The sequence below is a fragment of the Herbaspirillum rhizosphaerae genome (genome assembly GCF_001189965.1).
Lineage (GTDB): Bacteria > Pseudomonadota > Gammaproteobacteria > Burkholderiales > Burkholderiaceae_D > Herbaspirillum > Herbaspirillum rhizosphaerae.
On the sequence record NZ_LFLU01000001.1, the window covers coordinates 287,689 to 345,359 of the forward strand.

General features: G+C 59.7%; 47 protein-coding genes, 1 tRNA gene and 2 pseudogenes (2 of these 50 only partly in view). 30 read left to right on the top strand and 20 right to left on the bottom strand.

What is annotated here, in order from left to right; translation table 11 throughout:
* A protein-coding gene (gene gstA, locus AKL25_RS01275; protein WP_050476102.1) for a glutathione transferase GstA crosses the window boundary here: on the bottom strand, positions 1-296 show its beginning. Its footprint begins 313 nt before the window's first position; the window shows 296 of its 609 coding nt (coding positions 1-296); its start codon is at positions 294-296; the stop codon falls past the left edge of the window.
* A 199-nt stretch (positions 297-495) separates the two neighbouring features.
* On the opposite strand from gstA, the gene AKL25_RS01280 reads away from it, so the two are divergent.
* The gene (locus AKL25_RS01280; RefSeq protein WP_420840692.1) at positions 496-873 is read left to right on the top strand and encodes a winged helix-turn-helix transcriptional regulator; all 378 of its coding nucleotides are present in this window, start codon (positions 496-498) and stop codon (positions 871-873) included.
* Between the two features lie 35 nt (positions 874-908).
* Here the strand turns inward: AKL25_RS01280 and AKL25_RS01285 are convergent, their stop codons facing one another.
* Entirely contained in the window at positions 909-1,568 is a 660-nt protein-coding gene (locus tag AKL25_RS01285) for a thiopurine S-methyltransferase (protein ID WP_050475831.1), read from the bottom strand.
* A 59-nt stretch (positions 1,569-1,627) separates the two neighbouring features.
* Here AKL25_RS01285 and AKL25_RS01290 point away from each other — a divergent pair, with 59 nt between their 5' ends.
* Positions 1,628-1,966 (top strand): hypothetical protein, encoded by a 339-nt coding sequence (locus tag AKL25_RS01290; protein ID WP_240475617.1) that lies wholly within the window; start codon positions 1,628-1,630, stop codon positions 1,964-1,966.
* A 355-nt stretch (positions 1,967-2,321) separates the two neighbouring features.
* Positions 2,322-3,668, top strand: coding sequence for a hypothetical protein (locus AKL25_RS24035; protein WP_157050418.1), 1,347 nt, complete (start codon positions 2,322-2,324; stop codon positions 3,666-3,668).
* Positions 3,669-3,825: 157 nt separating this feature from the next.
* On the opposite strand, the gene AKL25_RS01300 is transcribed toward AKL25_RS24035, so the two are convergent.
* A tRNA-Lys gene (locus AKL25_RS01300) sits at positions 3,826-3,901 on the bottom strand.
* Positions 3,902-4,082: 181 nt separating this feature from the next.
* Between AKL25_RS01300 and AKL25_RS01305 the strand changes: the two genes are divergently transcribed.
* Complete coding sequence (locus tag AKL25_RS01305; RefSeq protein ID WP_167541841.1) at positions 4,083-6,308, top strand: SLC26A/SulP transporter family protein; 2,226 nt, start codon at positions 4,083-4,085, stop codon at positions 6,306-6,308.
* Between the two features lie 27 nt (positions 6,309-6,335).
* Here AKL25_RS01305 and AKL25_RS01310 read toward each other — a convergent pair whose 3' ends face one another.
* Positions 6,336-7,160: a class I SAM-dependent methyltransferase gene (locus AKL25_RS01310; RefSeq protein WP_050476103.1), complete on the bottom strand. Its 825-nt coding sequence runs from the start codon at positions 7,158-7,160 to the stop codon at positions 6,336-6,338.
* 128 nt (positions 7,161-7,288) lie between these two features.
* Positions 7,289-8,536, bottom strand: a complete 1,248-nt coding sequence (locus tag AKL25_RS01315) for a serine hydrolase domain-containing protein (protein WP_157050420.1) — start codon at positions 8,534-8,536, stop codon at positions 7,289-7,291.
* Positions 8,537-8,718: 182 nt separating this feature from the next.
* Between AKL25_RS01315 and AKL25_RS24395 the strand changes: the two genes are divergently transcribed.
* Positions 8,719-8,859, top strand: coding sequence for a hypothetical protein (locus AKL25_RS24395; protein WP_167541842.1), 141 nt, complete (start codon positions 8,719-8,721; stop codon positions 8,857-8,859).
* A 153-nt stretch (positions 8,860-9,012) separates the two neighbouring features.
* Positions 9,013-9,708, top strand: a complete 696-nt coding sequence (locus tag AKL25_RS01320) for a P-loop NTPase family protein (protein ID WP_050475835.1) — start codon at positions 9,013-9,015, stop codon at positions 9,706-9,708.
* Positions 9,709-9,863: 155 nt separating this feature from the next.
* On the opposite strand, the gene AKL25_RS01325 is transcribed toward AKL25_RS01320, so the two are convergent.
* From AKL25_RS01325 to AKL25_RS01335, 3 genes are all read right to left on the bottom strand, one after another.
* Positions 9,864-11,057, bottom strand: a complete 1,194-nt coding sequence (locus AKL25_RS01325; RefSeq protein WP_050475836.1) for a M20 aminoacylase family protein — start codon at positions 11,055-11,057, stop codon at positions 9,864-9,866.
* Between the two features lie 151 nt (positions 11,058-11,208).
* On the bottom strand, positions 11,209-12,006 hold the full coding sequence (locus AKL25_RS01330) for a transporter substrate-binding domain-containing protein (protein ID WP_050475837.1): 798 nt from the start codon (positions 12,004-12,006) through the stop codon (positions 11,209-11,211).
* Between the two features lie 214 nt (positions 12,007-12,220).
* A complete protein-coding gene (locus AKL25_RS01335) occupies positions 12,221-12,736 on the bottom strand; it encodes a DNA-deoxyinosine glycosylase (protein WP_050475838.1) in 516 nt (171 codons plus the stop codon).
* Positions 12,737-12,843: 107 nt separating this feature from the next.
* On the opposite strand from AKL25_RS01335, the gene AKL25_RS01340 reads away from it, so the two are divergent.
* From AKL25_RS01340 to AKL25_RS01350, 3 genes are all read left to right on the top strand, one after another.
* Positions 12,844-13,593, top strand: a complete 750-nt coding sequence (locus AKL25_RS01340; RefSeq protein WP_050475839.1) for an SDR family oxidoreductase — start codon at positions 12,844-12,846, stop codon at positions 13,591-13,593.
* Between the two features lie 51 nt (positions 13,594-13,644).
* Positions 13,645-14,088: an Mpo1 family 2-hydroxy fatty acid dioxygenase gene (locus tag AKL25_RS01345; RefSeq protein WP_050475840.1), complete on the top strand. Its 444-nt coding sequence runs from the start codon at positions 13,645-13,647 to the stop codon at positions 14,086-14,088.
* Between the two features lie 167 nt (positions 14,089-14,255).
* Complete coding sequence (locus AKL25_RS01350) at positions 14,256-14,708, top strand: outer membrane lipoprotein (protein ID WP_050475841.1); 453 nt, start codon at positions 14,256-14,258, stop codon at positions 14,706-14,708.
* A 100-nt stretch (positions 14,709-14,808) separates the two neighbouring features.
* On the opposite strand, the gene AKL25_RS01355 is transcribed toward AKL25_RS01350, so the two are convergent.
* The 4 genes from AKL25_RS01355 to htpG all read right to left on the bottom strand — a co-directional run bounded on the left by AKL25_RS01355 (position 14,809) and on the right by htpG (position 18,549).
* Positions 14,809-15,423, bottom strand: coding sequence for a GNAT family N-acetyltransferase (locus AKL25_RS01355; RefSeq protein ID WP_050475842.1), 615 nt, complete (start codon positions 15,421-15,423; stop codon positions 14,809-14,811).
* Positions 15,413-15,919: an FUSC family protein gene (locus AKL25_RS01360; protein WP_050475843.1), complete on the bottom strand. Its 507-nt coding sequence runs from the start codon at positions 15,917-15,919 to the stop codon at positions 15,413-15,415. The genes AKL25_RS01355 and AKL25_RS01360 overlap by 11 nt, the downstream gene beginning before the upstream one ends.
* Before the next feature lie 165 nt (positions 15,920-16,084).
* Complete coding sequence (locus AKL25_RS01365) at positions 16,085-16,486, bottom strand: DUF1090 domain-containing protein (RefSeq protein WP_050475844.1); 402 nt, start codon at positions 16,484-16,486, stop codon at positions 16,085-16,087.
* A 149-nt stretch (positions 16,487-16,635) separates the two neighbouring features.
* Positions 16,636-18,549, bottom strand: a complete 1,914-nt coding sequence (htpG, locus tag AKL25_RS01370; protein WP_050475845.1) for a molecular chaperone HtpG — start codon at positions 18,547-18,549, stop codon at positions 16,636-16,638.
* Between the two features lie 607 nt (positions 18,550-19,156).
* On the opposite strand from htpG, the gene AKL25_RS01375 reads away from it, so the two are divergent.
* The 7 genes and pseudogenes from AKL25_RS01375 to AKL25_RS01400 all read left to right on the top strand — a co-directional run bounded on the left by AKL25_RS01375 (position 19,157) and on the right by AKL25_RS01400 (position 34,336).
* Positions 19,157-20,602 (top strand): TolC family protein, encoded by a 1,446-nt coding sequence (locus AKL25_RS01375; protein ID WP_420840693.1) that lies wholly within the window; start codon positions 19,157-19,159, stop codon positions 20,600-20,602.
* Between the two features lie 17 nt (positions 20,603-20,619).
* On the top strand, positions 20,620-21,393 hold the full coding sequence (locus tag AKL25_RS01380) for an OmpA family protein (RefSeq protein ID WP_050475847.1): 774 nt from the start codon (positions 20,620-20,622) through the stop codon (positions 21,391-21,393).
* Between the two features lie 74 nt (positions 21,394-21,467).
* On the top strand, positions 21,468-22,772 hold the full coding sequence (locus tag AKL25_RS01385) for an HlyD family type I secretion periplasmic adaptor subunit (RefSeq protein ID WP_050476105.1): 1,305 nt from the start codon (positions 21,468-21,470) through the stop codon (positions 22,770-22,772).
* A 95-nt stretch (positions 22,773-22,867) separates the two neighbouring features.
* Complete coding sequence (locus AKL25_RS01390) at positions 22,868-24,541, top strand: hypothetical protein (RefSeq protein WP_050475848.1); 1,674 nt, start codon at positions 22,868-22,870, stop codon at positions 24,539-24,541.
* Positions 24,542-24,660: 119 nt separating this feature from the next.
* A pseudogene (locus tag AKL25_RS24790) lies at positions 24,661-25,452 on the top strand (ABC transporter transmembrane domain-containing protein); the annotation flags it as partial.
* A gap of 237 nt (positions 25,453-25,689) precedes the next feature.
* A pseudogene (locus AKL25_RS24795) lies at positions 25,690-26,301 on the top strand (ATP-binding cassette domain-containing protein); the annotation flags it as partial.
* A gap of 67 nt (positions 26,302-26,368) precedes the next feature.
* Positions 26,369-34,336, top strand: coding sequence for a beta strand repeat-containing protein (locus AKL25_RS01400; protein ID WP_240475619.1), 7,968 nt, complete (start codon positions 26,369-26,371; stop codon positions 34,334-34,336).
* A gap of 43 nt (positions 34,337-34,379) precedes the next feature.
* Here AKL25_RS01400 and AKL25_RS01405 read toward each other — a convergent pair whose 3' ends face one another.
* Positions 34,380-35,918: an aminotransferase-like domain-containing protein gene (locus AKL25_RS01405; protein ID WP_050475851.1), complete on the bottom strand. Its 1,539-nt coding sequence runs from the start codon at positions 35,916-35,918 to the stop codon at positions 34,380-34,382.
* 186 nt (positions 35,919-36,104) lie between these two features.
* Between AKL25_RS01405 and AKL25_RS01410 the strand changes: the two genes are divergently transcribed.
* The 7 genes from AKL25_RS01410 to AKL25_RS01440 all read left to right on the top strand — a co-directional run bounded on the left by AKL25_RS01410 (position 36,105) and on the right by AKL25_RS01440 (position 41,318).
* Complete coding sequence (locus AKL25_RS01410; protein WP_050475852.1) at positions 36,105-37,130, top strand: threonine dehydratase; 1,026 nt, start codon at positions 36,105-36,107, stop codon at positions 37,128-37,130.
* On the top strand, positions 37,127-37,489 hold the full coding sequence (locus AKL25_RS01415; protein WP_050475853.1) for a DUF2917 domain-containing protein: 363 nt from the start codon (positions 37,127-37,129) through the stop codon (positions 37,487-37,489). The genes AKL25_RS01410 and AKL25_RS01415 overlap by 4 nt, the downstream gene beginning before the upstream one ends.
* Before the next feature lies 1 nt (position 37,490).
* Positions 37,491-38,081 carry a LysE family translocator gene (locus tag AKL25_RS01420; protein WP_050475854.1) on the top strand — a complete coding sequence of 197 codons (591 nt, stop codon included), beginning with the start codon at positions 37,491-37,493 and terminating at the stop codon, positions 38,079-38,081.
* A gap of 97 nt (positions 38,082-38,178) precedes the next feature.
* On the top strand, positions 38,179-39,048 hold the full coding sequence (locus tag AKL25_RS01425) for a DMT family transporter (RefSeq protein WP_167541843.1): 870 nt from the start codon (positions 38,179-38,181) through the stop codon (positions 39,046-39,048).
* 185 nt (positions 39,049-39,233) lie between these two features.
* Positions 39,234-39,692 carry a RidA family protein gene (locus AKL25_RS01430; RefSeq protein WP_050476106.1) on the top strand — a complete coding sequence of 153 codons (459 nt, stop codon included), beginning with the start codon at positions 39,234-39,236 and terminating at the stop codon, positions 39,690-39,692.
* 103 nt (positions 39,693-39,795) lie between these two features.
* Entirely contained in the window at positions 39,796-40,989 is a 1,194-nt protein-coding gene (locus AKL25_RS01435; protein WP_050475856.1) for an aminotransferase-like domain-containing protein, read from the top strand.
* Positions 40,989-41,318 carry a DHCW motif cupin fold protein gene (locus AKL25_RS01440; RefSeq protein WP_050475857.1) on the top strand — a complete coding sequence of 110 codons (330 nt, stop codon included), beginning with the start codon at positions 40,989-40,991 and terminating at the stop codon, positions 41,316-41,318. Before AKL25_RS01435 ends, AKL25_RS01440 begins: the two co-directional genes overlap by 1 nt.
* Before the next feature lie 81 nt (positions 41,319-41,399).
* Here the strand turns inward: AKL25_RS01440 and AKL25_RS01445 are convergent, their stop codons facing one another.
* Entirely contained in the window at positions 41,400-42,494 is a 1,095-nt protein-coding gene (locus AKL25_RS01445; RefSeq protein ID WP_420840694.1) for an MBL fold metallo-hydrolase, read from the bottom strand.
* A gap of 57 nt (positions 42,495-42,551) precedes the next feature.
* Positions 42,552-42,935 carry a tautomerase family protein gene (locus tag AKL25_RS01450; RefSeq protein ID WP_050475858.1) on the bottom strand — a complete coding sequence of 128 codons (384 nt, stop codon included), beginning with the start codon at positions 42,933-42,935 and terminating at the stop codon, positions 42,552-42,554.
* Positions 42,936-43,088: 153 nt separating this feature from the next.
* Between AKL25_RS01450 and AKL25_RS01455 the strand changes: the two genes are divergently transcribed.
* The 3 genes from AKL25_RS01455 (at position 43,089) to AKL25_RS01465 (ending at position 46,483) form a co-directional block, all read left to right on the top strand.
* Positions 43,089-43,949, top strand: coding sequence for a LysR family transcriptional regulator (locus AKL25_RS01455; protein WP_050475859.1), 861 nt, complete (start codon positions 43,089-43,091; stop codon positions 43,947-43,949).
* Positions 43,950-44,145: 196 nt separating this feature from the next.
* Positions 44,146-44,598 (top strand): Hsp20 family protein, encoded by a 453-nt coding sequence (locus tag AKL25_RS01460; RefSeq protein ID WP_007879010.1) that lies wholly within the window; start codon positions 44,146-44,148, stop codon positions 44,596-44,598.
* A 676-nt stretch (positions 44,599-45,274) separates the two neighbouring features.
* Positions 45,275-46,483, top strand: a complete 1,209-nt coding sequence (locus AKL25_RS01465) for an MFS transporter (RefSeq protein WP_050475860.1) — start codon at positions 45,275-45,277, stop codon at positions 46,481-46,483.
* Between the two features lie 72 nt (positions 46,484-46,555).
* Here the strand turns inward: AKL25_RS01465 and AKL25_RS01470 are convergent, their stop codons facing one another.
* Complete coding sequence (locus AKL25_RS01470) at positions 46,556-47,626, bottom strand: fimbrial protein (RefSeq protein ID WP_083444531.1); 1,071 nt, start codon at positions 47,624-47,626, stop codon at positions 46,556-46,558.
* Positions 47,627-48,211: 585 nt separating this feature from the next.
* Between AKL25_RS01470 and AKL25_RS01475 the strand changes: the two genes are divergently transcribed.
* Positions 48,212-48,427 (top strand): glycine zipper 2TM domain-containing protein, encoded by a 216-nt coding sequence (locus tag AKL25_RS01475; RefSeq protein ID WP_007879742.1) that lies wholly within the window; start codon positions 48,212-48,214, stop codon positions 48,425-48,427.
* A gap of 145 nt (positions 48,428-48,572) precedes the next feature.
* Here the strand turns inward: AKL25_RS01475 and AKL25_RS01480 are convergent, their stop codons facing one another.
* From AKL25_RS01480 to AKL25_RS01495, 4 genes are all read right to left on the bottom strand, one after another.
* A complete protein-coding gene (locus tag AKL25_RS01480; protein ID WP_205627193.1) occupies positions 48,573-49,514 on the bottom strand; it encodes a hypothetical protein in 942 nt (313 codons plus the stop codon).
* A gap of 176 nt (positions 49,515-49,690) precedes the next feature.
* Positions 49,691-52,003, bottom strand: coding sequence for a DNA topoisomerase IV subunit A (gene parC / locus AKL25_RS01485; RefSeq protein ID WP_050475863.1), 2,313 nt, complete (start codon positions 52,001-52,003; stop codon positions 49,691-49,693).
* 25 nt (positions 52,004-52,028) lie between these two features.
* A complete protein-coding gene (locus AKL25_RS01490) occupies positions 52,029-52,883 on the bottom strand; it encodes a lytic transglycosylase domain-containing protein (protein ID WP_338034460.1) in 855 nt (284 codons plus the stop codon).
* A gap of 18 nt (positions 52,884-52,901) precedes the next feature.
* Positions 52,902-54,890, bottom strand: coding sequence for a DNA topoisomerase IV subunit B (locus AKL25_RS01495; RefSeq protein WP_050475864.1), 1,989 nt, complete (start codon positions 54,888-54,890; stop codon positions 52,902-52,904).
* A gap of 231 nt (positions 54,891-55,121) precedes the next feature.
* Here AKL25_RS01495 and AKL25_RS01500 point away from each other — a divergent pair, with 231 nt between their 5' ends.
* From AKL25_RS01500 to AKL25_RS01510, 3 genes are all read left to right on the top strand, one after another.
* On the top strand, positions 55,122-56,201 hold the full coding sequence (locus tag AKL25_RS01500) for a hypothetical protein (RefSeq protein WP_157050422.1): 1,080 nt from the start codon (positions 55,122-55,124) through the stop codon (positions 56,199-56,201).
* A gap of 108 nt (positions 56,202-56,309) precedes the next feature.
* On the top strand, positions 56,310-56,990 hold the full coding sequence (locus AKL25_RS01505; RefSeq protein WP_050475866.1) for a nitroreductase: 681 nt from the start codon (positions 56,310-56,312) through the stop codon (positions 56,988-56,990).
* Positions 56,991-57,190: 200 nt separating this feature from the next.
* Positions 57,191-57,671 carry the 5' end (the start) of a S8 family serine peptidase gene (locus AKL25_RS01510; RefSeq protein ID WP_157050424.1) on the top strand. Its footprint extends 1,253 nt past the window's final position, so only the first 481 of its 1,734 coding nucleotides appear in the window; its start codon is at positions 57,191-57,193; the stop codon falls past the right edge of the window.

A 57,671-nucleotide genomic window follows, 5' to 3' on the forward strand; every position in this document is an offset into this window, starting at 1 on the left:
TTCAGCATCTCCTGCAAGCGCACGCGTTCCCATGTGCCGTTGGCCGGCGCCAGGCCGGATTCCGGTTTCAGGTCTGCCAGGTATTGCAGGATGGCGGGGCCCTCCGTCAGGACTTCGCCGTTGGCAAGCTGCAGCGCTGCGACGTATCCCTTGGGATTGATCTTCAGGAAATCGCCGCCGTCCGAAGTCTGCTTGGTCTGGTTGTTAACCTTGATCAGCTCGAACGGCAAGCCGAGTTCGTGCAGGACGATGTGCGGCGAAAAAGAACAGGTTTCAGGCGCGAAATAAAGTTTCAAACCGGGCTTCATACAATCTCCTTGGTGACGGGGAGAGGTATTATCTCGATGGTGGTTACTGTTGTATAGAAGGCAGTTTTTTGTGGTGTAGGTACAAAAACTATACCGCTGCTTGTGTTGCTTTGTGTTGCTGACGGTGTGCAGGGACGGGGAAAATCGTATGAAAGAGAATGTGTCCGGTTGTCCGGTGGAAGAAGCCATGAGCCTGGTCGGCGGACGCTGGCGCATGCTGATTGCGCACTTCCTGCTCGACGGACCGAAGCGCTTCAACCAATTGCGCCGGGATATTCCCAACATCTCGCAGCGCATGCTGACGCTGGAGTTGCGTGCCTTGGAAGAATCCGGAATGGTATTGCGCACCGTCTACCCGGAAGTGCCGGTGCGCGTGGAATATGCCCTGACCCGCGAAGGCGAAAGGCTCAAGCCCTTGCTCGAAATGCTGCACAGTTTCGGGCGCTGGCTCAAGGCTCGGCCGCCGCGCGAGGCGGCCGAGTCGAAAGCGGCGGGTGAGCAGACGGCGCACAAGGGCGTGACGACAAGAACGATAAAAAGAATGACGAAGAGTGCTGCGAAGTAGGCAGTGTCTCTCTGCAGTATCAGGAGCTGGCCGCGTTAAACCCGACGCTGCAGCTGGTACACCACCGTATCGAGCCGGCTCACGCCGCGCTCCATGAACTTCGGTTCTTTGTCCAGAATATCGCGCCGGTCGATGATGGCTGCATCGGAGTGCGACGAGTAGATCGACTGTACTTCCGGATCCTGCACCGAGAACGGCGGGCCATCCATCTGCTCCTGCGGATAGTCGAGCGTGATCAGGATGCCGCGATAGTCGCTCGCCAGCTGGCCGTAGACATGTCGTGCATACTGCGCGCGCATTGCGGCCGGCAAGGCCACCAGCGCCGCGCGGTCATACACGCCGGAACAGGTGGACAGGATCGCAGCGTCGAGTTTGAAGATGTCGCCGCAGATGATCTCGATATTGCCGGCGACGTAATGGCTGCCGTATGCCGACGCATGGATCTGCGGCTGCAGGTTGTTTTCGCTGAAAAACTGCTCCACTGCCAGTTGCGACAACTCCGCGCCCAGCACGCGATGTCCTTGTTCCGCCAGCCACACCATATCCAGCGACTTGCCCGCCAGCGGCACCAGCACGCGGCTGTCTTTCGGCAGCTCTAGCGTCGGCCAGTATTTTTGCAACAGCGGCGTCACGCGCGTTTGATGAAAATGCGTGCGCCCGTCGCGCCAGCGCTCCAGCCAGAATTCTGCTTCCATGATGTGTCCCGTTGAATTGTTTGACGCCTATTGTACCGTCAGGGCGTGCACGAGCCACGATGCAGCAGGGCAAAATTGCCTTGCCTTTCATGTTAGGATTCGACGATCTTATGGAGGGAAAAATGGAAACACCGGAAACGCCTGCAACCCAAGAAACACCTGCAGTACCAGACGCATGGGCAGAACGCGCCAGTGAATTGATGGCGAAAATCGAAGTCTTGCTCGAGGTGCAGCTCGGCGAATATGAGTTGCTGAATTCGAAGCTGGAAGAATGGAAAAAGAATCCCGGGCAGGAATGGCTGACCATGGCGGATTATGAGCCTTGGCAAAATGCGCTCAAGGCGCTGGAAGAAGCGCAGCGCGAGTTTGATGCGCACATCGCCAGCCGGGCTGAGTAAGGCTGTGCTTGAACAGCATGGCCGCCATTGCGCGCGGCCATGCTGCAGTCCCGAAAACTGCCGGTCGGCTGGGCAGTCGGACCTGCATCACGGGCTTGCGATCGTTTCGCGCAAAAGAAAAGGACTTGAGTCTTTCGATTCAAGTCCTTTGTATTCTTTGGTGGGGCGTGAGCGGCTCGAACACTTAAGAGTCCGTAGCTCTACTTGTGCTCCCCATCACCGCTTCGGGCTGATTTGCCTCCGTCGGGAGGCTGTCTTATGCTTCTCGAAAGTGTCTGTGAAATGGGTGGCGATTCAGTTTTAAGGATGATGGATATTACTACTTAAGTTTTCTTGCTGACATCGGGAGCGAAAAATGTATGCTAGTACAACAGCTATATATAAGAATCAGCCAAGTCCGATACAAGGAAAGTCCACCACTAGTCAGCCCTCCGGCTTTGTGGATAACCGTCCTGAAAGTCTCCGGCAGCATAAACTTGTCGAGACCATTTCCAATAGCCACAGGCAAACGCTTCAACGCGAGAGAATGGCTGCTATTGGTTTTGAAAAATCTACTCATTCAGGTATCGCAAGTTCGAATGGGGGAAATATCAATGCAACGTCTAGATCGGTGAATGTTGTTCAGCGCGCCCTCAAGACGGATGGCGACCTCACTGGAATTGTCAATGCACGTGGTCACTATGGCTGGAAAGGAATGAGAACGAGACTTGTAGATGATGATGATGATGGGCATAAAAAAGCAGTTGGATTCGGTGCTGCTGTTGTAGGCGGCGGGAATCGAACAACCAATATTCAATGGGGAGAGCCGACAGCGGATTCTGGTGGAGAAGGAGTTTCCATGGTTGCAAATCCGTTAGGACCCGACCATAAGCTCGGTTCACCTCCGTCTTCAAGTGGGATTTGGGCTAATCGCAGGAGTGATTTTTCGGCATTAAGCGGTAAGCGGTATATCGCAGGTCATCTCCTGAACGACAATCTTGGAGGGCCTGGTAACGTAGCAGAAAATCTTACTGCGATTCCTAGTTCTGCAAATAGCGAACACTCTAAAAAAGTCGAAGAACCGATTAAAGAAAAAGTCAACGGGAGCGGCCAATGGATGCACTACTCGGTTCAGATTGGATATGGCACGCTTGATAGCATTAACCCCACAAATTTGGGCTACGAGGGAAGTGCCGAGGAAAAGAAGGCGAAGGCAAAAAGTCTCGGAGAATATGAAGATGGTGCCAACGCCAATACGGTCAAAATAAGATATGCCAATCAGATAAAGGCGGAATGGGGTGGGCTTGACAGCGATGGCGAAAAAACTGGGAGCACTGAAGGGAAAACGATTGCAATTGATCCGCCGACGGACGGAAGATCGAATGCCGCAGTGGCATTGCCAGCGGTGAACACGGGAAATGTGGGCGAGCAATCTCGCACAAATATTGGACACAATAATTTGGTGCTTACTAATACGGACGACCTTCGTGCAGCACATTCAGCCCGTAAGCCAGTTGTCGAGCATCATGACGCTTATGAAGATGAGACTTCGGACTACATTCAGGTGTTGGAGGGCGAGAAAGCGGAACTAGAGCGAAAGAGAGCAGCGTTATTTGGAATCGTAAGTGATCTTCTAAGGATGGGAGTGAGAAATAGCGCAGATAATCTACAGCTACTTGAGTACTATCGCCTAGTAGCGAGATTAGCAACGTTCTACAGATAAATGATAGGGATACATTTGGCAATTGCCTACAGGCGCTGCTTGCCTGGACGGATACTCGTATTGACGATTAACAGGTGATGCGGAATTTTGCGGAGCGTAGGAAAAATTGCGGAGCAAAAGAAAAGGGTTCCAATCGCTTGGAACCCTTTGTATTCTTTGGTGGGGCGTGAGTGGCTCGAACACTCGACCTACGGATTAAGAGTCCGCTGCTCTACCAACTGAGCTAACGCCCCCCGATGAAGAGGCGTGATTATAACCCGATTAATTTCAAACTTGGAAGCCCCTTTTTGAAAAAAGTCTAAAAAATTATCGTCTCCCTCTGCAAACGGTAGAAATACGGCATGCCGCCGGGATTTCTGCTTTCCTATAAGATGGATGCTCGCAGTTCCCGCCATCACAACACCAAGAACAACGATGCATACACCAGGAATCGACGAGGCCGGTCCGCCGCCCGGGGAGGTTGATTTGCCGCCGGGTTGGATCGCCCGTGGGCAGGCGCTGCTGCGGCATGTGCCGGCGGCGCTCCTGATTGCGGTGATTTCCATGAGTTACGCAGCCAGCTACGGCGCCATGATTTTCGGGCATGGCGGTAGTGTGCTGTTGCAAGCGGGCCTGCCTCTTCTGTTTGTGACGACGTGCGCTGTGATGCTGGTGGCCGCCTGGCGCAGCTCGCTGCCGTTTGTTGTGGGCGGTGCCGATTCCAATTCAACCGGTATTCTGGCGCTGATGGTAACCGGCATGTGGGCTGCCCTCGGCGAGGCGAAGGTCGCGCCGCAAGAAGCGCTGGCGACCGTGCTGACGGCGGTGGCGATCAGTACGGTGCTGGTGGGCGTGTTCCTGACGATGCTGGGTGCGACGCGACGCGGCAACCTGGTGCAGTTCATACCCTTCCCGGTGGTGGGCGGTTTTCTGGCTGGGACCGGTTATTTGTTGTGGACCGGCGCATTCGGTATCCTGACCGGCTTGCCGGTCGCCGGTAACGTGCTGGAAGGATTGTCGCACCTGCATTGGGTGACCGTATTGCCGGTGTTGATTGTTGCGGTCGGCATGCTTGGCCTGCCAAGGCGCAAGTTCGATCATCCTGCGGTGTTGCCGGTTGCGCTGGCGATGGCCTGTCTGGTGTTTTTTGCCGGCATCGCCATATCGGGCGTGTCGGTTGCACAAGCGCGTGCTTTGGGCTGGCTGTATGAGCCGCTGAGCCTGAACGGATTTCATTCGCCGTTGACGTATTCGCTTGCTCAGGTCGATTGGGGGCTGATTGCGGCGCACTATAGCGAGTTGCTGGCCCTGATGGCGGTCATGACGCTGACGATCCTGTTCAATGCCACCGGCGTCGGTCTGGCGACCCGGCACGATGTCGACTTCAACCACGAGTTGCGTACGGCCGGGGTGGCGAATATGTTGACCGGCCTGCTCGGCGGCGTGGCCGGTTGCCAGTCTCTGAGCCGTACCTTGCTGAGCTATCAGTCGGGCACGCGCAATCGCATGGCTGCCGTGATGGCGGCTGTCATGTGCCTGGTCTGTGCGATATTTTTTCTGCCGGCGATTGAGTTCTTGCCCAAACCGGTGCTGGCGGGCTTGCTGGTCGGACTGGGTGGTTCCTTGCTCAACGAATGGGTGCTGAAATCACGGCGCCGGCTGGCGCGAGGCGACTATCTGCTGATTCTCCTGATCCTGGCAGTGATTGCCTGGTCGGGCTTTGTCACTGGCGTGGCATTGGGGATCGTGGTGGCGTGCATATTGTTTGTGGTGGACTACGGCCGCATCTCTTGCGTGAAGATGGAGTTCACCGGTGCGGCATTGCACTCGCGCATGGAGCGCACCATGGAAACCAATGCGCAGCTCAAGCAAAGCGGCGAACGCGTGTTTGGCATCTGCCTGCAAGGATTTTTGTTCTTCGGCAGCGCCAATCAAATGGTCCGGCGCGTGCGCGAGCAACTGCGTTTGCCGCGCGAATTCATCATCATCGATTTTCGCCACGTGCAGGGACTGGATGCATCGACGTCGCAAAGTTTCGTCAAACTGGCGCAGGTGTGCGAACAGCACAAGACTACGCTGATCCTGACCGGCATTAGCGAGCGCATTCGTTTGCCGATCACGCGTGCGGCCGCTCACGGTCGGGCGCCGCAAGAATTCGCCGATCTGGATGCCGCATTGGAATGGGTAGAAAACCGCATGCTGGCGGCCCAGGCAGAAAATGTCGCGGGCAATGCCTTGCGCGACAGCCTGGCGGAATATTTCGATGTGCGCGAACTGGCCTCGCTATTTTCCCGAATGGAAACGGTCACGCTGGAAGCCGGCACGCTGTTGTTCCAGAGAGGCGAGATTGGCGACTGCATGTATTTCATCGAAGAAGGCCAGGTCAGCATTTCGCTGATGCTGGGCGATGGCAAGCGGATGCGCCTGCGCTCTTTCGGCAGCGCCACCATCGTCGGCGAGATGGCCTTGTACAGCGGGCAGAAGCGCACCGCAGACGTTATCACCGACCGCCGTACGGTGGTCTACAAACTGAGCATGTCGCGGCTGCGGCAACTGGAACGCGAAGACGCCAGCGCCGCCATGCAACTGCACAACTATGTCATCAAGGTGCTGGCCAGTCGTTTGACGCTGACCAATGAAGCCTACCGGCTGACGTATTAAGCGCGGTCGCTTGGCCCGGACGGGACATCAGAAATTGCTCTTGATCCCGTTCACCCACGACTTGGCCGGCAACTTGGTGGCGGCGGTGATGGCGGCGGCGCGTTCATACAGGGCGGGGAAGTCCGGCTCGAACTTGTTCTTGAAGGCGAGCGCGACGACGTTGCCGTCATGGACTTCCGGCAACGAGATCACTTGGCCGAAAGCATAGCGCATCGCCTTGAGGTTCTTGGCGTAGCTGGGATGATCGCCGAACAGGTTGACCGTCATCACGCCGTTGTCGCTCAGGCTGTCGCGGCAGGCGACGTAGAACTCCGGCGTGTCCAGCACCGGGCCGCGCGCGGTGGCGTCGTACAGATCGACTTGCAAGGCGTCGATGGCGCCGGCGCGTTGCGGGTCGTGGATGAAATCGTTGGCGTCCATTTCAAGGATGGACAGGCGGTCGTCTTCCGGCGGCAGCTTGAACATGCTGTTGCAGATCGCGATGACGGACGGATTCAATTCCACCGCAGTCACGCGCGCTTCCGGAAACTGGCGGTAGCTGAACTTGGTCAGCGCGGCGGTGCCGAGGCCGAGTTGCACGATGTGTTGCGGCGCGTCGTTGAACAGCATCCAGCTCATCATCTGCTGGGCGTATTCCAGTTCGATCCAGTCGGGTTTGCGGATGCGCATGGCGCCTTGCACCCATTCCGTTCCGAAATGCAGGTAGCGGACGCCGTCCTGCTCCGACAGCGTCACCGGTGCAAATTTCGGTTTGCGCGGCGCGGCGGCTTTCGGCTTGGACTTTTCCTTGTCGGGGCCGGGACCGGCTTTGGTATTGGCTTGCGCCTCAATGGATTTTCTTCTGATTAACATGATGGTGCCTGCATTCGAATTGCCGAATGATACCTTGTCGGGCGGTCTTGCATGAAATGCCGGAAACGACAAACACCGCGCCGGGGCGAGCATCCCCGGGCGCGGCGTCCGATTTCCGGGCCGGCTGCTTAGCGAACGGCCTGCGTGGCGGCGGCAAAGAAGTCGTTGTCGCCGACCGGCGCGCTGCCGGTTGGCTTGGGCAGGGCGCCCCAGACCACGATGACGACGTTTTCCTTCGGATTCATGTAAATGTGCTGGCCGAAGATGCCGCGTGCTTCAAAGGCGCCTTCGTTGATGGTGCCGGCGGCATCGGGAATCGGCCACAGCATGTAGCCGTAGTTGACCAGTTTGCCGTCCACCATCTTGGGACTGCCGGCATCCCTGACCCAGTTGTCGGGCAGGATCTGTTCGCCGCCGGCCTTGCCGCCGCCCAGCATGAACAGGCCGAAGCGGCCGTAGTCGCGCAAGGTCGCCGACAAGCCGCTGCCGCCGACTTCGAGGCCGTCAGGCGATTCCAGCCACCAGGTCGCATCCGACTCCATGCCGAATTTGCCCCAGATGCGTTCGTTCAGATACTGCGCCACCGGCTTGCCGACTGCAGCACGCACCAGTGCGCCGGCAACCTGCGTTTCGCCGGTGCTGTAGTTCCAGCGGGTACCTGGCGCGGCGGCGCGCGGCAGTTTGGACATCAGTTGCAGCACGGCGCCGGGCTTCTGCATGGTCTGCACTTCCAGCATCTGGCGGCGGTCGGATTTGGGATTGACGTAGGTCTCGTCCCAGCGCACGCCGGACGCCATCTGCAGCAAGTTCTTCACCGACACGCCGTCGTAGGCGCTGCCTTTGAGTTCGGGCAGATAGTTGACGATGGGATCGTCGATGCTCTTGATATGGCCGTCCTTGATCGCCGCGCCGATCAGCGTTGCGGTGATCGATTTGACCACCGACATCGACATCCAGCGGGTCTTTTCGCTGTTGCCGAGCTGGTAGTTTTCAAACACGATCTTGCCGTCTTTCAGCACCAGCAGGCCGCCGACGCGGTTGAGCGAGACGTAGTCGTAGAGGTCGAAGTTCTTGCCGTTGGATTTGAAGACGAAATTCTTCAGTTGCTTGTCGCTGGCCGGCAGCGGATAGGCCTTGCCCGAGGCAGGCACGGTGCGCGTCGAGAACAGGCGGTCGATGTTGCGGAAGGTGTTGGCCTGGATATCCGGCATCAGCGCGCCGTCATAGACTTGCTGGACGGTGCCGATCTTTTCGGCGGCATGCACGTTGACCGGTGTCTGGGCCTGTACTGGCGTCTGCATCAGCCCGGCGCTGAAGGCCAGGGCAATGAACAGGACGGTCTTTTTGACATGCAGCGGCTTGTCGCGTGTGGACATGAAGTGTCTCCTTGATTGTCGTTATTAGAGGTGTACTGCTGTTGCCGGCATCATCATGGGTGAGCCGGTCAACCAACCAAGCATAACAGCGATGTTGCAACAAGGAAATTGCGGGTGATGCGTAGGACAATTCTTCCATCGCGGCGGCGCGATCGTCGACGGTCATCGGCTACACTTCTGCCATGCTGAAAAAAATCCTCTTCATCCTCAGGCTGGCCATCGTCTTCGCCGGCATCGTTCTGTTCGGGCGGGCAGTGGAATACCTTATTTTGAATGGCGGCTTCAACGGCTCGTTTTACGACATCCTCTTTTTCCGGTCATAGCGCGGATGCTTTTTCGCGCCGGGCCGCAAACCAGCCGGTTTCCACATAAACCGCACATCTTGTTCCCATGGTGCAGGTATCATGGTCGCGTCGCCGAAACATGACATTCCCATCGTTGGTCAACATTTACCTGTCAATAAAGGATCCACAGAAATGAGTCATATCCACTTCATCGGTGGCGAAAAAGGCGGTGTCGGAAAATCGCTGGTCTCCCGCGTGCTGGCCCAGTATTTCATCGATTGGAACATCCCGTTTTTCGGTTTCGACACGGACAAATCGCATGGCGCGCTGTTGCGCTTCTACGCAGATTTTTCCGCGCCGCTCGTGCTTGACCGGCACGACAGCCTCGATCCCATCATCGAACGCGCACTGGAAGATCCGCAACGCCGCATTCTGGTGGACCTCGCGGCCCAGACCCAGCAGTCGCTGTCGACGTGGATAGAGGACTCCGGCGTGCTCGACTTTGCGCAAGAGCAGGGGATGACGCTGACCTGGTGGCATGTCATGGATACCGGCCGCGACTCGGTGGATCTGCTGAAGAAGTGGCTCGATCAGTTCGGCGGGCGGCTCAAGCTGGTGCTGGTGCTCAATGAAGTCCGCGGCGACCGTTTTGAAATCCTGGACGCCTCCGGCGAGCGTGAGCGCGCTGAGAAGCTGGGCGCGAATGTGGTCACCCTGCGCCGCCTGCCCGATACCACCATGCAGAGAATCGATCAGCAGAGTGCGAGCTTCTGGGCTGCGCTCAATCAACCGGGCAGCGGAAGCGCCGGCCTCGGCATGCTGGAACGCCAGCGCGTCAAGGTGTGGCTGAACCGCGCTTATGCCGATATCGGCAAGCTCGCCTTGTAGAAGGAAATGGCCGAAGCAGCCGGTGCGAAGTCGAAGTGCAGTGCATTTCTGCAGATCGTTTCGACAGGCTGCTTCGACAGGTTGCTTCGGCCTTGCAGGTTTGAATTGCTCAGCGCGACCTGCTCTCCGCAGCGCTGAACATCAAAGGGCGGACCTCAGGCTGCCGCCAGAAACGCCTCCGCCAGCCTGACCCAATACGTTGCCCCGATCGGCAACAGATCGTCGTTGAAGTCATAGCTGGGATTGTGCAGGTTGCACGGTCCGATCGCATGGCCGCTGTCGCGGTGATCGCCTTCGCCGTTGCCGATGAATACATAGCAGCCCGGCTTGTGCAGCATCATGTACGAAAAGTCTTCGCCCGCCATCGACGGCTCGACATTGGTGTTGACCTGTTCCACGCCGACGATGCTTTGCATCACGCCGACCGCAAAAGCGGTTTCCCTGGCGTGGTTGACCAGCGGCGGATAACTGCGCAGCAGCTTGAATTCGACTTCTGCCCCGAAAGCGGCGGCGGTGTGGGTGGCGATGTCGTGCATGCGGCGCTCGATCAGGTCCAGCACTTCCATGCTGAAAGTGCGCACGGTGCCGCTCAGGGTGGCGTCGTCCGGGATCACGTTGATGGCGCTGCCGGTGTGGATCTGCGTCACCGACAGCACGGTGGAATCGTTGGGATTGGTATTGCGCGCGACGATGGTTTGCCAGCTCAGTGCGATCTGCGCCGCCACGATCACCGGGTCGATGCTTTTGTGCGGTTGCGCCGCGTGCGAGCCCTTGCCCTTGACCTTGACCTGAAACGCGTTGCTCGACGCCATGATCGCCCCCGGGCGCACGCCGAAACTGCCGACCGGCATGCCCGGCCAGTTGTGCATGCCGAACACGGCATCCATCGGGCATTGTTCGAACAAGCCATCCTTGATCATCTTGTCGGCGCCTTGTCCGCCTTCTTCGGCCGGCTGAAAAATCAGGTAGATCGTGCCGTCGAAATCGCGATGCTGCGACAGGTGGCGAGCCGCGCCGAGCAGCATGGCGGTGTGGCCGTCATGGCCGCAGGCGTGCATTTTCCCGGCGTGGCGGGACGCGTGCGGGAACGTGTTGAGTTCCTGCATCGGCAGCGCATCCATGTCGGCGCGCAGGCCGACGGAGCGCTTGCCCTCGCCGTTCTTGAGAATGCCGACCACGCCGGTGCCGCCCAGGCCGCGCAAGACCGGAATGCCCCACTCGGTCAGTTTGGCGGCGATGGTGTCGGCGGTACGGTGTTCTTCGTAACGCAGTTCGGGATGGGCGTGCAGATCGCGGCGGATTTGCTGGATTTCCGAATGAAATCCGATGATGTGATCGATCAACTTCATGATGCTTGCCTTTGTAAGCTCTTGCTTCCAGATGCGATTGCCGGGAGCCTGGATAAACCTGCTGCACAACGCTCGCCCTGTTTCACTACGGCGGCCTTGCCGGTGGTGGTTTCCCGAAGCTCCCTGTCGCACAGAGCTGCTTCAGGTCCTCTTATTCAAATTGCTTCGCCATTTTTTCCGGCAGGGGAACGTTGAGCCATTTCTGCACGATCGCGTTCAGTTCATTGCTCTTTTTGGCTTGCGTCAATGCGGTATTGACCTTGGCCATCAGCGCCGGTTCATCCTTGAGCAGGCCGACGTAGCAGCCCGACTCCTGGATGATGTATTTCATTTGCGGCTTGTTGGAAGGCATCTTTTCCGCCAGCGCAACCGCGACGAAATCGCCGGTGCCGACCAGTTGCACCTGACCCGCGAGATAGGCGGCGATCATGCCGTTGTTGTCTTCGTAGCGTTTGATGGTGGCGCTGGAGGGCGCAGTTTCGGTGAGCTGGATGTCCTGGAAGGTGCCGCGCGCAACGCCCACCACCTTGCCGGCCAGATCGGCGGGACCTGCAACCTTGAGATTGGCCGGGCCGAACACGCTGTTGTTGTACGGCGAGTAGGGTTGCGAAAAGGCGATCACTTTTTCGCGCTCGGCATTCTTGCCCAGGGTGGAAATGGCGAGGTCAGCCTTGTGCGTCTGCAGGTAGGCGATGCGGTTGGCGCTGGTCACCGGCACCAGTTCAAGTTTCATTCCCATGTTCTTGGCGATCAGCGTCGCCACATCGATGTCCAGGCCTTGCAGCTTCAGGTCCTGGGTGACCGAGCCGAACGGCGCAAAGTCCTGCGGCACGGCGATGCGCAAAACACCGCGTTTCTGAATGTCGGCCAGCGCGTCGGCGTGGGCATTGGTTGCTGCAAGGGAAAGCAGATTCATGGACAACAGGAGCAGCAGCTTTGCAAATTTCATTGGTCTCACCTGAGAGGGATTAGTAAACACCGATCCGGCACGAAAAGCGCCGTATCGGATGCGCCGGAAATAAGATTCCAATTAAGCAATATACATGCCACGGCTTACAGAAATCTCGAAAAACTTGCCTTGAAAATCACCTTCGAAACGGCGGGGTTTCACCTATCTTAATACCGCCCGGACCTTTCTTGCCGAGGACGTGGTTTGGTCTGTGTTATTCCGCAAACACCCGGGGGGCGGCATCCCCTGTTTTTAATTGTTCCCACTCTCTTTTTTTCTCCGCATAAGGACGGGTAAAAGCGGGGCTGCTCGACGGCAATCTGATGATCCGATAATTACCCGCGATACTTCCCAGGGCCTTCAAGCCAAGCTTCTCGGCAGTCCCGCCATTGAAGGCAATGATGCGCAACTGCGGCAAGGTGTTCAGGAGCTGGACCAGGTCGTTGTGAACATGGTCGCGGATATTGCTGTCCAGGCTTCCTTCCCGTCGCGCTTCTGCGACGACATCCCACAAACCGACGCCGTTTTTCAACAGCGTTTCCAGCCGCTGCGGATAGGGCAATGACACCAGATCGGCACCGATCACATCGGACATCAACGCCCAGAATTTATTTTGCGGATGCGCGTAGTACTGGCTGTGCGCCAACGAGGCTTCGCCGGGCAGGCTGCCGAGGATCAGGATGCGGGTGTTGGCGTCGGTGACGTGAGGGAAGCTGCGTTTGCGGGACATGGGAATGAAGAATGATGTTGAGCCAGGCGGCAACGCGGCGGGGTGAATAAGGCTACACTATTCGGCGGAGGTTTTCTTCATCCACACCAACTTACAAGGATAACTATATGGGACAACCAGTCATTATCGTCACCGGCGGCAGCCGCGGTATCGGTGCTGCAGTCGCACAATCGGCGGCGGCGCGCGGCTATGCGGTCGCCATCAGCTATGTATCGAATCGCGCTGCGGCTGACGCCGTGGTGGACGGCATCGTCAAGGCCGGCGGACGCGCCATTGCGGTCAAGTCCGACGTCGCCGTGGAAGCCGATATCCTGCAGCTGTTCCAGACCGTCGACAAGGAGTTGGGCACGCTCACCGCGCTGGTCAACAACGCCGGCATCCTGGAACATCAGACACGCGTGGAAGAAATGACGGCCGAGCGCATCAATCGCGTGCTGTTGACCAACGTCACCGGCAGTTTCCTGTGCGCGCGCGAAGCGGTGCGCCGCATGTCGACCCGACACGGCGGCAAGGGCGGGGCCATCGTCAACCTGTCGTCGATGGCGGCCAAGCTGGGCGGTCCCGGCGAATACGTCGACTACGCCGCCTCGAAAGGCGCAATCGATGCCTTCACCATCGGCTTGTCCAAGGAAGTCGCCGCCGAAGGCATCCGCGTCAATGCGATTCGTCCGGGTCTGATCTATACCGACATCCATGCCAGCGGCGGTGAAGCCGGACGGGTCGATCGCCTCAAGGATGCCGTGCCGATGAAGCGCGGCGGTACGGCGGAAGAGGTCGCCAACGCCGTCCTGTGGTTGCTGTCCGACGAAGCCTCTTACGCGACGGGCACCTTCATCGACGTCTCGGGCGGTCGCTGATTCAGGGGTTCCCTGTTTTCTCTGTTGCTGTCATCGGGTCTGGAGGCCGGCATGAGCGTTGTCACCCACCGCCGCATCGATATGTTGTTGGCGCGTTATGCGGAAAGCCATCGCCATCCGCTCAATGAAGCGATCCACTGCATCTGCGTGCCGGCCATCGTGCTGTCGTTGCTCGGCTTGTCATGGGCAGCGGCGCCCTGGCTGGCGCTGATCGTCGTGATCGCGTCGCTGGCGTATTACCTGACGCTGTCGCCTGCATTCGCGTTGGGCATGCTGGCGATGGCCGGCGCGATGCTGCTGATCTTGTCGCGCTTGCCTGCGGCGTCGGTATTGCCGGCATCGGTGGCGATTTTCGTGGCGTCGTGGATAGGGCAGTTCGTCGGGCATAAGGTCGAGGGCAAGAAACCGTCGTTTTTCGAAGATTTACGATTCTTGCTGATCGGCCCGTTGTTCGTGCTGAGCCTGCTCTACCGGCGCTGGCGTATCCCTTATTGACGCGGCGGATGCGCGGGAACGAATCGCGAAAATCCGGGTCAAGAGGCGGTCTGTATTAAAATATAAACAGTTATTTGCGGCAAATACCGCGTCCAGAAGCGGCGTCGGTATTGAATCTGCTGCAAGGACATCGCCCCGAAGGGGCATACTTTCCGTCGGAGTTTTGCATGAAAAAATTGATCCTCATCGTCGCCGTCAGCTCGCTTGCAGCAGGTTGCGCCGTCACGCCGAATTCGGCCAGCGTCTACAACACCCGCCAGGCTCAGGGTGAGCAAACGGTGCGCATGGGCGTGGTTGAGTCGGTGCGCAACGTCACCATCGACAAGGGCGCCAGCGGCGTCGGCACGGTGGCCGGCGGCGCGCTGGGCGGTATTGCAGCCGGTTCTGCGATCGGTGGCGGCAACGGCGCGTTGGCGGCCGGCATCGTCGGCGCACTGATCGGCGGCGTGGCAGGCAATCAGGTCGAGTCGCGCATTGCCAACAAGCCGGGTCTGGAAATCACCGTGCGTCTGGATAACGGCGAACTGCGCGCCATTACACAAGATGCGGATGAAATCTTCCGTGTCGGCGAACGCGTGCGCCTGCTGTCGTCGGGCCGCACCACACGTGTGACGCACTAAGCATCGGGGAAAAACTCAGGCGATCGCGAGATCGACTGATCGCCGGGTAGCAAGGGAACCGCCGCCGGTTCAGCTTCAACGCTGACCGGCGGCGGTTTTTTTATGTGCGGCCGTCAAACAATCCGGAGGCCCCGGACAGTCCGCCGGCAGCGGCATAGGCCGATTGCAGCAGCCATTGCTCGCGGCGCAGGCGATACAGCACGTGCACCCGCAGCGGGTGCCCGGCCGGCAGGCGCGGATGCTCGAAGTTTTCGTCCACCCGGGTATGCATGCCGATGCGCCGCATCACCGCCTGCGAGCGCTTGTTGCCGGCGGTGGTGAAGGAGACGATCTCTTTCATGCCGAGTACGTGGAAGGCGTGGCTCAGGACGGCTTGTGCGGCTTCGGTTGCGTATCCTTTGCCCCAGGCTTGCGGCGCCAGTCGCCAGCCGATTTCCACCGCCGGCGTGAAATGCGCATTGAACGGCACGCGCAGCAAGCCGACGAATCCTGCAAACGCCAGCTCGCCGGGGATCTCCAGCACCCATAGGCCGAAGCCGTGTTCGCTGATATGTTCCTCAATGCGTTGCACCAGATAGTCGCTCTCGCTGCGGTTGAGTACGGCAGGAAAATAACGCATCACCTCCGGATCGGCGTTCATCGCCGCGCACGGCGCCAGGTCGCTCTTGCGCCATGGCCGCAGCAGGATGCGCGAGCGTCCCGCTTCAGTCGACATGGCGCAGGCGGTTGACGAAACCGATGTACACCACGGTCTGGAGCAGGGCCACCGTGCTGCCGGTGATCACCTCGGCCACGCGCAGCAAGGCCAGGTGCAATTCTTCATGCAAGCCGCCGCCGGCAAACGCCGCCGACATCAGGATCACCACCGTCGCCGGGCCGAGGCGCCAGTTGGTGGGGTAGTTTTGCCACAGCATGGCCACTAGCACCGCCGTCGTCAGCGCGATCAGCATGGACAGAAAGTTGGCGCCGAAAACGACCAGGCACAAACACGCGATGACGGCGCCGGAGATCGTATTGATGAGCCGCGCGCGGAAGTTGGCTTTGGCGATCATCATGTCCGGTTCGGTCACGATGATCAGCGAAATCATCGCCCAGTACGGTTCCGGCAAGCCCAGTGCACGCAGCCCGTACCACAGGATCAGCGAGCCGCTGAGTATCTTGATGAGATAGACCAGCGCATTCTTGCGCGGCGAGAGGAAGTGGAATTCCATGTTGTCATTGTGTGATGGGACGCATCCTTGCCAGGGATGCGGCTTCCATCGTATGTCGGGTGATGCAGAATATCAGATGCGGTAACCGACAATATCGACAATATCGATTGCCGGGAGCCGGTTACCGCAAGTTCCGGCGTGTTGATTGTGTTGCTTGATTACGACCTACCTGGAAAGCGTATCCTTGGCGGCTTGCAGTTCGGCTTCGGCATCGTTCAGTTTCTTTTCCTGCTGAGCGATCTTTTTGGCCTTGCCCTTGGCTTGTGCTTTTTCCAGGTCGGCTTTGCGGGCGGCGACTTTCTCTTCCTTCTTCTTCACGTCGGCTTCGCGCTCGCGGCGCAGGCCTTCATCGGTGCAATGGTTTTCCAGATTCTTTTGGGCGATCTTCAGTTTGGCTTCCTGGGCTTTGTTGCCATGCGCATGCGCCTGTTCGATTTGCATCTGCACGTCTTGTTTCTTTGCGGCGCAGCCGGTCAGGCCGGAATCGGCGGCATAGCCGGTGACTGCCGCGCTCAGGCCGCTCAAGGCGATGATGACGCTTAACGAAAGAACAGGGGATATTTTCATGACGGGCTCCTTGCCGTGAGGGGATGTCGTCCTACTGTATAGGAACAGACGTCGACATGGCAACCAGAAATCCATCGCAAAAAACGAGGCCGTAAACGACAGCAGCGACCCGAAGGTCGCCGCTGTCCGTGCAGTCGCTGTCGCCGGTATTACTTCGACGCCATGCCCAGCAGCATGTCGTTCAGGCGCTTGACGAAGCCGGACGGATCCGTCAGCGCGCCGCCTTCGGCCAGCAGAGCCTGATCGAACAGGATGTTGGCCCAGTCGTCGAACTTGGCTTCTTCATACTTCAGGCGTTGCACCAGCGGGTGATCCGGGTTGATTTCCAGGATAGGCTTGGCATCCGGCGCAGCTTGTCCGGCGGCTTTCAGCATGCGCACCAGGTTGCCCGACAATTCGTCTTCATCCGCCACCAGGCAGGTCGGCGAATCGGTCAGGCGGAAGGTGACGCGCACATCCTTGGCCTTGTCGGCCAGCGAGGTCTTCATCTTCTCGACCAGATCCTTGAACTGGGTCTCGGTTTCTTCGTGCAGCTTCTTCTCGGCTTCGTTTTCCAGCGAGCCGAGGTCAAGGCCGCCCTTGGCCACCGATGCCAGTTCCTTGCCGTCGAAGTCTTGCAGGAAGGACAGCATCCATTCGTCGACGCGATCGGTCAGCAGCAGGACTTCCACGCCTTTCTTGCGGAAGATCTCCAGATGCGGGCTGTTCTTGGCCGCATGGAAGTTCTCGCCGGTGACGTAGTAAATCTTGGTCTGACCTTCCTTCATGCGGCCGATGTAATCGGCGAACGAAGTGGTTTGCGCGTCGGAATCGTTGTGCGTCGAGGCAAAGCGCAGCAGCTTGGCGATGCGCTCCTTGTTGGCCGCGTCTTCGCCGATGCCTTCTTTCAGCACCTGGCCGAACTCGGTCCAGAAGCCGGCGTACTTGTCTTTCTGTTCTTGCTCGTCGCTGTTGGCCAGCTCTTCCAGCAGGCTCAGCACGCGCTTGGTCGAGCCTTCGCGGATCGCCTTGACGTCGCGCGACTCTTGCAGGATTTCACGCGAGACGTTCAGCGGCAGATCGGCCGAATCGATCACGCCCTTGACGAAGCGCAGGTAGACCGGCATCAGTTGTTCGGCGTCGTCCATGATGAACACGCGCTTGACGTACAGCTTGATGCCGCCGCGCTTGTTGCGGTCCCACATGTCGAACGGCGCGCGGGTCGGGATGTACAGCAGCTGGGTGTATTCGCTGCGGCCTTCGACGCGGTTGTGCGTGTATGCCAGCGGTGCGCCGAAGTCGTGCGAGATGTGCTTGTAGAACTCTTCGTACTGCTCGGGCGTGATGTCCGACTTGCTGCGCGTCCACAGGGCGCTGGCCTGGTTGACGGTTTCCAGTTCGTCTTTCTGGACGGTTTCTTTTTTCTCTTCGTCCCATTCTTCCTTCTGCATCAGGATAGGCAGCGAGATATGGTCGGAGTACTTGCGGATGACCGACTTCAACTGCCACGACGACAGGAACTCGTCTTCGCCTTCGCGCAGGTGCAGGATGATGTCGCTGCCGCGGTTCGGCTTATCGATTGCTTCGATCGAGAATTCGCCTGCGCCTTCGGATTCCCAGCGCACGCCTTCATTGGCCGGGGTGCCGGCGCGGCGGGTTTCGACCGTAATGCGGTCGGCGATGATGAAACCGGAGTAGAAGCCCACGCCGAACTGGCCGATCAGCGCCGCATCCTTTTGCTGGTCGCCGGACAGTTTCGAGAAAAATTCCTTGGTGCCGGACTTGGCGATCGTGCCCAGATGGGAGATCGCTTCATCGCGGTTCATGCCGATGCCGTTGTCGGAGATGGTGATCGTGCGTGCCGCCTTGTCGAAGCTGACCTTGATCTTCAGTTCAGGATCGTTCTCGAACAGGGCGCTGTTGTTGATCGCTTCGAAGCGCAGCTTGTCGGATGCGTCGGAGGCATTGGAGATCAGTTCGCGCAGAAAAATTTCCTTGTTGGAATACAAGGAGTGGATCATCAGTTGCAACAGCTGTTTGACTTCGGCCTGAAAGCCCAGGGTCTGTTTCTCGGGTGCTGCCATGTACTTACCTCGTGAATGAAAGAGTATTTTCTTAACAACATGTCAGGAAATGCCTGAATGTCGCGACCGCGTATTGTAAGGAGAATGCGGTTAGTTGGGCGATTTTCAATGGGCTGTCGAAGAAATTGTTTGCGAGCAATGAAGTGTACGAACGGTCGTACATGTAACCATAAATTCATATTTCCCTTGAAGAAACTTGATAGAATTTATTGTTTTTTTTGTAACGCGAGCAGCTAGTTTTCGAGGCCTCACGTATAATTCGGCAGCAACTAAATGCCCCAAAAGAATACACAACAAGAAGATATGGCAGTTATCGGGGACGATCGAAGTCGGTCTGTTTGATGGCTTGTTGAAATTCTTTCGTATAAGGGGGAGGGCGGCCAGTTCTCATGCTGGTCTGTTGTATCTGACAATGACATATAGAAATACCAGGTTAGTCTTTGGTGCATTGGTTTTTTCGGTCGCGTCGCAGGCATTTTCTGCAGTTGACACGCCCGCTGCCTTTCCGCTCCCTAATGATAAATTTCCTTCCGGCAAGCTAAAACCCGGAATGTTGTCGCTCGCCCAGGCAAAAACCGATGAAAAGCCGTTGGATGTGCCTCCTCAAATGCGAGTAAGGCCCGAAGGCGAGGAAGATTCCATCATCCGGCCCGGCAAAAATGCCGATAGCAAGGACGAACTGGTCAGCGGCGACTCCAATGACGAGATTCTGGCGATGTTGCGCCAGGCCGACCCGGATTTCTCGGGAAGCTCCATCGATTTGCCTGCGGTAGAGGTCGAAACGGTGGACGACAAGGAAGTGCCGTTCCTGACCCTGGATCAGGTCCTGGATCTGGCGCTCAACAACAGTTACAGCTACGCCGCCACTTCCGCGCAGGCCGATCAGGCCAACTATGCGGCCAAAGGAGCGCTCGGACAAATGGGGCCGACGCTCGATGTGCGTACACAAAAAGGCCGGGAATATTCCTCGCCGGCATCGATCCGCGACGAGAACGGCAATATCATCGCGGCCGACCAGCATAAGCGCTGGGATGCGACGCTGATCGGCCGCCAGCCGATCTTCGCCGCCGGTTCTTACTTCGATTTCCAGAAGCAGCGTGCGATGTCGCGCGCTGCCGATCAGCGCCGCGACGATGCGCGCGAGTCGCTGTATTACGCGGCCATCAAGGCCTACTACGATGTGTTGCGCACCTACGCATCGCTGTCGTTTTCGCGCAGTTACGCCAAGCGCATGAATGATTTGCTCGACTACATGCGCAAGCGCGTCGAGGGCGGCGGCGCCAGCAAGCTCGACTACGATCGCGTGCGCGGCCGTGCGCTGCAGGCCGAAGGTACCGTGGCCGACAACGAGGGTGCGCTGGAAAGCGCCATGGTTTCGTTGGTGCAACTGATCGGCCGGCGTGTGCAGCAAGTGCAGGTGCCGGAACGCATGATGCCGATCGTGCCGCCGACATCGCGCGTTGCCTTGCAGGATGTCTACGAGTCCAATCCGGGTATTCGCGCCGCGCGCAGCGACGCCGATGCCGTCCGCGAAGAATTGAAATCGGCGCGTTCGAGGTTTTCGCCGACCTTTGCCGTCGAATGGACCCAGACCAAAACCCGCGGCGCCGGCGGCGACCAGACCCTGACCACGGACCGCCGCCTGATGCTGGTCATGACCATGAACTTGCTCAACGGCGGCACGGATATGTATTACCAGAGCCAGATCGGCGCCAAGCTGGTGGAAAAAAGCAACACCGCCGCCGATCTCGAACGCAAGCTCAAGGAACAGATCGAGATCAACTACCGGACCCTGGGCGCAGTGAAAAAGCGCATGCCGCTCTCGCGCGATGCCTATTCAACCAACGCCGGCGTGGCGGATGCATCGCTGGAACAAATGTTTACCGGCGGCAAGCAATTGCTCGACGTGCTTGACGCCTACCAGCAGGCTTATCAGACGCGCATGGATTTTGCTGTGTTGTTGTTTCAGCAAGCGGACATCAGTTATCAAATTTTACGAAACACCGGCCGGGCATGGACGCCGCCCGGGGACAAAGCGCCTGCGGGCAAATAGGGAAGGTCTGGGGATCGATGGATAGCGGAAAAGAACAGAATTTCTGGCCGGGGTTTGTGGACGCGCTGTCTAACGTCGTCCTGGTCATGATCTTCGTGGTGGTCGTGTTCGTCGTGACGCTCTTCTACTATTCGCAGAAGCTGGCGGAGATTCGCGTCAACAAGATGGTCACCAAGGGCATGGTCCAGACCCAGACCGGTTCCACCAAGGTCAAGCCCGACGAGGTCAATGCCCCCGAAGGCCAGGACGCCGACACCGCGCGCCTGAAGAGCGAAAACCGCGACAAGTCCGACGAGATCGAAAAGCTCAGGCGCGAAATTTCCCAGCTCAAGACCCAGCAAGCCGCGCCGCCTTTGCAGGCTTCAGCCGGCAGCCTGCGCAGCAATGCCGCCAGCAGCGGCAACAACAATATCCAGGTGCGCATCGAGAAGTCCAAGGAAATCGCGCCCGGCGTCGCCATCCAGGGCGGCGACAAGGCGGTGGTGCTGAACTTCGAAAAAGACGCCACCGAGCTCAATGACGCGAGCAGCAAGACCCTCGACGGCAGCATCGGCGAGTGGGTCAAACAGGTCAAATCGAAGCAAGGCAAGATCGTCATCACCGGGGTGATCGGTTCGGCCGAGTTCAGCGAAGCGCGCCGCCGCGCCTATTACCGCACCGTCGCGGTGCGTAACCACCTGATCGACGCCGGCGTCGAAAAGGAACGCTTGGTCAGCCGGGTAGCGACTTCCGAGAACAGCACCGAGAGCAACGCGCGCGTGATCATCCAATATCAGGCGGGTGAAAAATGACGACGCTTCCCGACGACAAATTGCGTTGGGATTTGCGTCTGCGGCTGGCGTTGCGCCGCCGCAGTTATCAACTGATGCGTCTGATCGCACCCAAGGTGGACAGTCAACTGGGCGACCACCGGCAATTGCCGCGTCCGCGTCTGTTCATCCTGATTACCGTCGGCATATTGCTGTGCCTGCTGGTGTGGTCGTGGTTCGCCAAAATCGACATGGTGGTGCGCGGCGCCGGCCGTATCGTCGCCTCCGAACACAATCAGATCATTCAGCATCTGGAAGGCGGCATCGTCTCCGCCATCCTGGTGCGCGAAGGCGCCGCCGTCAAAAAGGGCCAGACCCTGATTTCGATTGCCGACGTGCGCGCCAATGCCGATCTGGGTGAAGGCAACGTCAAGATCCTCGGCCTGCGCGCCCGCGTGGCGCGCCTCAAGGCGGAAGCGGGCGGGGCCTCGTCGGTGACCATGCCGGCCGATCTCAGGAATGACGATCCCGCGGTGCAGAGCGAGCTGGCTTCCTTCACGGCGCGCCAGGCCAAGCTGACGCAAGAGCTGAGCGTCTTGCGCGAACAATCGGCGCAACGCCAGGCGGAAGTCGGCGAAGCCGTCAGCCGCCAGAAGAGCCTGATCTCCGAATACGATCTGGCGCAGCGCCAGTACAAGCTGGTGCACGGCATGTTCGAGCGCAACGCCGCCTCGCAGCTGGAAGACATCCAGTCGCTGTCCAAGGCGCAGGATGCGCAGAGCCGCCTGTCCGCCACCAATGCCATGATTCCGCGCCTGAATGCGGCGATCGCCGAAGCGCAGGCCAAGATGGGCGAAGCATCTTCGCGTTTCCGTGCCGATGCGCGCGGCGACCTGACCGTCAGCGAGAACGAACTGGCGCGCCTGCAGGAAGAAATCAAATCGCGCAACGACCGCGTCTCGCGTTCGGAAGTGCGGGCGCCGATGGACGGCGTGGTCAACCGGGTGCTGATGAACACCGTCGGCGGCGTGGTCAAGCCGGGCGACGCCATCATCGAAATGACGCCGACCGACGACAAGCTGGTGATTGAAGCCAAGGTGTCGCCGACCGACCGCGCCCAGCTGGTGACCGGTGCGCCGGCACGGGTGAAAGTGTCTGCCTACGACTACGGCGTCTACGGCGCGATGAAAGGCGTGGTGACCGAAGTCAGCGCCGACACCGTGCCGGAAGAACGCGGCGAGCGCTTTTACCGGGTCAAGATCGAAGTCACGCGCGACCCGCGCGAGATCGATCATAGCGTGGCGCTCATGCCCGGTATGACCGCTACCGCCGACATGATCGTCGGCCGCCGCACCGTATGGCAATACCTGATGTCGCCGCTGAACCGGTTCGGCCAGACCGCGCTGCGGGAGCCGCGATGAAACACGATGGCCGCGATGGCGTCATGAGGTCGCAATGAACAAGCCGTATCCTGATTATTTAATTATTTGTTTTCCTTTTTTCGGAACCTGATCGTATGAAAAACCTGCGCAATTTTTATGCCCTTGCTGCGATTCCGTCCATGTTCCTGCTACTGGGCGGCTTCCTGTTCAGGGATTTCGTGCTGCATGCGATCCGGATCAATCCCTTCCTGAACCTGTTCATCATCAGCGTGGCCGTGTTCGGCGTTTCGCTGATCGTCTACAACATCTGGCGCGTGAACTGGGAATACAACAAGCTGATGCTGTTTTACGCGCGCGTGAACGGCGGCGAAGAGATGATGGAACTGGCCAAGGCGCCGGAATTCCAGAACAGCGAAATCGGCAAGGTGCTGACCAGCGTCGCCAGCACCAAGGGCCGCCTGACTTCGCGTATCGAACAGGAAACCATTGAGCGCTCCTTGTCGGACCTGCAGGCGCATCTGGAAGCCAAAACCGAATTCCCGCAATTCCTGACCGGCTTCATGATCGCGCTCGGCCTGCTCGGCACCTTTATCGGCCTGCTGGAAACCCTGGTCGGCACGGCTGCGCTGATCGACGGCTTCGGCAAGGCGACCCAGGGCGGCGACATGGATGCCTCCTTCATGCATCTGGTGTCCGATCTGCAAAAACCGCTGGCCAGTATGGGCACCGCGTTTTCGGCATCGATGTTCGGTCTGATCGGTTCGCTGGCCCTGGGCCTGACGCTGACGCCGCTGCGCGCCGCCGGCAAAAAGCTGACTGGCAGTGCGCGCGAATGTATCAGCGACATGGTGCAGCACGTCATCCACGACATGAGCGGTCCGGCCGCCGGCGCTTCCGGCCGTCAGGGCGTATCGGAGCAATTCCTCGCTGAGTTCCTGCAAGACTTGATGGTGCTGCAGCGCGAATCCATCATGGCGTCGCGCGCCAGCTCGGAAGCCTCGATGCAGGCCGGTATCAAGCTGGAAGGCATGAACGACCGCCTCAACAACATCGTCGAGCTGTTCCACGCCAGCATGGAAGAATCGAAGAACCTGCGCCAGCTGGTCTCTTTCGGCCCGCGCATGCACGAAGTCGGCCAGCAGACCCTGGAAGAAATCCGCAACGTCGGCCAGATCATCAATCAAAAAATGACCTCCGCGCGCGACCTGACCCAAAGCCTGTCGCTGCTGGAAGAGCGCCTGTCGGTCAATGGCGATATCGCCCTGCGCAGTTTCGACATGTTGCCGAAGATCGTCTCGACCATGGAAAGCGGCCAGGTGTCGCTGTCGTCGGCGCTGACTTCCCTGCAGGCGCAGCAGTCGGAAGCCGCCAACATGACCGAGAAAACGGCGCAGCACATCGCGCAGATGCCGACGCTGCTCAACCAGATCTCCATCCGCATCGCCGACGAACTCGGTGCGATCCAGCATCAGGGCGAAATCCACTCGGCCGTGTCCGAGCGTCTGGGCGAACTGGGCAAGGCCATCGGCGAGAACTCCAGCAACATGACGCGCGACGCGCTGTCGTCGCGCCAGCTGCAGATCGACCTGGCCAAGCACATGGCGATGATGAACGACCGCGTCAAGAACCTCGGCGCCATCCCGACCTCGATGACCTCGATCACCGAAGCGCTGATGCGTCAGAACATCAACACGCAAACCGTGATCGACGAAATGCGCAGCGGCCGCGTGACCATGGTCAAGGATTTGCGTCTTGAAATCCGCGAAGCCCTCCGCGAGATTTCGTCATCCAAAAAGGAAAACACCTGATCTTCATCTTTACCTGACCAGAACCCGACGACCTCATGAACGAAAGCGACCAAATCCACGTCGATCAGCCGCAAGCCGATTTGCGCTCCCTGCGCAAGGACCCGGTGTATCTGACGCTGATGCGCGCCTACGGCAGCCGCTTCGTCGAGATCATCGTGGCCGGCGTGCTGATCAACGTGTTCGGCCTGTTCATGCCGATCTATTCGCGGCTGGTGTACGACAAGGTGATCGGCAACCACATTCCGGAAACCTTGTGGGCGCTGACGCTGGGCATGGGTTTGTTCATCGTGCTGGAACTGATCCTGCGCGTGATCCGGGTGTATTACATCGAGCAGCTGGCGGGACGTTTCGACATCGAATTCGATGGCGCCTCGGCGCGCCGTTTGCTGGAATCCAAAGTGACGGCGCCGGTCGGCGTGGTGCTGGCCAAATACCGCGACCTCAGCAACGCCCGCGACCTGCTGTCGTCGAACTACATGCTGGTGCTGGTCGACCTGCCTTTCCTGCTGCTGTATCTGGTGGCGCTGGGCATGATCGGCGGGCATATCGTGTGGGTCATGCTGGTGGGCGGCGCGATCCTGGTGAGCGCGCAATTGCTGTGCAAGATCCCGGCCACCGATTACGGCAACGCCGCGATGAAATCCGGCATCGGCAAGACCGACAAGCTGGCCAGCCTGGTGTTCGGCATGGAGACGCTGAAGACCTCGCCTCTGCAATACCGGCTGCTCAAGACTTTCCTGTCGGACGCCGCCGACAATGCGGTGGGCATGGCCAAGAGCCGTTTCTGGATGAATGTCGGCTACGCCACGTCGGCCGTCGGCAATACCTTCATTTCGGTTGCGACGCTGGTGGTCGGCGTGTATCTGGTGGAAGACAATCAACTGACCGTCGGCGCGCTGATCGCCAGTTCGCTGCTGATCAGCCGCGCCACCTCGATGACGTCGTCGGTGGCGACGGTGTTGGGACGCCTGGAAATGTTCAGGCGCGCACGCGCCGCATTCGAAGACATGTTCGACGACGAGGGCGGCGGCGGGGCGCAAGAAGTCGCCGACGTCTTGCGGCAGGACATGAGCGGCCTGATCCAGGTGGTCAATCTGACGCTGCATCTGGACAAGAACGAAAAGCCGGCGCTGGACAACGTCTCGCTGACGATCAGGCCGGGCGAGAAGGTCGGCATCGTCGGTCGCTCAGGTTCCGGCAAGAGCAGCTTGCTGCGTGCACTGGCCGGCTTGCACAGGGTCGAGCCGGGCAAGGGCCAGGTGCTGATCGACGGCGTTGCGGTGACGGCCTATGCAACGCCGGTGCGCATGCGTTGCATCGGCTACAAGCCGCAGGAACCTTTCATTTTCGACGGCAGCCTGGCGTCCAATATTTTTGTCGGCGATCGCATCGACAGCAAAGTGTATGAAACGGCGCTGGCGGTTTCCAGCGTGGACGACCTGATTGCGCGCGGCGAACTGCGCCTGGACCAACTGCTGAAAGCGCCCGGCAACCTGTCCGGCGGCCAGCGGCAGATGGTGGCGCTGGCGCGCACCGTGGCCGGCATGCCGACCGTGATGCTGCTGGATGAGCCGACCACCGGCATCGACCAGACCACCGAGACGCGCATCATCGAGCGTCTTCGTGCATTTTCGGCGCAGCGCACGGTGGTGATTGCAACCCACAGCACCGCGCTGCTCAAACAGATGGATCGCATCATCGTGCTCAACGACGGCAAGATCGTCGCCGACGGGCCGAGTGCGCAGATATTGCAGCAATAGTTTAGCGATAGTTGTAGCAAACAAGAATTCGTGAATTTGTAATTAATCTCCGATAGCGAGGTTTTCCATGGCAACTGCACCAAAACCTACTCCAGCAAAATCCGGCGATGCCGGCAAGACTGCCAATGCTGCTAATGCTGCCAATCCCGTTGCCGGCTCTGCCAGCGTGGCGATGCCCGATCAGGGCGGCAGCTATCACCTGAATGTGCCGCGCAGCGCGGTCAAGCATGTGCAGGTGGTGGACGTCGACATGGTGCTGGAGATGGCGGACGGCAGCAAAACAGTGCTGGCCGGCGGTGCTCTGGGAGCAATGGATGACAACTCCAAGGTTATCTTCAACGACGCGCCGCAGAATACCTCCGGCCTGTTTGATCTGGTCGGCAAGATTCCGCTGGCGAACAGCGATCAGTCGAAGATCCTCAATTCGGATCCCACCGCCGACGCCGCTGCGGACAATCACTTCACCTCCAACAACAATGCGCAGATCAATCCGGCCGCGACCAGCCAGCTGGCGAAGGTCATTCAGGAGAACGCCGGTTCGCTGACCAGTAACGGCTTGCAGAATCTGGCCTTGCCGTCGATCCCGGTTCCGCCGGCGCCGCCGGCGTCGAACGGCGCCGAGGTGCAGATCAAGCTGCTGTCCCCGGTGATCCAGGAACGTCCGGGAGCGGCATTGACGGATCCCGTGGTGGGACCGCAGACGCCGGCGATGAATCTCAACCTGGTCAACCTGACCACGCAGACGCAGGTCGGCAGCGTGCTGTTCGGCAGCGGTGGCAATGCCGCGTCGGCGTCGGACGGCTCCAACGCCGTGCAGTTCGCGCCGCAGATCATCAATGCCGGTAATGACGTGCATACCATTTATGCCACGAGCAGCACCACGCAAAATGCCTTCATCAAGATTTTCGAACTCAATGTCACCGGCGACGGCACCGTCAAGACGATCACCATCAGCGGCGTGCCGTCGACGATGACGATCCTCAATGCGGTCAGCCTGGGCGGCGGCGTCTACCAGATCACGCCGAATGCCGGCGACAAGTCGTTTGCGCTGCAAGTGCAATACACCACACAGGTAGCCGATCCGACGCAGGCGACATCGCCGACGTCGACGATCAGTTTCGATGTGGCGGTGCTGACCGCGGATGGCATCACGCACCTGATGGATTCGCGCGTGGTCGTCATCAAGGATGCCAGCGCCTATACCGATCTGACCTATCTCGATCCTGCCACCGGCAAGAGCGTCTGGGTGTTGCCGGCGCAGGGCGTGCCGCATGAGATCCATGCCGGCGACGGCGGCGTGACCATTTACGGCAGCAACGCCAACGATTCGCTGTATGGCGGCGCCGGCGTCGATACCATCATCGGCGGCAGCGGCAACACTTACTTCCAAGGCAATGCCGGCGCCGACGTATTGACCGGCGGCACGCAAGGCGTCAATACCGCGGGTTACAAGACATCCACGGCCGGTGTGACAGTCGATCTGACCACCGGTCTGGGCACCGGCGGCGATGCGCAAGGCGATGTGCTGAGCAATATCCAGAACCTGATCGGCAGCGCCTACAGCGACACGTTCGTGGCGAACGACAAGGTTAACCGCCTCGACGGCGGCACCGGCGGCTCGGACACCGTGTCCTATTCGGCCTCCACTTCCGGCGTGACGGTCAACCTGATCACCGGGACCGGCACCGGCGGCTATGCCGAGGGCGACACCTATGTCTCGATTCAGAACGCGACAGGCAGCGCCTACAGCGACGTATTCATCGCCAATACGCTGGCCAATCATTTCGATGGCGGCAGCGGCGGTTCGGATACGGTCTCCTACGCCAGCTCGACCGCCGGCGTGAACGTCAACCTGAGCACCGGCGTGGGTACCGGCGGTTCGGCTGCGGGCGATACTTACGTGCATATCCAGAACGTCATCGGCAGCGCCTTCAACGACACCTTCGTCGCCAATATCGACGCCAACAGTTTCGACGGCGGCAGCGGCGGTCTGGACACCGTCAGCTATGCCAATTCGGCGGCCGGCGTGTCGGTCAACTTCGTCAGCGGCCGCGGCGTCGGCGGCGATGCCGAAGGCGACACTTACAACCGTATCCAGAACGTCATCGGCAGCGCCTTCAACGACACCTTCATCGCCGGCCCCGACAGCCGCAACTTCGATGGCGGCAGCGGCGGCTCCGACACCATCAACTATGGCGCCTCCAACGCCGGCGTCACGGTCAACATGGTGACGATGACCGGCAGCGGCGGTTATGCGCAGAACAATACCTACGCCAATATTCAGAACGCGACCGGCAGTTCGTATTCGGACACTTTCATTTCCAGCGCCGTGGCCAACCATTTCGATGGCGGCCTGGCCGGTTCGGATACGGTCAGCTATGCGCTGTCCAACGCCGGCGTCACGGTCAGCCTGTACGACGGCACGGCCAGCGGCGGCTATGCGCAGGGCGATACGCTGGCGCATATCCAGAATGTGATCGGCAGCAATTTTGACGACACCTTCATCGCCAGTTCGGACGTCAACAATTTCGACGGCGGCGGCGGCGTCAATACCGTCAGCTACTTTTATGCCACAGGCTCGGTCACGATCGACCTGACCAATACCATCGGCACCGGCACCGGCGGCAGCCTGTACGCCAACGGCGACTCCTTCACGAATATCCAGAATCTGGTCGGCGGCGCCTCCGACGACACTTTCATCGCCAGCGCCGACGCCAACAAGCTCGACGGCGGCGTCAGCACCGCCGGTTCGCACAATCGCGTCAGCTACGCGGCATCGAATGCCGCCGTGACCGTCGACCTAAACTTTACCAACGGCACGGGCACCAGCGGCGGCTATGCGCAGGGTGATCAGCTGTCCAATATCCAGGATCTGACCGGCAGCAATTTCGACGACACCTTTGTCGCCAACCTGGCGAACAACAACTTCGACGGCGGTGGCGGTTCGAACCGCGTCAGCTATGCATCGTCGAACGCTGCGGTGACAGTCGATCTGGTCGATGGCACCGGCGCCGGCGGATATGCCGCAGGCGATACCTATGTCAATATTCAGAACGTGACGGGCAGTGCATTCAACGACACCTTCATCGCCAGCGCAGCGGCCAATGCATTCAACGGCGGCAGCGCCGGCAGCGATACGGTCAGCTATGCGCGCGCCAGCGACGGCGTGGGCGTTACCGTCAACCTGGTGACCGGGGCCGGCAGCAACGGTTTTGCCGCGGGCGACACGTATGCCAATATCCAGAACGTCATCGGTTCGTCCTATAACGATATTTTCGTCGCCTCCAACGACGTCAACCGTTTTGACGGCGGCGGCGGTTCGGATACCGTCAGCTATGCGTCGTCGGGCGCGGCCGTGACCGTCGATCTGGTGGCCGGAACGGGCACGGGAGGCTATGCGCAGGGCGATACCTACGCCAACATCCAGAACGTGATCGGCTCTTCCGCGGACGACCTGTTCATCGCCAGCACGGCAGCCAATGCGTTCGAAGGCGGCGTCAGCACGGCGGCGTCGCATAATCGCGTGAGCTACGTCAATTCGACCGTGGCCGAGACGGTCAACTTGTTTATCGGCGCAGGCACCGGCGGCCTCGGCAGTTTTGCCAACGGCGATACGTACAGCAATATCCAGGACGTGACCGGCGGTTCGGGGGACGATATTTTTGTGGCCAGCGCCGCAGCCAACAATTTTGACGGCGGCACCAGCACCGCGGCTTCGCATAACCGCGTGAGCTATGCCAACTCGACCGTAGCGGAAACCGTCAATCTCTTCACCGGCAACGGCAGCGGCGGCGCCGGCAGTCTGGCCAATGGCGACACCTATGTCAACATCCAGGATGTCACCGGCGGCACCGCGGACGATCTGTTCATCGCCAGCGCCGCCGCCAACAAGTTCGACGGCGGCACCAGCACGGCAACCTCGCACAATCGCGTCAGCTATACCAATTCGACCGTGTCGGAAACCGTCGACCTGTATCTCGGCACGGGCAGCGGCGGCGCCGGCAGCCTGGCCAACGGCGATACCTACACCAATATCCAGGATGTCACCGGCGGCACGGCCGACGATACGTTTGTCGCCAGCACGGCAGCCAACGCGTTCGACGGCGGCAGCGGTTCGCTGCACAACCGCGTGAGCTACGCCAATTCGACCGCAGCAGAAACGGTCGACCTGTTCCTCGGCAGCGGCAGCGGCACGTTCGCCGCAGGCGATACCTACGTCAATATTCAGGACGTCACCGGCGGCTCCGGCGACGATACCTTTGTCGCCAGTCTGGCTGCCAACAGCTTCGACGGCGGCACCAGCACGGCCACTTCGCACAATCGTGTCAGCTACGCCAATTCGGCCGCGTCGGAAACCGTCAACTTGTTTACCGGTGCAGGTACCGGTACGCTGGCGCAAGGCGATACCTATACCAATATCCAGGACGTCACCGGCGGTTCGGCCGACGACTTGTTCATCGCCAGTGCGGCCGCCAACAACTTCAACGGCGGCGCCAGCACAGCGACCTCGCATAATCGTGTCAGCTACGTCAACTCGACGGCTTCGGAAACGGTCGACCTGTTCGTCGGCGCCGGCACCGGTACGCTGGCGCAAGGCGACACCTATATCAATATTCAGGATGTCACCGGCGGCACAGCGGACGATACGTTTATCGCCAGCGCGGCCGCCAACAACTTCGACGGCGGCACCGGCTCGTTGCACAACCGCGTCAGCTATGCCAATTCGATCGTGTCGGAGACGGTCAATCTGCTCACCGGCGCAGGCACGGGCGGCGCCGGCAGTTTGGCCAACGGCGATACCTACACCAACATCCAGGACGTGACCGGCGGCTCGGCCGACGATTTGTTCATCGCCAGCGCGGCCGCCAACAAATTCGACGGCGGCACCGGTTCGCTGCATAACCGCGTCAGCTACGCCACGTCGACCGTTGCGGAGACGGTCAACCTGTTTACCGGCGCCGGTACGGGCGGCGCCGGCAGCCTGGCCAACGGCGACACTTATACCAACATCCAGGACGTGACCGGCGGCACTGCCGACGATATCTTCGTCGCCAGCGCGGCGGCCAATAATTTCGACGGCGGCACCGGCTCTGTGCACAACCAGGTCAGCTACACCAACTCGACGGTAGCGGAGACGGTCGACCTGTTTCTCGGCGTCGGCACCGGCGGCGCCGGCAGCCTGGCCAATGGCGACACGTATACGAATATCCAGGACGTCACCGGCGGCAGCGCCGACGACACCTTCATCGCCAGCCTGGCCGCCAACAAGTTCGACGGCGGCACCGGTTCCCTGCATAACCGCGTCAGCTACGCGAACTCCGGCGCATCGGAAACGGTCAATCTGTTCACCGGAGCAGGCACGGGCACCCTGGCGCAGGGCGATACGTATACCAACATCCAGGACGTCACCGGCGGCTCGGCCGACGATCTGTTCATTGCCAGCGCAGCAGCCAACAAATTCGACGGCGGCGCCAGCACGGCCACTTCGCATAACCGCGTGAGCTACGTCAATTCGACCGTGTCGGAAACGGTCAACCTGTTTAGCGGCGCCGGCACAGGCGGCACCAACAGCCTGGCCAACGGCGACACCTATACGAATATTCAGGACGTCACCGGCGGTTCGGCGGACGACATTTTTGTCGCCAGCGCGGCCGCCAACAACTTCGACGGCGGCACCAGCACCGCAACGTCGCACAACCGCGTCGACTATTCCAATTCGACCGTCGCGGAAACCGTCAATCTCTTCACCGGCGCAGGCAGCGGCGGCACCGGCAGCCTCGCGGCAGGCGATACCTACGTCAATATCCAGGACGTAACGGGCGGCTCAGGCGATGATATTTTCATCGCCAGCGCAGCCGGCAACAAGTTCGACGGCGGCACAGGGTCGGATACGGTCAGCTACGCGGCGGCCAACGACGGCAACGGCGTCACTGTGAATCTGAATACGGGCGCGGGTACCGGCGGATTCGCCGCCAATGACACCTATACCAGTATCGAGAACGTCATCGGCACGCAATACGACGACACCTTTGTCGGCAACGCCTCCGCCAATACGTTCGACGGCGGTACGGCCGGCAGCGACACGGTCAGCTATGCCGGTTCCAGCGCGGCGGTCACCGTCAATCTGAGCGTGGGCGGCGGCACCGGCTCGGGCGGATTCGCGCAGGGCGATACCTACATCAGCATCGAGAACGTGATCGGCGGCAGCGGCAACGATATCCTCACCGGCGCTTCGACCGGCGCGACGGTGCTGACCGGCGGGGCAGGCGGCGATACGCTGACCGGCGTCGCCGCGAATCGCGCCAATACTTACGCCAGCTATGCCGGTTCCGGCAGCGCCGTGACGATCGACCTGAACTTTACCAACGGCACCGGCACTTCCGGCGGCGATGCTGCCGGCGACAAGCTCAGCTTCATCGACAACCTGATCGGCAGCGGCAACGACGACACCTTCATCTCCAACTCGCAGGCCAACAGTTTCGACGGCGGCGCGGGTTCCGATACGGTCAGCTACATCAGCTCGACTGCAGGCGTCACCGTCAACCTGAGCAACAACTCCGCAGGTTCCGGAGGTTATGCGCAAGGCGACACCTACGCCAACATGGAAAACATCATCGGCAGCACCTTCGCCGACATACTGACCGGTGCTGCAGCGGGCAAGACCGTGCTGACAGGCCTGGGCGGCGGCGACACGCTGGCCGGCACTGCGGGCAATCATGCCAATACCTATGCCAGCTATGCCGGCTCCGCTACCGGCGTCACGGTCGATCTGAATTTCATCGACGGCACCGGCACCTCCGGCGGCGATGCTGCAGGCGACAAGCTGAGCCTGATCGACAACCTGATCGGCAGCAGCTTCAACGATACCTTTGTGGCCAACAATATCGCCAACAGTTTCGACGGCGGCGCGGGCGGCGTCGACACCGTGAGCTATCTGTCCTCGAATGCCGCAGTGACGGTGGATTTGTCCAATACCACCGGTAGCGGCACCAGCGGCGGTTATGCGGCCGGCGACAAATTCACCGGCATCGCCAATATCATCGGCAGCAACTTCGACGACACCTTCTTTGCCAGTGCTGCCGCCAATGCCTTCAACGGCAGCAGCCACGGCGCCAACGGCGATACGGTGAGCTATGCGCGCTCCAACGTCGGCGTGCTGGTGGACTTGTACAACCACGTCGGCGGCGACGCGGTGACCGGCGTGACTTCGTTTGCGAACGGCGACACCTACACCAATATCCAGAACGCGACCGGCGGCGGCGGCAACGATACTTTTGTGGCCGACGGCAATCTCAACCGATTCGACGGCGGCGCGGGTATCGATACGGTCAGCTATCAATACTCCACCACCACCGCGATCACGGCCGATCTGGGGAATCACGTAGGCACCGGCGGCGATGCCGCGGGCGACACGTATGCCAACATCGAAAACCTGACCGGCAGCGCCAACGTCAACAGCACGCTGATCGGCGACGCCAACGCCAACACGCTGACGGCGCTCGGCACCACCAACACCAACGTGCTGCAGGGCGGCGGCGCCGGCAGCGGCACCGACATCTACAATGTCCAGCAGGGTGGAACCAACAGCGTCACCACCGGCAGCGGCGCCAATACGATCAACGTCAGCGCCGGTTCGCACAGCGCGCTGGGCGCACAGAGCGACATGGTCAACCAGACTACCGGCGCGACCAACATCTCCAGCATCAACGGCAGCCTCGGAACCACGACCTTGCACTTTGACGACCTGGGCAGCTCAATCACCCTGGCCAATTTCTCCAACAAGGTCACCGGCATCACGACCCTGGACATGACGAGCGGCTCCGGCACCAATATCGTGATCACCGCCACCGACGTCATCAACATGGGCATCGCCAGCGGCGCCACTTCGCATATTCTCACCGTCAAGATGAGCAACACCGAGAGCTTGCAGATCGCGGCCAACGGATCGGACCACTACGTCTACTTCCCCGGTACGACCGACTATGCGTTCTACAACGCGTCCAATCAGGAAATTGCACGGATCCACCTGGCCTGATGCTGTTTTATCCGCTACCTGATTCAAACAGGTAGCGGACATTTCACCTGCCCAGCTCTTCATCCAGAAAACGCCAGATGCCGGGGTCGCTCATGCTGGCGACATTGATGCGCATCTTGGTGGACGGCAGCTGGTTCGGCGAGAACAGGCTGCCCGGCGCCAGCAGAAATCCCTGCGCCATCGCTTTTTCCGTCAATACATTGGTGTCGCGTCCGGCGTCGGTCCAGATGAACATGCCGCTGGCGGTCGCCAGGCCGGTGTCGAGGCCGACCCGCTCCAGTTGCCGCACCACCTTGTCGCGCACGCCGTTGAGGCGATTGCGCAAACGCTCGGCATGTTTGCGGTAGTGGCCTTCGGACAAAATCTTGTAGATCACGCGCTCGCCGATTTCACTGGTGGTCAGGGTCGACAGCATCTTGCGGTCGGACAGATGGCGCGCCAGTTCGGGTGAGGTCGCGATGAAGCCGACGCGCAGGTTGGCCGACAGCGTCTTGGAAAAACCGCCGAGATAAATCACCCGCTGCAGCTGGTCCAGCGCCGCAATGCGCGTGGCCGCCTGCACGCCCGCGCCGGGGTGCATGTCGCAGTAGATGTCGTCTTCCACGATGGTGAAATCGTGCTCTTCCGCCAGGCGCAGAATCTGGAACGCCTTGGCCGCCGACAGCGAGGTCGAGGTCGGGTTGTGCAGCACCGAATTGATCACGTACAGGCGCGGTTTGTGCAACGCCGCCAGCTCGGCCAGCTTGGCGATATCGGGGCCGTCGGCCAGGCGCGGGATGCCGACCACTTTCGCGCCCATCGCCGCAAACGAGCCGAACATCAGAAACCAGGCAGGATCGTCGACGAAGATCACATCGCCGGGCCGCAGGAAATGGCGCGCGACGATGTCCAGCCCCTGCGTCACGCCCGAAGTCATGACGATCTGCTCCGGCGCGGCGGTGATTTCCAGCTCGGCCAGTTTCAGTTGCAGTTGCTGGCGCAGCGGCAAAAAACCTTGCGGCGTGCCGTAGGTCAGCAGCAGCGACTGATTTTGCCGTCCCACCGAACGCAGGCCGTTGCCGATCAGGTCGCCGTCGAGCCAGTCCGGCGGCAACAAGCCGCCGCCCGGCATCTTTTGCGGCGGCATCTGGCGGAACATGTTGCGTACCAGCCATACCACATCGAGTTGCTGCGGCTGGGCAGCACCGTTGTCAAACGCGCCATGTTCATTGCCGGATTGAGCAGGATTGCTGCGTAGCGGCAAAACTGTACCGGTCGTTGCGGCGCCGGCGACAGGTGAACGCTCCCGCACATAAAACCCCGATCCGCGCCGCGATTCCAGAAAACCCTGCGCCACCAGGCGGTCATAAGCTTCCACCACGGTGAAGCGCGATACGCTGTGCAAATCCGCGAATTGTCGTATCGATGGCATGCGCGCGCCGGTGCGCAGCAGCTTGTCGTCAATGCGCGACTGTACGGTGCGCACGATCTGATCGACCAGCGAATCGCCGCTTTCGCGCGACAATAGGGGCAGCGTCGTCGGCGCATTGGCAGAGGAGGCAGGCGAGGTGACAGGCTTGAGTCGGGTAGCTGTATTGGTCATTTGGCCGTGACAATGTTCGAGATTATTTGTCTAAGTGTACTGGTACTGTACTGGTAATGTCGATTAGGATAGACCCATGTCATGACCGGAGTCAATCGGCCCACAGCGGATAGGCGACAGTTGATGAAGTGACTACGACGCTTGTTGTTGCGAGCGCCCAGAAGACCCAGATGCAGGAGATGAACCATGAATGACTTGTTGCCAACCCACGCCGAGATCGAGCAAGCCGCCAAGGCCGTGTATGCCGCCATGCCGGCCACACCGCAATATTCCTGGCCGCTGCTCAATATTGCGCTGGGCACCGAGGCCTGGGTCAAACATGAGAATCATACGCCGACCGGCGCCTTCAAGATCCGCGGCGGTCTGGTCTACCTGCAGGCATTGGCGCAACTGCCGCCGGCGCGGCGCGTGCGCGGCGTGATTTCCGCCACCCGCGGCAACCACGGACAGTCGGTCGGTTTCGCTGCACGCCGTTACGGCATCGCCGCCACCATCGTCGTCCCGCAAGGCAACAGCAAGGAAAAAAATGCCGCCATGCAGGCGCTCGGCGTCGAGCTGGTGGAGCACGGCAAGGAGTTCCAGGAAAGCCGCGAGCATGCGGCAATGCTGGCCGAACGCGATGCGCTGCACATGATTCCGTCGTTCCACCGCGACCTCGTCGCCGGCGTGTCGACCTACTGGATGGAGTTGCTGCGCGCCCAGCCGGATCTCGACGTGCTGTTCGTCCCGATCGGCCAGGGCTCGGGCATTTGCGCCGCCGCCGCCGCACGCCGCGCACTGAACGTGCGCACCCGCATCGTCGGCGTGGTGTCGGCGCATGCACAGGCTTACAAGCTGTCGTTTGAAAGCCGCAGCAAGATCGAGTCGCCGGTCAGCACGCTGATCGCCGACGGCATGGCCTGCCGGGTACCGGACGATGCTTCGCTGGCGGTGATCCTGGATCAGGTGGACGAAGTGATCGCGGTCAGCGACGACGAAGTGGCCGACGCCATGAAGCTGTATTTCACCGCGACGCATAACGTTGCCGAAGGCGCGGGCGCCGCGGCGCTGGCGGCGGCCATGCAGGTCCGCCATCGCCTGCAAGGGCAACGCATCGGCCTGACGCTGTCGGGCGGCAACGTGGATCACGACATGTTCGCGCAGATCCTCTGCCGTCCGGACGCAGGGCAGGAGCAACAGCAAACATCGGCAGACAACAGGAGGGCGGCATGACCAGGCTGACACAACAGCATCATCACCTGCATCTCGGCAGCGGCGCGCTGGCGACCGGCAAGTTCGAACGCAGCCGTCTGCTGCTGGTGCGTCGCGGCCATGTGTGGATTACGCAGGAAGGCCGTCCGGAAGACTTCTGGCTCAGCGCCGGCGATGCGCTCATCGTACAGCCGGGCAAGATGGTGGTGATCGAAGCCGCCATCGCCAGCGAGATCTATCTGGAACACCGCGCTGAACTGACATTGCCGCTGTGGCTGAAGACGCGCTGCCTGGCGATGCGCTCGGCCTGGCAACGGCGGTTCGGCAAGCCCGGCAGGTTTGCGCGCACCGGCCTGGCGCCGCGCCGGGGAGGGTATTGAGATGGAGGCGCTGTTGCCGCTGGCGTCGTTCGCTTTCGTCACTTCGATCACGCCGGGGCCGAACAACATCATGCTGACCTCGTCGGGCGTGTGGTTCGGTTTCGTGCGCTCGATTCCGCATATGCTCGGGATCACCTTCGGTTTTGCCGTGCTGCTGGCAATCTGCGCCGCCGGCATCGGCAGCCTGGTGGTGGCGGTGCCGGCGGTGCATGTGCTGCTCAAGGTCGCCGGCTCCGCTTACTTGCTCTATCTGGCGTGGAAGCTGCGCAGCATGCGCTTCAGCCAGGATGTGCGCGCCGACGTGCGGCCGATGTCCTTCCTCGGTGCGGCCTTGTTCCAGTTCGCCAATCCCAAGGCATGGGTGATGGCGATTACCGGCGCATCGGCGTTCTTGCCGCTGATACAGCCGGTGTGGCTGGCGATTGCGATTTACTGCCTGGTGTTCAGCGTGGTGAACTTGCCGTGCGTGAGCGTGTGGGCCGGCGCCGGTGCGGTGCTGCGGCGTTACCTGACGCAGCCGCTGTGGCGTGCACTATTCAGCGGCGTGATGGTGGCGCTGACGATCTATTCGGCGGTGGCGATCTGGCTTTGAGCAGTGCGCATCATCGTTGAGCGCACCTCATCCACATAAAACAAGAAGGAAAGAGATGACCGAAAAAGCAAGAGGTGCAATAAGCGCACCAAAATCAATGAGCCTTGAATCAAAAGGCATGTGGCTGGGCTTTGTCGGCGTTGCCGTCTTCAGCCTGACGCTGCCGTTCACGCGCATCGCAGTGGCCGAATTGAACCCGGCCTTCGTCGCCTTCGGCCGCGCGCTCGTCGCGGCAATCTGCGCCATCGGCATGCTGTGGCATCTCAAGGCGCCGCGTCCGACCATGTTGCAGGTGCGCGGCTTGCTGATCACGGCGCTGGGCGTGGTGGTAGGTTTTCCCTTGTTCTCGTCGATCGCCATGCACTATGTGCCGGCTGCGCATGGCGCAGTGGTGGTGGGCCTGTTGCCGCTGGCGACGGCCTTGTTCGGCGCCTTGCGTTTTGGCGAGCGTCCTTCCCTCGGCTTCTGGATTGCCGCACTGATCGGCAGCGCCATCGTGATCGTTTTTGCGTTGCGCCAGGGCGGCGGCAGTTTTCATCCGGCCGATTTCGCCTTGTTTGCCGCGGTGTTTGCCGCTGCGATGGGCTATGCGGAAGGCGGCCGCCTGTCGCAGGCCATGGGCGGGCAGCAGGTGATCTGCTGGGCGCTGGTGCTGTCCTTGCCGGTGGTGTTGCCGGTCACGGTCTGGCTGGGCTGGCATTACGGCGTGGATGCTTCGCCACAGGCATGGGGCGCGTTTGCCTATGTCTCGCTGTTCTCGATGTTCATCGGATTTTTCTTCTGGTACAAGGGCCTGGCGCTGGGCGGCATTGCGCGAGTCGGGCAAGTGCAATTGCTGCAACCTTTCATGACGCTGGTAGGCGCCGCGGTGATCGTCGGCGAACCGCTGGATGCGAGCAACCTGATGTTTGCGACGGCGGTTATTGTCGTTGTGGCAATCGGCAAGCGCATGGCGATCAAACGTTGAACTGCGTGATAACCCCGCGCTAATTCAGTCCCGACAACGCTTTTCACGATGTTCTCCGTCACAAAGTCGCGATATTTGCGATAATGGCGGATTCCAGTTGTTTCATTTCTAAACGTGCTGCCTTGCCGGGCGTCAATACCGATATTGACGCCGGACATTCCAGCCACAGCAAACAGGAGCACCGCATGTCCGTCTACGAAAAACTCAAAGCCCTGAATATCGAATTGCCAGCCGTCGCAGCACCGGCTGCCGCCTACGTCATGTACGCGCAAGCAGGCAACACCGTATTCCTGTCCGGCCATCTGGCCAAGAAGGACGGCAAGGTCTGGGTTGGTCAGTTCGGCAAGAACATCACGACGGAAGAGGGCAAGCTGGCAGCCCGTGCGGTAGCGATCGATTTGCTGGCGACATTGCAAGCAGCTTGCGGCGGCGACCTGACACGGGTCAAGCGCATCGTCAAGCTGATGAGCCTGGTCAACTCGACCGGCGATTTTACGGAACAACATCTGGTGACCAACGGCGCATCCGAGCTGATCGGCGAATTGTTCGGCGAGCAAGGCAAACATGCGCGTTCGGCCTTCGGCGTGGCGCAGATTCCGATGGGCGCGTGCGTCGAGATCGAGCTGATCGCCGAACTCGCTTAAGCGACCGCCACCCCCCTTCAGGCAAGCCGTCGGACCGGCCTGTGACCGGTCCGGGCTTTGTCATCTACGTTACTTGTACGTTACCCAATTTTTGGCAGGCAATATGAAAATCGAAAATCCCAATCCACTCCAGTGGAATTTCTCCAAACGTTCGCAGCAGCTGCAAAGCTCGGCCATCCGCGAAATCCTGAAGATCACCATGCGTCCGGAAATCACCTCGTTCGCAGGCGGTCTGCCGTCGCCGGCGACCTTCCCGGTCGAGCGCATGAAAGCGGCTTTCGACACCGTGCTGACCAATCAAGGCAAGATCGCGCTGCAATACGGTCCGACCGACGGCTACGGCCCGCTGCGTGAATGGGTGGCCGATTCGCTGTCGACCGACGGCGCGAAGATCCTGCCGGAGCAAGTGCTGATGGTCTCCGGTTCGCAACAAGGCCTGGACCTGCTGGGCAAAGTGCTGATCGACGAAGGCAGCAAGGTGCTGGTCGAAACGCCGAGCTATCTGGGCGCGTTGCAGGCATTCTCGATCTACGGTCCGGATTTCATCTCGGTGCCGAGCGATGAACAAGGCCTGATCCCTTCGGCGGTGGAAGAACTGGGGAAGGGCGCGCGCCTGCTGTACTCGCTGCCGAACTTCCAGAACCCGACCGGCCGCACGCTGCCGCTGGATCGCCGCCTGGCGCTGGTGGAAGCCTGTGCCCGCATCGGCCTGCCGCTGATCGAAGACGATCCGTACGGCGCGCTGAGCTATCGCAACGATCCGCTGCCGAAGATGCTGAACATGAATCCGTCCGGCGTGATCTACATGGGTTCGTTCTCCAAGGTGCTGACGCCCGGCATCCGCCTGGGCTACGTGGTGGCGCCGGTGCCGCTGATCCGCAAGATGGAACAAGCCAAGCAAGCCGCCGACCTGCACACGGCGCAACTGACGCAGATGGTGGTGTACGAAGCGGTCAAGGACGGCTTCCTGCAAACGCATATCCCGACCATCCGCAAGCTCTACGCCGACCAATGCCAGGCCATGCTGGATGCGCTGCAGACCTACTTCCCGGCAGGCGCCAGCTGGACCAAACCGGAAGGCGGCATGTTCATCTGGGTCACGCTGCCGGCGCATATCGACAGCGGCGAGTTGCTGAAAGAAGCGGTCGAGCAGCACGTGGCCTTCGTGCCGGGCGCGCCGTTCTACGCCAACGAACCGCAACACAACACGCTGCGCCTGAGCTTCGTCACCGTGCCGCCGGAAAAAATCCGCGCCGGCGTCGAACGCCTGGGCAAACTGATCGCCGCCAAGCTGTAATGGAAATCGGCAACCTGCCGTTCGGGACGACCGACTGGAACACAGTCGAGCGTACCGAGCACAAGGGCGACAGCGGCATGGCCTACTGGCGCACGCGCCAGTTCGGCCCCATCCGCGTACGCATGGTCGAATACACGCCGGGTTACCTGGCCGATCACTGGTGTAAGAAGGGGCACGTCTTGCTGTGCATGGAAGGCGAATTGCACACCGAGCTGGAAGACGGCCGCACCTTCCTGCTCACCGCCGGCATGAGTTATCAGGTGGCCGACAACGCCGAGGCGCATCGCTCGTCGACGGCAACGGGAGCAAAACTCTTCATCGTCGACTGACCGGCAAGCTGGTAAAAATACAGGCGTAAAAAAATCGCAGGGGAAGAAATTTCCCTGCGATTTTTTTTCGACAAAGCTTACTTAATCCAGCTTCAAGGTTTCACCGTGCTTCAACACGGTAAATTCATCTTCCGGCAATCCTGCCTTTTTCACCGCTTCCGCCAGCAGTTTCGGCGGCTCATCCAGCGGTTCGTCCGCCAGTTCGAAGGTGCCCCAATGGATGCCGATGGAGCGCTTTGCGTGCACGTCCTGGTGGATCTGCACGGCTTCTGCGGGATCGACGTGTTGTCCCTTCATGAACCAGCGCGGCGCATAGGCGCCGATCGGGATCAGCGCCAGGTCGAAGCTGCCGAAGCTGCGCCCTATGTCCTGGAAGTCTTTTGAATAGCCGGTGTCGCCGGCAAAGAAGACCGAGAACGGATGCGGCGCGCCTTCGCCGGTCTTGATCACCCAGCCGCCCCACAAGGTCTCGGACCGGTCCATCAAGCCGCGCGCAGACCAGTGCTGCGCCGGGACGAAATGGATGTCCAGTTTGCCGACCGCGGTCTTGTCCCACCAGTCCATCTCGCGCACGTTGGTGATGCCGATATCCGCCATCCAGTCCTTCACGCCCAGCGGCACCAGGAACAGAGGCGGGCCACCGGCCTGTTTATTCAGTTGCTCGACGCTGGCCTGATCCAGATGATCGTAGTGATTGTGCGAAATCACCACCACGTCGATATGCGGCAGTTGCGTCAACGCGATGTTGAGCGGCACCTTGCGCCGGGGGCCGACAAAGCTGAACGGCGAGGCGCGATCCGAAAAGATGGGGTCGGTGATGACGTTCATGCCGTCGATTTGCAGCAGCGCCGTCGCATGGCTGATCCACGTCACGCTCGGCGTCGTCTTGTTGGCTTGCAGCCAGGCGATCTCGGGCGTGGCCATCGGGAACCGGTAGTTGTTGGTCGGCGCCTTCGGCAAGCCTTGCGTGATGCGTTCCCACTGCCATTTGAGCAGCGAGGCGCGCGGCTCTTGCGGGTAGTTGTTGCGGAAGCCGGACGGCGTGCGGTTCGGTTTGTCGGGGTCGTAGTACTTGCCGGCGGCGGCGCAGCCGGCGCTGATGAGCGCGAGGACCAGAGCAATGCGGCGAAGATGCGGGCGAAGGCGCTTGCGTGGGGAAGATGGTTTTGTCGGCACTGGAAACGCACATGGCAGGTTGATCAGACCTGCCATGCTATCAGGCTACAGCGCTTATTACAGTGCGTATTGCGCGAGACCGTTGCCGAACGACCAGTTTTCCTTCAGCACTTCCACCAGATTGATGAAGACATCTTCCGGACGGATGCCGGGATCCTTGCCCAGTCGCTCGACAATGCGCGCATACAGCGCCTTCTTTTGTTCGATCGTGCGCGTGTTGTTGGCGGTGATCTGGATCAGCACGAACTTGTCGCTGCGCTTGATATCCAGATACGTCTTGTCGAAGACGAAATTGTCGGGATCGTACTCGTCGATCGTCATGAACTTGTCGTCCTTGGGGACGTTGAAGGTTTCCAGCATCGATTCGTAGACATTGTCGAGGATGGCTTTGCGGTATTCGCGGGTCTCGCCGCGACGGATGAATACTCGGACAAATGGCATGGTGTTCTCCTTGGGAAAGGTGGTGAATCACGATAGGTACGCATGCATCTTAGATCAGGAGTATGATTTTAAGAACACATTGTTGATTATTTCAATGATATGTAATTGAAATGATTAACCGTGATTCATGAGCAACCACAATGACCCGGAAAAATGGAACCGACCCAACGCCCGCTTGATCTCGACGCCGTACAGGCCTTTGTTCTTGTTGCCGATCTGCAAAGTTTCACGCGGGCAGCAGAAGCGCTGTATACGACGCAATCGGCCATCAGCCTCAAGCTCAAGCGCCTGGAAGACCGGCTCGGCCGCAGGCTGCTGGAGCGCACGCCGCGCCAGGTGCGTTTGTCGTCCGACGGCATCAGCTTCCTCGATGCCGCACGCAGCTTGCTGGCGGCGCATGAAAGGGCGCTGGGGCGTATCGAGAATGCCACGGTACGCCTGACCCTGGGCATCAGCGATCACGTCGCAGGCGATGGTCTGCCGGCGATGCTGGCGCAGGTCAACGCCTTCGATCCCGGTGTGGTGGTGGAAGTGCGCATCGGAGCCTCGCGCGATTTGCTCGCCATGTACGATCGCGGCGAACTCGACGCCGTCATCGTGCGGCGCGACGGCGAACGCAGCGACGGCGAACTGATCCAGGAGGAGCGCATGGGATGGTTCGCGGCCGCGCACTGGCAACCGCGCGCAGGCGAACCCTTGCGGCTGGCGACGTTTTCGCATACCTGCGGCATCCGCGAACTGGCGGTGCGGCGGCTGGAAGATGCCGGCATCCCCTGGCAGGAAGTTTTCATCGGCGGCGGCGTGCATGCCGTGGCGGCCGCGGTGACGGCGGGGCTGGCGGTGACCGCGCTGCTCTATCGCGTCAAACCGGCCGGCGCCATCGACGTCGGCAAGAGCATGAAGCTGCCGTCTTTGCCTCTTGCACAAGTGATGTTGCATACCAATGTGCGAGACAGCCGGGCGCAGGCGGTTTTGCGTACTGTGGTTGCGGCGATGAAAAACGACGGCCGATAAAACAAGGGGGCGGCGCAAAAAAAACGCAAAAAAACATCGTAAAAAAAGCTTGATAAAAAACCTCTTGAAAAGAAAAAGTCTGTACGTATATCGGTAACAAGGCAGCGGGAAATGTGCAGCTGGCCCAGCGAATGCTCAATAGAGGTTCGCGCTTGTTTCTTATTTAGCTATCGCTTCTTTTCAAAAGGATACTGTCATGCGTACTTACGATTTCTCCCCACTCTATCGCTCCGCAATCGGCTTCGATCGCCTGGCTCAACTGTTCGACAACGCGCAGCGCGCGGATTCGCAACCGAGCTATCCACCGTACAACATCGAACTGGTTGCCGACGATAAATACCGGATTACCATGGCCGTGGCCGGTTTCAGCAACGCTGAAATCGACATCGAAGCCGAGAACGACACACTGAAAATCGTCGGTCGCAAACAGAAGGAAGAAGGCTCGCCGACCTTCCTGCATCGCGGCATCGCCGCACGCGATTTTGAACAACGCTTCCAGCTCGCCAACCATATCAAGGTGGTCGGCGCCCAACTGGAAAACGGTCTGCTGAGCATCGAACTGGTGCGCGAAGTGCCCGAAGCGCTGAAGCCGCGCAAGATCGAAATCAACGGCGACAATGTGCATCGCCTGGAACGCAACGCAGCCTGATTGCTGCGCGCAATTGAAGTCTCCGAGTAGTTGATGTTGCTGTAGATGTACCGTTGTACCTGTTGTATCTGCTGTACCCGTAGCTGTAGAAGTCGTTGCACCAGAAGTGGTTCTACCTGCTGTAGAAGTAGCTGTACTCGCTGTAGAAGCAACGCCGGCGGTCGTCACGCCGGCGTCCGGCAAGGCCCGCCTCGCGCGGGCTTTGTCGCATCTGCGCTGCGCCTACGCGACGCACGGCAAGGTTTCTGCAAACTGGACATAAATAAAAACTATTCTGTATAATCGGCCGCAAATAACGAAACAGAACTTCGTGGGTTAAGCTAAATCAGCTTCGAATCAGTTTTTCGAATCAGTTTTTCGAATCAGCTTTCTCCGGTAAGCCTCCTGTCTCGTTACGTAAGCGTTAACGTCAACCAACGCGTCATTCACGTGCCGTGCCTGAAGCTTTCAGGCAGCGATTTCTGTCGCCGCGCACGTGTATAACGCTATGGTGAAAAATTGACGACACACTTACTCCCTCCGGGCTTGTTTTCCTTGCGTGCTTTGCCCACACCGCTATCTTCCGCAGCAATCTCTGCAACTGCTGCAATCGCTGCACTATCTTCCCTCGACGACAAGCCTGTCGCCATGTTGCGCGGCATCTCTTCGTTCACTTTGACATGGGGTCAATAACATCATGAGTACAAGCATCAAAAAATCCGCTGAGACGTCCGGCGAAACCGTGGCCGGCGGCTTGCTGCCGTTGGTCGCGATTGTCTTCACCAGTTTCCTCTGCATCGGCATTCCGCTGCCGGCCTTGCCCTTGCACGTCAACGGCGTGCTCGGTTTCAGCGCGCTGACGGTGGGCTGGGTGGTGGGGATTCAATCCTTCTCGACCATTTTGTCGCGTAAATTTTCCGGTTCGTATTGCGATCGTCACGGCCCCAAGCGCGCGGTGTCGGTGGGCCTGCCGATGGCCTCGGTCGCCGGCTTGCTGTATCTCGCCTCGACCATGATTGCCGACGCCGGCGCCAGCCTGGTGGTGCTCTTCATCGGCCGCTTGCTGATGGGGCCGGCCGAGAGCCTGTTCCTGACCGGCGCCATGACCTGGGGCATCGGCCGCGTCGGCATGCAGCGCACCGGCAAGGTGATGGCATGGCAGGGCATCGCCATGTTTGCGGCATTGGGACTGGGCGCACCGGTCGGCATCGCGATTCAGCAGCGTTTCGGCTTTGCCGGCGTCGCACTGACCACGATGCTGTTGCCGATGGTCGGCCTGGCGATTGCAGCCGTGTTGCGCGGCTTGCCTGCGCTGGGCAGCAAGGGCGGCGGCGTGGCGATGTCGGAAGTATTGCGACTGATCTGGCGCTTCGGCCTGGCGCTGGCCTTGAGCGCGATGCCGTTCGCCATCATCACCAGCTTCCTGGTGCTGCTCTATGTCAGCAATAACTGGTCGGGCGCGGGCATTGCGATCCTCGGCTTTTCCGCCGGCTACATCGGCGTGCGGCTGTTTTTTGCACATCTGCCGGATCGCCTCGGCGGCGCCAAGGTGGGCGCCGTATCCGTGGCAATCGAACTGGCCGGACAGTTGCTGTTGTGGCAATCGCATGATCCGATCATGGCGGGCCTCGGCACGCTGCTGACCGGAATCGGCTTCTCGCTGGTGTTCCCGTCCATGGGCGTGCAGGCGATGGCGCGCGTGCCGGCGCATTCGCGCGGTCTGGCGGTGGCGACCTTCATGGCCTTCATCGATCTGGCTGCGGGTTTGACCGGCCCGGTGGTGGGCGTGCTGATCGGCTTCTTCGGCTATGGCGCGGCGTTCCTGGCGGGTGCGGTGGCTTGCGTGCTGGCCTTGCTGCTGATCGTCTCGGGCATGTCGCGGGCGCCGGCCAGACAGTCGGTGTAAGCCGGCAATAATGAAAAAGGGAAGTCGCGTTGAGCGACATCTTTTTTTATCTGGGGTGTTTGTTGGTACGTTCTAAGGATATTCAATCGTGTAGTTGACGCGCGTGACGATCGTGCCTGCGCCGCTCACCGGCGCGGTTGCGTAATAGCGGGCGAGGAAACGCATCGCGGCGCCGCCGCCGGTAATCGGCACTGCCCTGACGCCCTGGTTGCCTGATGCTCCGGCCAGATTGATCACCGAAGGTGCTCCGCCATTGTTGTCGAGCAACTGGACCTGCAGATTGCGGACGCCGCCTGCATCGACATTCAAGCGTCCGCTGGCAAGGTCAATCGAGGCACCGTCAAAGTAGGTTCTGACGTTAACACCGGAGGTGACGGCGCCGCCGGCTTGGGTGCAACCGCTCAGCATGATGTTGACAGGTGTGTCGCCGGCGGTTCTGCCTGCTGCGTTAAGCGTGCGGGTTGACGCAGCTGGCAGGGTCGTGTTGTTAGCGGTGATGGTGCAGGTAGTGTTGGTCAGGCGAATGGCGTTGAGGCCGGTGAGCGTAATGATGGACCTGCTCGAGTTATTGCCAAGACTGATCGCGCGCACCGTGCCCGGCAACGCCGCCAGGCCGGCGCTGGTGACTGTGCCGGTTCCCTTGGTCAGAATAACTTGCCAGGTGAGGTCGGTTGTAAAATTGTTAGGGCTGACGGCGCCGCCGATGTTGATTTCAGCGTTGTTGTTGAAGTTGGTGGTCGCACCTGCTGTTCCGGTGGCGTTTCCGACGATGACATTACGTGACCACACTACACTAGCCAGGATCTGAGTCCGGTCGATGACATTGCCGCTGGTTCCTGCAGCGGGGTTAGCGATTGTGGAGTTGAGATTAAGATACATCTGGTTTTCTACCCCGCCATTCCCTCCGGAACAAGCGAGGCGCGTTGTCCTCGATCCGGATCGCCAAATCTCGGTGCCAGATGGTGAAGAGGCTCTTACCGAAACCGATGCAGGGACGGCCAGCGTCGTCGGGCCGCTTGTTGCAGTACAAGTGGCGTATATCTGCGCCATACTCACCTGCGCCCACAGCATGCTCAGCAACAGCAGTGCACCTTGCAAAAGAGGGCGCAAGCTCACCACGCCGTTGCTCATCATGTCTTTCATTTGTTTTTACCCGTTCCGCATCGAAGAAATAGGAGCATGCCGCTGGATAACTTGTGCATCGCTCAGACTATACCTTTGCGCGTCAACGGCGCAGCCGGGCAAAGAAGGCCGGCAAGGGGAATGGCTGACAGGCGGCTTGTGTACTCAAAAACATGATAATGAGCCTCATTCGCGCAGACCATAGGAAAACTCTCAAACGTGAGCGTAGAACCCCGCTTTCTCTTGGGAAATTGGACCAGATTCTTTCAAAGACAGTCGTCGATAAGAAGAGAGAAGAGCGGTAAAGCGAAGGCGCATCTTAGGTTGTCAATGCAGCAAAAAAGTCGCTTACACCCACGATACTGTGGTCCGCGTCTTTGCCGCACCAGATGCCGGCCTCGGCCTGTGCAAAACGCGTCATTCAATCAGGAAAGAATTGCACCGACCTTGCCTGCGCTTGTAACAACTGTAAGAGATTGTTTACAACTGGCTGACACTCGAAACTATTCGGGAATAATGCATCTAAAAAAATGTCCTGTTCGCGACAGGACATTCAAGAAACCGGCTTTCGTTGCAGCATTCCCAATTTTTTACAGAGGCGTCATCATGAGAACAATCCATAAAATTACAGTCATCTCCATCACGGTGTGTGCTCTGACGGTGCTGGGCGGCTGCAGCAACATGTCGCGTCGCGACAAGAACACCGCCGTCGGCGCAGGTATCGGTGCAGTGGCCGGCGCGGTGTTGACGGGCGGCAGCGGTATCGGCACCGCAGGCGGCGCCGCAGTGGGGGGCGTGATTGGCCATCAGATCGGCCGGTAATATTCTTCAATAATGATCGGACGGAAAAAAGGGATGTCGTATTTAGCGACGTCCCTTTTTCATTGATGTTTGCGCTTCTGTTTTTCGTTGTGGCCGCTGCGAGCGTTACCGTTTTTGCGGACTCGATGAAGAGGAAAACTGAGTTTTATTGACCTGTTGTCTCATTGTGTTTTAGCCACGGAGATGAAGTACTCCAGAAAATGATATCCACGCCGAGATAGTTTTCTGCGTAGTCGGAGAATTCACGGCGGGTGAAGGGTTTCTTCGTTTTCGGATTGGTATAGGTCAGGGTCGGCTCTTGAACTGCCATGGCCACCAGAGCGAGCTTGCCTTTGTAGCGATGGAAGAAGGGATAGGCATTTTTCATATGGCCTTTTTTGTCCGGTACGATATCCGGGCCGCCCAATCCAACCTGATTTTTTTCGGCAAAGGCAAACAGCCGCGACATATATCGATGGTCGTTCTCCCATTCGCATGGCCAGAAATTGACGTATTGCACCACATACGATTGCTTGAATACTTTCCTGGCAAACGCGATGTTTTCCATTTCTGCATTGAAGTATTTTTCGCAACTAAAACCGGTTTTATCGTTTTTTGTTTGTGGATCAATGGCGGTTTCAGGAAGGTTGACGCCCATGACACGGCCATCGAATCTGGCGGCAATTGCTTTCAATAGTTGCTGGTAACGTTCCCGTACCGCTGGATTCCACTGCAGAGCCACCCAGCCATAGCCGGGCGGTTCATATTCACCGGGATTGTCGTCCTGTCTGATGAGGCCGCCTTTGTACACCGGATCGGTTTGCAGATATTGCGGCACATTCTTGTGCTTGGGTTCGAAAAAGCGATCCTGAATCTGGATGAACAGTTTCTTGTTCAAGCTGTTCAGGTAGGTCAGATCTTTTTCGATTCGTGTGAAATCGTACTGGCCTTTTTCTTTTTCTAACGCGTTCCAGTTGTAGACGATCTGTACGCCACCGATGTCGGGACGCTTGATCAACGCTTCGATGCTGCTCAAGTCATTCGAGCCGGTATAGAGGAAGTTTTGCAGAGGGGCTGCGCTGAGATACGCAGGAAATGTGGAGAGCAATAAGCTTGCAGTCCGTAGTATGTTGTTGCATGAATACATCGTTCTCCTTGTTCATCGGGCGATGCCGTATATGGCATGTCTGATGGACAAGGAGGTATTCACCAAGTTGCACGGCTTGCATGCATCTACCAAAGCGACGGCTATCTACTTGGCGGATGACGAGTCTGGTTCCAACATCACACCACTGCCGCCAGCGCCGTCGCCTTCAGCTTCGACTCCAGCGCCTTGCCCTTGCGGGCGCGCTTGCCGATGTGCAGGCCCAGCGCCACCGCCGACAGCGAAACGTCCTGCGCCTTGCCGCCGCGTCCGGTGCCGGAGACCAGTACGCCTTTTTGCGTAATGGCTTGCGCCGCCAGCAGTTTTTCGTTCTTTTCCAGTTCCATCAGGATCACGCCGCGGCCGCCGCTGGACAGGGTCTTGATTTCATCCAGGCCGAACACCAGCAGGCGTCCTTGACCCGACAGGCAGGCAATCGCGCTGGCGCCGGCCGGCATCGCACGCGGGGCCAGCGGCAGGTCGCCTTCGTCCAGCGTGATGAAGGCCTTGCCGCCCTTGACGCGGCTGAGCATGTCGCCGAGCTTGGCGGTGAAGCCGTAACCGGCATCGGAGGCCAGCAGCATCTGGGTGTCGAGCGGGCCGGCGAAGTAGTGCAGCAGGCTGTTGCCGCTGCCGAGGTCGACCAGCGTGGTGATCGGCACGCCGTCGCCGCGCGCGTTCGGCAGCGCGTTGACGCCGACCGTGTAGATGCGACCGTTGGAGCCGAAGCCCAGCAGGTTGTCGACGGTGCGGCACTCGAATGCGCCGTACAGGCCGTCGCCGGCCTTGAAGGTGAATTGCGTGGCGTCGTGGCCGTGGCCGCTGCGGGCGCGCACCCAACCCTTTTGCGAAATGATGACGGTGACCGGTTCGTCGATGATCTTTTGCTCGACCACGGCTTTTTCGGCCTCTTCGATCACGGTGCGGCGGTCGTCGCCGAATTGCTTCTCGTCGGCTTCGATTTCCTTGATGACCAGACGCTTCATCGAAGATGGATTTTCCAGCAGATCCTGCAGCGTCGATTTCTCGTTGCGCAGCTCGGCCAGTTCTTGCTGGATCTTGATGGTTTCCAGGCGCGCCAGTTGGCGCAGGCGGATTTCCAGGATGTCTTCGGCCTGGCGGTCCGACAGTTTGAAGGCCTCGATCAGCGCCGGCTTCGGCTCGTCCGATTCGCGGATGATGCGGATGACCTTGTCGATGTTGAGCAGGATGGCTTCGCGGCCTTCCAGGATGTGGATGCGATCCTCGACTTTTTGCAGCTTGAATTGGGTACGGCGCGTGATGGTGGCGAAGCGGAATCCGATCCATTCGCTGAGGATGTCGGTGAGGCCCTTCTGGCGTGGACGACCGTCGCCGCCGATCATCACGAGGTTGATCGACGAGCTGGTTTCCAGGGAAGTCTGGGCCAGCAGCGTGTTCATGAATTCGGTCTGGTCCTGGTTCTTGGACTTCGGCTCGAACACCAGGCGCACCGGCGCTTCGCGGCCGGATTCGTCGCGTACGGCATCCAGCATTGCGAGGATGCTTTGCTTTTGCGCCTGCTGTTCCGGCGTGAGCGTCTTCTTGCCGAGCTTGATCTTGGGATTGGTCAGCTCTTCGATTTCTTCCAGCACCTTCTGCGACGACACGCCCGGCGGCAATTCGGTGATGACCGCCTGCCACTGGCCGCGCGCCATGTCTTCGATCTTCCAGCGTGCGCGCACCTTGAGGCTGCCGCGGCCGCTTTGATACATCTCGGCGATGGTCGACGACGGCGTGATGATCTGACCGCCGCCCGGGAAGTCGGGGCCGGTGATGTGGGTCATCAGTTCTTCGTGCGTGATCTTGGGATTGCGGATCATCGCCACGGCGGCGCGCGCCACTTCGCGCAGGTTATGCGACGGGATTTCCGTCGCCATGCCGACCGCAATGCCCGATGCGCCGTTCAGCAGCAGGAAGGGCAGGCGCGCCGGCAACAGCTTCGGTTCTTCGGTCGAGCCGTCGTAGTTGGGCTGGAAGTCGACCGTACCCATGTCGATTTCATCGAGCAGCAGCTTGCTGATCGGCGTCAGGCGTGCTTCGGTATATCGCATCGCCGCCGCGCCGTCGCCGTCGCGCGAGCCGAAGTTGCCCTGGCCGTCGATCAGCGGATAGCGCAGCGAGAAGTCTTGCGCCATGCGCACCAGCGCGTCGTACACCGACTGGTCGCCGTGCGGGTGCAATTTGCCCAGCACGTCGCCGACCACGGCGGCGGATTTGCGCGGCTTGGCGGTGGCGTTCAGGCCGAGTTCGTTCATCGCGTAGAGAATGCGGCGCTGCACCGGTTTCTGGCCGTCGGCCACGTCGGGCAGGGCGCGGCCCTTGACTACCGAGATGGCGTAGTCGAGATAGGCGCGCTCGGCGAAGGTCGACAGCGTCAGCGATTCGCCGTCGGACGGCGCGGCTTGTTCAAACAGATTGGCTTGTTCAGTCATGTGGCTGGGTTGCGTTGATGTTTAATTATTCGATGGAAGTCGGCGGCGGCATGCTGCGCCGGCCCGGCAAGATGATTTCGATGCGGCGCGGCTTCTCGCCGTTGCCAGCGTTGCCGGTGTTATTGCCGGCGCTGCCGCCCGGCTGGTACAACTGATAGAACTGCGCCACCAGTTGCACGTAGTTGCGTGTTTCCGGATAGGGCGGGATCTGGTTGTTGTACTTCTGCACGGCGCGTTCGCCGGCATTGTAGGACGCAATCGCCAGCTCCAGCCGTTTCGGGAACAGCACCTGCAAGTCGCGCAGGTAACGCGCCGCCAGACGGATGTTGATCTTCGGATCGGTCAGCTTCTGCTGGATGGTCTTGCGGCGATCGCCCTGCACGCCGTAACGCTCGGCGGTCTCCGGCATGATCTGCATCAGGCCGACGGCGCCCTTGGGCGAGACGGCGCCCGGGTTGAAACCGGACTCCGCCGCCATGATCGCCTTCAGCAAAGCCGGCTCGACCGAGAATTCCTTCGCGCTCTGGTCCAGCATGGCTTCATACTTTTTCAGGTTCGGATGCTGCAGCATCAGTTGCATCAGCGGCGAGGACATGTTCGGCTTCGGGCCGTCAGGCAAACCGGATATGCCGGCGCCCATCTTCATCTTGTCGGAGTCGAAGGTGGCATCGCCGCGCATGAACAGCTGATAGCGATCGTCGAGCTTCTCCGTCGACACGTGCGCCATGCCGTCGGCGTCGAGGTAGCCGTAGACGTCGGCATGCGCAGGCATTGCGGTCAGGGACATGCACAACGCAGCCGCCGCAGCCGCAGCTCGCAACGCTCCCGAGAGGAAGCGGCGCGAGAGGCCGGGTTGCATGATGTCGTTACCAATGTCCATGATGTCGATGTTGCTATCTTAAATATCCGCTTCCGCTTCGTTGCCGTGCTCTTCGATCCAGGCGCGGCGCGAGGCGGCTTCGCCTTTGCCCATGAGCATGGTGAAGCGCGCTTCCGAAGCGATGTGGTCGAGTTCGCCCAGGGCGACCGGCAGCAGGCGGCGGGTGTCGGGGTTCATGGTGGTTTCCCACAGCTGTTCCGCGTTCATTTCACCCAGGCCTTTGAAGCGCGAGATGCTCCACGCGCCTTCCTTCAGGCCGTCCTTGCGCAGCTTGTCTTCGATCGCTTCCAGTTCGCCGTCGTCCAGCGCGTACAGCTTCTGCACCGGTTTCTTGCCGCGTGCTGGCGCATCGACGCGGTACAGCGGCGGACGCGCGATGCAGATGTGGCCGTGGTCGATCAGCTTGGGGAAGTGTTTGAAGAACAGCGTCAGCAGCAGCACCTGGATGTGCGAGCCGTCGACGTCCGCATCGGAGAGGATGCAAATTTTGCCGTAGCGCAGGCCGGTCAGGTCAGGCGTGTCGGTGTGGCCGTGCGGATCGACGCCGATGGCCACCGCGATATCGTGGATTTCATTGTTGGCGAACAGGCGGTCGCGTTCGGTTTCCCAGGCGTTCAGGACCTTGCCGCGCAAGGGCAGGATCGCCTGGAATTCTTTGTCGCGACCCATCTTGGCCGAGCCGCCGGCGGAGTCGCCCTCGACCAGGAAGATTTCGTTGCGCGTGATGTCGTTGGATTCGCAATCGGTCAGCTTGCCCGGCAACACGGCCACGCCGGAGGACTTTTTCTTCTCGACTTTTTGCGCCGAACGCAGACGGCTTTGCGCCTGCTTGATGACCAGGTCGGCCAGCTTCTTGCCGTATTCGACATGCTGGTTCAGCCACAGCTCCAGCGACGGACGCGAGAAGGTCGACACCAGACGCACGGCGTCGCGCGAATTCAGGCGTTCCTTGATCTGGCCCTGGAATTGCGGGTCGAGTACTTTGGCCGACAGCACGAAAGAGACGCGCGCAAACACGTCTTCCGGCAGCAGCTTGACGCCCTTGGGCAGCAGCGAGTGCATTTCGACGAAGCTCTTCACCGCCGAGAACAAACCTTCGCGCAGGCCGGATTCATGCGTGCCGCCGGCCGAGGTCGGGATCAGGTTGACGTAAGATTCGCGCACCACGTTGCCTTCTTCGGTCCACGCCACCACCCATGCCGCGCCTTCGCCTTCGGCAAAACCTTCGGCGTCGGGACCGGCGTATTGTTCGCCTTCAAACAGCGGGATCAGCGGATCGGCGCTGGTCGATTGCGCCAGCGATTCCAGCAGGTAACCGCGCAGGCCCTGGTCGTATTGCCAGGTCTGCACGTCGCCGGTCTTGCCGTTGACCAGCGACACCTTCACGCCCGGCAGCAGCACCGCCTTGGAGCGCAGCAGGCGTTGCAGCTCTTGCTGCGAAATCGCCGGAGAGTCGAAGTACTTGGGATTCGGCCAGACTGTCACGCGGGTACCGGATTTCTTGTCTTCGCGCGTCATCGGGCGCGATTTCAGCTTCTCGATCAGATCGCCGTCGGAGAAAGCCAGCGTATGCACGCCAGCCTCACGCCAGACCGTGATTTCCAGGCGCGAGGCCAGCGCATTGGTGACCGACACGCCGACGCCGTGCAGACCGCCCGAGAAGGCATAGGCGCCGCCGCTGCCTTTGTCGAATTTACCGCCGGCATGCAGGCGGGTGAAGACGATTTCGACGGTCGGCACGCCTTCTTCCGGATGCAGGCCGACCGGAATGCCGCGGCCGTCATCCTCGACGCTGACGCTGCCGTCGGCATTGAGCGTGACCACGATGTTCTTGCCATGACCGCCCAGCGCTTCATCCGAGGCGTTGTCGATGACTTCCTGCAGGATATGCAGGGGATTCTCGGTCCGGGTGTACATGCCCGGACGCTGCTTGACCGGTTCCAGGCCCTTGAGGACGCGGATGGATGATTCGCTGTAATCAGACGGGGATGTTTTTTTAGTTGCCATGCAGGTGAAATGCGGATCGGGTGAACGGCCGGGTGGGCCATGAAAAGCGGTGCCAAGTGCGCATTCTAATGAAAAATGCGGACAGACAGGAAGTTTGCGGGGGAATGGGATGATCGGTTTGACAACAGGGCTTGAGCATCGGTCATATTTTTCGACGGTAATTCGTTGGGAAACATGGCGTTATCAGGATTGTTGAGGTAATTTACAAAAAAATCTAACAATGGGGATGGAATGAAAAATTTCAGAAGCTTGCTAATTTTTATCCAATTGATTGCTGTTTTTTCATCCGCATCCGCGTTTGGGCTGAGACCGGAAAGCGAAATAGACGGAAAAATCAAAGCCCTGGCGCCCCGTCCCGCCATGGCCCGCGTCTGGGACGAAGCTGCTTATGTCGCCATCAACCACTTTTCTCATCCTGTACATGAGCGCATCACCAATCTGATCTGGGACTGCAAGTCGGAGGAAGAGTGCAATCAAACCGCTCCGGGAAAATCCTTTGCCCCGGGAGCTGTGATTGCGGGTGTGCGCTGGAATGACAATCCTCCATTTGAATTGACCTCGACGTCGATGAAGGAGTGTGCCGGACGCACCTTGTGGTTGCCGAACTATAGCAACTGCTGGCTAGCGCTGTTCAAAGACGGGGAGAAAAGAGCCCGACGCGGAGAGACGTTGGATCTGGCGTCAGGGACGATCATCATGCTGCGCTCCCATTTCGGCGATCTTCAATTCTTGCACGCCATGGCGGCCGGACAGCATGAGCGGGCAGAAGAAACGCAAAGCAAGATCCTGATGTGGGCTGAATTCACATGGAAAGTGGCGAACAAGGAATTTACCCAGGGAACCTTGTTGTCCGAAATCAATATCCCGGGGATGACAAATTATTTTAAAAGCACTGAGACGGTGCAGACATTGTTCACCCGCGGCAATCCGACCCACCGTGAGGATATCGGCATATTGGCTTTGGGGGCGTTGTTGCATACCGTGGAAGATAGCTTTTCCCGATCGCATGTGGACAGGGATGCAGAGAACGGTCAGGACTGCGGTCCCGGCATGTCCAAACGTCCGGGGATGATCCGGCAATTTCTGAATTACGCCTTGCAGGACTCATCGGCGCATGCGGTGGAGGATGAGGAACACGCCTTTGACTTGCAGTTTGCAACGGTCAGACCCAATGCCGTTGATGTGGGTAAATCATTGAAGGCCTATTTTGATCGCGGCGCGGCATGGAACGAAGTCAAACCCTATATAGAATGTATTTTCGCTGTGATCGATAAGGATAAGGAAACAAGCGCAGGTAATTTTGGCAAATAAGAGGGGATGTTCAAGGCGGGTTTGCGTTTATTGGTTGCGCCATGCGCTATATTGACGACCCATTGATAATTTGAGCGACGCCTTGGTGGCGTTGTTAATGCCAGGATCATGTCCGTACAGGATTTTCCATTCTCAGCGCTGTTGAATTCCCGCAATTCCACGCGCGGCTTCCTCGATCGCCCGTTGCCGCCAGGCATGCTCGCCGAATTGCTGGCCTTGGCGCGCCGTGCCCCCAGCGGCGCCAACCTGCAACCCGGAGAATTCATTGCGCTGGAAGGCGCGGCGCGGGCGCGCTTGTCGACGGCGCTGGTCACGGCTTTTCGTGAGGGAAAACAGGAGCCTGAGGATTACAGCTACTTTCCGCAGCCGATGCCGCAGTCGCTGCGCCGGCGTCAGGTCGCGGCCGCCAAGGAGTTGTACGGCGCCTTGCAGACCGGGCGCGACGACCGCGCCGGGCGCGACCGGCAGTTCGAGCGAAATTTCAATTTCTTCGACGCGCCGGCGGCCTTGCTGGTGACCATCGATGCGCGCATGGGCAGCGGCTGTTACATGGATCTTGGCATGTGCCTGTACGGGCTGATGCTGGCGGCGGCTGCGCATGGCCTGGGCAGTTGCGCCATCGGTGCGCTGGCGTCGTATCCGGGGCTGATCCGGTCGACGCTCGGGCTGGGCAACGAACATCACATCGTCTGCGGGATCGCCTTGGGTTATGCCGATCCTGATGCGCCGGAAAATGCCGTAAGGACAGAGCGCCTGAAGCCGGAACAGTTTTTCAGGACGCTGCGCTGATATTGTCCCGGAAGCTGTTTTGCGATTTGGGATGACTGCAGTCTCGTAATTCGACGGTATGTCCCGGCTAAGAATGGAGTTTGCCGGTGAGCCGTAGGGCAATGCGGTGTGACGTGCTACAAGTGGCTATTCTCTTGGCAAGTCTCGTCTTCCTTTTTCATCTGACATCAACGCCAGCAGAATTCTAATAGGCGAATCATATGAAAAAAATTGGCGTAGGCATGGCAATGTTGGCGGCGACGCTGTTAATGGGATGTGCCGGGCCGGGGAATCTATCGGAGAAAAACGAAGACAACGCGGACCCGCTGTACCGTTATCAATGGTATTTACAAAATCGCGGTCAAGCGGTGATCGCCGATACGCTGCCGAAAGCAGGCGTTGATCTGAACATCGGTAATCTGCACAAAAACCACATACGCGGTGCTGGCGTTGAGGTTGCGGTGATCGACAGCGGCTTGGACATCAAGCACGAGGATCTTGCCGCCAACGTGGTTTCAGGAGGATCGATGAATTTTGCCGATCATTCCACTGATCCGACCAATCTTGATTTCAAAGGTGACCACGGCACATCAGTTGCCGGCATCATCGCCGCGGTGGGATGGAATGGTAAAGGCGGGCGTGGTATCGCGCCAGAAGCGAAGTTGAGAGGATTCAATTTTCTGTTGAACCAATCTGAACCAA

Coding starts and splice junctions, on each gene's coding strand:
- AKL25_RS01280 (WP_420840692.1), top strand. CDS start 496: ATGAGCCTGGTCGGCGGACGCTGGCGCATGCTGATTGCGCACTTCCTG.
- AKL25_RS01285 (WP_050475831.1), bottom strand. CDS start 1,568: ATGGAAGCAGAATTCTGGCTGGAGCGCTGGCGCGACGGGCGCACGCAT.
- AKL25_RS01290 (WP_240475617.1), top strand. CDS start 1,628: ATGCAGCAGGGCAAAATTGCCTTGCCTTTCATGTTAGGATTCGACGAT.
- AKL25_RS24035 (WP_157050418.1), top strand. CDS start 2,322: ATGTATGCTAGTACAACAGCTATATATAAGAATCAGCCAAGTCCGATA.
- AKL25_RS01305 (WP_167541841.1), top strand. CDS start 4,083: ATGCATACACCAGGAATCGACGAGGCCGGTCCGCCGCCCGGGGAGGTT.
- AKL25_RS01310 (WP_050476103.1), bottom strand. CDS start 7,160: ATGTTAATCAGAAGAAAATCCATTGAGGCGCAAGCCAATACCAAAGCC.
- AKL25_RS01315 (WP_157050420.1), bottom strand. CDS start 8,536: ATGTCCACACGCGACAAGCCGCTGCATGTCAAAAAGACCGTCCTGTTC.
- AKL25_RS24395 (WP_167541842.1), top strand. CDS start 8,719: ATGCTGAAAAAAATCCTCTTCATCCTCAGGCTGGCCATCGTCTTCGCC.
- AKL25_RS01320 (WP_050475835.1), top strand. CDS start 9,013: ATGAGTCATATCCACTTCATCGGTGGCGAAAAAGGCGGTGTCGGAAAA.
- AKL25_RS01325 (WP_050475836.1), bottom strand. CDS start 11,057: ATGAAGTTGATCGATCACATCATCGGATTTCATTCGGAAATCCAGCAA.
- AKL25_RS01330 (WP_050475837.1), bottom strand. CDS start 12,006: ATGAAATTTGCAAAGCTGCTGCTCCTGTTGTCCATGAATCTGCTTTCC.
- AKL25_RS01335 (WP_050475838.1), bottom strand. CDS start 12,736: ATGTCCCGCAAACGCAGCTTCCCTCACGTCACCGACGCCAACACCCGC.
- AKL25_RS01340 (WP_050475839.1), top strand. CDS start 12,844: ATGGGACAACCAGTCATTATCGTCACCGGCGGCAGCCGCGGTATCGGT.
- AKL25_RS01345 (WP_050475840.1), top strand. CDS start 13,645: ATGAGCGTTGTCACCCACCGCCGCATCGATATGTTGTTGGCGCGTTAT.
- AKL25_RS01350 (WP_050475841.1), top strand. CDS start 14,256: ATGAAAAAATTGATCCTCATCGTCGCCGTCAGCTCGCTTGCAGCAGGT.
- AKL25_RS01355 (WP_050475842.1), bottom strand. CDS start 15,423: ATGTCGACTGAAGCGGGACGCTCGCGCATCCTGCTGCGGCCATGGCGC.
- AKL25_RS01360 (WP_050475843.1), bottom strand. CDS start 15,919: ATGGAATTCCACTTCCTCTCGCCGCGCAAGAATGCGCTGGTCTATCTC.
- AKL25_RS01365 (WP_050475844.1), bottom strand. CDS start 16,486: ATGAAAATATCCCCTGTTCTTTCGTTAAGCGTCATCATCGCCTTGAGC.
- htpG (WP_050475845.1), bottom strand. CDS start 18,549: ATGGCAGCACCCGAGAAACAGACCCTGGGCTTTCAGGCCGAAGTCAAA.
- AKL25_RS01375 (WP_420840693.1), top strand. CDS start 19,157: ATGCGAGTAAGGCCCGAAGGCGAGGAAGATTCCATCATCCGGCCCGGC.
- AKL25_RS01380 (WP_050475847.1), top strand. CDS start 20,620: ATGGATAGCGGAAAAGAACAGAATTTCTGGCCGGGGTTTGTGGACGCG.
- AKL25_RS01385 (WP_050476105.1), top strand. CDS start 21,468: ATGCGTCTGATCGCACCCAAGGTGGACAGTCAACTGGGCGACCACCGG.
- AKL25_RS01390 (WP_050475848.1), top strand. CDS start 22,868: ATGAAAAACCTGCGCAATTTTTATGCCCTTGCTGCGATTCCGTCCATG.
- AKL25_RS01400 (WP_240475619.1), top strand. CDS start 26,369: ATGGCAACTGCACCAAAACCTACTCCAGCAAAATCCGGCGATGCCGGC.
- AKL25_RS01405 (WP_050475851.1), bottom strand. CDS start 35,918: ATGACCAATACAGCTACCCGACTCAAGCCTGTCACCTCGCCTGCCTCC.
- AKL25_RS01410 (WP_050475852.1), top strand. CDS start 36,105: ATGAATGACTTGTTGCCAACCCACGCCGAGATCGAGCAAGCCGCCAAG.
- AKL25_RS01415 (WP_050475853.1), top strand. CDS start 37,127: ATGACCAGGCTGACACAACAGCATCATCACCTGCATCTCGGCAGCGGC.
- AKL25_RS01420 (WP_050475854.1), top strand. CDS start 37,491: ATGGAGGCGCTGTTGCCGCTGGCGTCGTTCGCTTTCGTCACTTCGATC.
- AKL25_RS01425 (WP_167541843.1), top strand. CDS start 38,179: ATGAGCCTTGAATCAAAAGGCATGTGGCTGGGCTTTGTCGGCGTTGCC.
- AKL25_RS01430 (WP_050476106.1), top strand. CDS start 39,234: ATGTCCGTCTACGAAAAACTCAAAGCCCTGAATATCGAATTGCCAGCC.
- AKL25_RS01435 (WP_050475856.1), top strand. CDS start 39,796: ATGAAAATCGAAAATCCCAATCCACTCCAGTGGAATTTCTCCAAACGT.
- AKL25_RS01440 (WP_050475857.1), top strand. CDS start 40,989: ATGGAAATCGGCAACCTGCCGTTCGGGACGACCGACTGGAACACAGTC.
- AKL25_RS01450 (WP_050475858.1), bottom strand. CDS start 42,935: ATGCCATTTGTCCGAGTATTCATCCGTCGCGGCGAGACCCGCGAATAC.
- AKL25_RS01455 (WP_050475859.1), top strand. CDS start 43,089: ATGGAACCGACCCAACGCCCGCTTGATCTCGACGCCGTACAGGCCTTT.
- AKL25_RS01460 (WP_007879010.1), top strand. CDS start 44,146: ATGCGTACTTACGATTTCTCCCCACTCTATCGCTCCGCAATCGGCTTC.
- AKL25_RS01465 (WP_050475860.1), top strand. CDS start 45,275: ATGAGTACAAGCATCAAAAAATCCGCTGAGACGTCCGGCGAAACCGTG.
- AKL25_RS01470 (WP_083444531.1), bottom strand. CDS start 47,626: ATGAAAGACATGATGAGCAACGGCGTGGTGAGCTTGCGCCCTCTTTTG.
- AKL25_RS01475 (WP_007879742.1), top strand. CDS start 48,212: ATGAGAACAATCCATAAAATTACAGTCATCTCCATCACGGTGTGTGCT.
- parC (WP_050475863.1), bottom strand. CDS start 52,003: ATGACTGAACAAGCCAATCTGTTTGAACAAGCCGCGCCGTCCGACGGC.
- AKL25_RS01490 (WP_338034460.1), bottom strand. CDS start 52,883: ATGGACATTGGTAACGACATCATGCAACCCGGCCTCTCGCGCCGCTTC.
- AKL25_RS01495 (WP_050475864.1), bottom strand. CDS start 54,890: ATGGCAACTAAAAAAACATCCCCGTCTGATTACAGCGAATCATCCATC.
- AKL25_RS01500 (WP_157050422.1), top strand. CDS start 55,122: ATGAAAAATTTCAGAAGCTTGCTAATTTTTATCCAATTGATTGCTGTT.
- AKL25_RS01505 (WP_050475866.1), top strand. CDS start 56,310: ATGTCCGTACAGGATTTTCCATTCTCAGCGCTGTTGAATTCCCGCAAT.